The 52820-nt window shown below is 46.2% G+C and carries 45 protein-coding genes and 2 pseudogenes; 26 read left to right on the top strand and 21 right to left on the bottom strand.

Going from position 1 to position 52820, the window contains the following annotated elements; translation table 11 throughout:
* The first annotated feature begins 140 nt into the window (after nt 1–140).
* Nucleotides 141–356, top strand: a complete 216-nt coding sequence (locus RIC07_RS08605; protein WP_446392638.1) for a hypothetical protein — start codon at nt 141–143, stop codon at nt 354–356.
* A gap of 183 nt (nt 357–539) precedes the next feature.
* Here RIC07_RS08605 and ilvC read toward each other — a convergent pair whose 3' ends face one another.
* From ilvC to RIC07_RS08585, 4 genes are all read right to left on the bottom strand, one after another.
* Nucleotides 540–1532 (bottom strand): ketol-acid reductoisomerase, encoded by a 993-nt coding sequence (ilvC, locus tag RIC07_RS08600; protein WP_446394153.1) that lies wholly within the window; start codon nt 1530–1532, stop codon nt 540–542.
* Nucleotides 1533–1681: 149 nt separating this feature from the next.
* A complete protein-coding gene (locus RIC07_RS08595) occupies nt 1682–2665 on the bottom strand; it encodes a glycosyltransferase family 2 protein (protein ID WP_446394152.1) in 984 nt (327 codons plus the stop codon).
* A 560-nt stretch (nt 2666–3225) separates the two neighbouring features.
* On the bottom strand, nt 3226–4707 hold the full coding sequence (locus RIC07_RS08590) for a carotenoid oxygenase family protein (RefSeq protein WP_446394151.1): 1482 nt from the start codon (nt 4705–4707) through the stop codon (nt 3226–3228).
* A 108-nt stretch (nt 4708–4815) separates the two neighbouring features.
* Nucleotides 4816–6339 carry a folate/biopterin family MFS transporter gene (locus RIC07_RS08585; RefSeq protein WP_446394150.1) on the bottom strand — a complete coding sequence of 508 codons (1524 nt, stop codon included), beginning with the start codon at nt 6337–6339 and terminating at the stop codon, nt 4816–4818.
* Between the two features lie 205 nt (nt 6340–6544).
* Between RIC07_RS08585 and RIC07_RS08580 the strand changes: the two genes are divergently transcribed.
* The 4 genes from RIC07_RS08580 to RIC07_RS08565 all read left to right on the top strand — a co-directional run bounded on the left by RIC07_RS08580 (nt 6545) and on the right by RIC07_RS08565 (nt 10444).
* Nucleotides 6545–6826: a UPF0175 family protein gene (locus tag RIC07_RS08580; RefSeq protein ID WP_446394149.1), complete on the top strand. Its 282-nt coding sequence runs from the start codon at nt 6545–6547 to the stop codon at nt 6824–6826.
* Nucleotides 6826–7083, top strand: coding sequence for a hypothetical protein (locus RIC07_RS08575; RefSeq protein ID WP_446394148.1), 258 nt, complete (start codon nt 6826–6828; stop codon nt 7081–7083). The genes RIC07_RS08580 and RIC07_RS08575 overlap by 1 nt, the downstream gene beginning before the upstream one ends.
* Nucleotides 7007–8314: a tetratricopeptide repeat protein gene (locus tag RIC07_RS08570; RefSeq protein WP_446394147.1), complete on the top strand. Its 1308-nt coding sequence runs from the start codon at nt 7007–7009 to the stop codon at nt 8312–8314. The genes RIC07_RS08575 and RIC07_RS08570 overlap by 77 nt, the downstream gene beginning before the upstream one ends.
* Nucleotides 8315–8515: 201 nt before the next feature.
* Nucleotides 8516–10444: a CHASE2 domain-containing protein gene (locus RIC07_RS08565; RefSeq protein WP_446394146.1), complete on the top strand. Its 1929-nt coding sequence runs from the start codon at nt 8516–8518 to the stop codon at nt 10442–10444.
* 164 nt (nt 10445–10608) lie between these two features.
* On the opposite strand, the gene RIC07_RS08560 is transcribed toward RIC07_RS08565, so the two are convergent.
* From RIC07_RS08560 to RIC07_RS08545, 4 genes are all read right to left on the bottom strand, one after another.
* A complete protein-coding gene (locus RIC07_RS08560; protein WP_446394145.1) occupies nt 10609–11010 on the bottom strand; it encodes a hypothetical protein in 402 nt (133 codons plus the stop codon).
* Between the two features lie 560 nt (nt 11011–11570).
* A complete protein-coding gene (locus RIC07_RS08555) occupies nt 11571–12212 on the bottom strand; it encodes a flavin prenyltransferase UbiX (protein ID WP_446383066.1) in 642 nt (213 codons plus the stop codon).
* Nucleotides 12213–12850: 638 nt separating this feature from the next.
* Nucleotides 12851–15610: an ATP-binding protein gene (locus RIC07_RS08550; RefSeq protein WP_446394144.1), complete on the bottom strand. Its 2760-nt coding sequence runs from the start codon at nt 15608–15610 to the stop codon at nt 12851–12853.
* Nucleotides 15610–16728 (bottom strand): AAA family ATPase, encoded by a 1119-nt coding sequence (locus tag RIC07_RS08545; protein WP_446394143.1) that lies wholly within the window; start codon nt 16726–16728, stop codon nt 15610–15612. The genes RIC07_RS08550 and RIC07_RS08545 overlap by 1 nt, the downstream gene beginning before the upstream one ends.
* Before the next feature lie 513 nt (nt 16729–17241).
* On the opposite strand from RIC07_RS08545, the gene RIC07_RS08540 reads away from it, so the two are divergent.
* The 4 genes from RIC07_RS08540 (at nt 17242) to RIC07_RS08525 (ending at nt 19560) form a co-directional block, all read left to right on the top strand.
* Nucleotides 17242–17448 (top strand): hypothetical protein, encoded by a 207-nt coding sequence (locus RIC07_RS08540; RefSeq protein WP_446394142.1) that lies wholly within the window; start codon nt 17242–17244, stop codon nt 17446–17448.
* A 69-nt stretch (nt 17449–17517) separates the two neighbouring features.
* Nucleotides 17518–18522, top strand: a complete 1005-nt coding sequence (pheS, locus tag RIC07_RS08535; RefSeq protein ID WP_446383056.1) for a phenylalanine--tRNA ligase subunit alpha — start codon at nt 17518–17520, stop codon at nt 18520–18522.
* 56 nt (nt 18523–18578) lie between these two features.
* The gene (locus RIC07_RS08530) at nt 18579–19403 is read left to right on the top strand and encodes an oxidoreductase (protein WP_446394141.1); all 825 of its coding nucleotides are present in this window, start codon (nt 18579–18581) and stop codon (nt 19401–19403) included.
* Complete coding sequence (locus tag RIC07_RS08525) at nt 19390–19560, top strand: hypothetical protein (protein ID WP_446394155.1); 171 nt, start codon at nt 19390–19392, stop codon at nt 19558–19560. Before RIC07_RS08530 ends, RIC07_RS08525 begins: the two co-directional genes overlap by 14 nt.
* A gap of 235 nt (nt 19561–19795) precedes the next feature.
* Here RIC07_RS08525 and RIC07_RS08520 read toward each other — a convergent pair whose 3' ends face one another.
* Entirely contained in the window at nt 19796–20533 is a 738-nt protein-coding gene (locus tag RIC07_RS08520; protein ID WP_446394140.1) for a 2-phosphosulfolactate phosphatase family protein, read from the bottom strand.
* 113 nt (nt 20534–20646) lie between these two features.
* On the opposite strand from RIC07_RS08520, the gene RIC07_RS08515 reads away from it, so the two are divergent.
* From RIC07_RS08515 to RIC07_RS08500, 4 genes are all read left to right on the top strand, one after another.
* A complete protein-coding gene (locus tag RIC07_RS08515; RefSeq protein ID WP_446383050.1) occupies nt 20647–21312 on the top strand; it encodes an L-threonylcarbamoyladenylate synthase in 666 nt (221 codons plus the stop codon).
* 427 nt (nt 21313–21739) lie between these two features.
* A complete protein-coding gene (locus RIC07_RS08510; protein ID WP_446394139.1) occupies nt 21740–22996 on the top strand; it encodes a HetZ-related protein in 1257 nt (418 codons plus the stop codon).
* 396 nt (nt 22997–23392) lie between these two features.
* Entirely contained in the window at nt 23393–24100 is a 708-nt protein-coding gene (locus tag RIC07_RS08505) for a PHP domain-containing protein (protein ID WP_446383046.1), read from the top strand.
* 304 nt (nt 24101–24404) lie between these two features.
* The gene (locus RIC07_RS08500; RefSeq protein WP_446394138.1) at nt 24405–25037 is read left to right on the top strand and encodes a YqiA/YcfP family alpha/beta fold hydrolase; all 633 of its coding nucleotides are present in this window, start codon (nt 24405–24407) and stop codon (nt 25035–25037) included.
* Nucleotides 25038–25106: 69 nt separating this feature from the next.
* Here RIC07_RS08500 and RIC07_RS08495 read toward each other — a convergent pair whose 3' ends face one another.
* From RIC07_RS08495 to serA, 3 genes are all read right to left on the bottom strand, one after another.
* Complete coding sequence (locus RIC07_RS08495) at nt 25107–25559, bottom strand: PPC domain-containing protein (protein WP_446394137.1); 453 nt, start codon at nt 25557–25559, stop codon at nt 25107–25109.
* 591 nt (nt 25560–26150) lie between these two features.
* Nucleotides 26151–27041: a 50S ribosomal protein L11 methyltransferase gene (gene prmA, locus RIC07_RS08490; protein ID WP_446394136.1), complete on the bottom strand. Its 891-nt coding sequence runs from the start codon at nt 27039–27041 to the stop codon at nt 26151–26153.
* A gap of 131 nt (nt 27042–27172) precedes the next feature.
* A complete protein-coding gene (serA, locus tag RIC07_RS08485; RefSeq protein ID WP_446383038.1) occupies nt 27173–28756 on the bottom strand; it encodes a phosphoglycerate dehydrogenase in 1584 nt (527 codons plus the stop codon).
* 145 nt (nt 28757–28901) lie between these two features.
* Here serA and RIC07_RS08480 point away from each other — a divergent pair, with 145 nt between their 5' ends.
* Nucleotides 28902–29057, top strand: coding sequence for a hypothetical protein (locus tag RIC07_RS08480; protein ID WP_446394135.1), 156 nt, complete (start codon nt 28902–28904; stop codon nt 29055–29057).
* Nucleotides 29058–29216: 159 nt separating this feature from the next.
* Here RIC07_RS08480 and RIC07_RS08475 read toward each other — a convergent pair whose 3' ends face one another.
* From RIC07_RS08475 to RIC07_RS08455, 5 genes are all read right to left on the bottom strand, one after another.
* Nucleotides 29217–30710, bottom strand: a complete 1494-nt coding sequence (locus RIC07_RS08475) for a serine/threonine protein kinase (RefSeq protein WP_446394134.1) — start codon at nt 30708–30710, stop codon at nt 29217–29219.
* A gap of 57 nt (nt 30711–30767) precedes the next feature.
* Nucleotides 30768–32150 carry a serine/threonine protein kinase gene (locus RIC07_RS08470; protein ID WP_446394133.1) on the bottom strand — a complete coding sequence of 461 codons (1383 nt, stop codon included), beginning with the start codon at nt 32148–32150 and terminating at the stop codon, nt 30768–30770.
* A gap of 556 nt (nt 32151–32706) precedes the next feature.
* A complete protein-coding gene (locus RIC07_RS08465) occupies nt 32707–35883 on the bottom strand; it encodes an efflux RND transporter permease subunit (RefSeq protein ID WP_446394154.1) in 3177 nt (1058 codons plus the stop codon).
* A gap of 721 nt (nt 35884–36604) precedes the next feature.
* The gene (locus RIC07_RS08460; protein ID WP_446394132.1) at nt 36605–37054 is read right to left on the bottom strand and encodes a FixH family protein; all 450 of its coding nucleotides are present in this window, start codon (nt 37052–37054) and stop codon (nt 36605–36607) included.
* A gap of 112 nt (nt 37055–37166) precedes the next feature.
* Nucleotides 37167–38927 carry an efflux RND transporter periplasmic adaptor subunit gene (locus RIC07_RS08455; protein ID WP_446394131.1) on the bottom strand — a complete coding sequence of 587 codons (1761 nt, stop codon included), beginning with the start codon at nt 38925–38927 and terminating at the stop codon, nt 37167–37169.
* Between the two features lie 248 nt (nt 38928–39175).
* On the opposite strand from RIC07_RS08455, the gene RIC07_RS08450 reads away from it, so the two are divergent.
* Nucleotides 39176–39580: a hypothetical protein gene (locus RIC07_RS08450; RefSeq protein ID WP_446394130.1), complete on the top strand. Its 405-nt coding sequence runs from the start codon at nt 39176–39178 to the stop codon at nt 39578–39580.
* 558 nt (nt 39581–40138) lie between these two features.
* Here RIC07_RS08450 and rppB read toward each other — a convergent pair.
* Nucleotides 40139–41506, bottom strand: coding sequence for a two-component system sensor histidine kinase RppB (gene rppB / locus RIC07_RS08445; RefSeq protein ID WP_446394129.1), 1368 nt, complete (start codon nt 41504–41506; stop codon nt 40139–40141).
* Nucleotides 41499–42200: a two-component system response regulator RppA gene (rppA, locus tag RIC07_RS08440; RefSeq protein ID WP_446394128.1), complete on the bottom strand. Its 702-nt coding sequence runs from the start codon at nt 42198–42200 to the stop codon at nt 41499–41501. The genes rppB and rppA overlap by 8 nt, the downstream gene beginning before the upstream one ends.
* A gap of 349 nt (nt 42201–42549) precedes the next feature.
* On the opposite strand from rppA, the gene RIC07_RS08435 reads away from it, so the two are divergent.
* The 7 genes and pseudogenes from RIC07_RS08435 (at nt 42550) to RIC07_RS08405 (ending at nt 47869) form a co-directional block, all read left to right on the top strand.
* The gene (locus tag RIC07_RS08435) at nt 42550–43155 is read left to right on the top strand and encodes a DUF411 domain-containing protein (protein WP_446394127.1); all 606 of its coding nucleotides are present in this window, start codon (nt 42550–42552) and stop codon (nt 43153–43155) included.
* Between the two features lie 173 nt (nt 43156–43328).
* A pseudogene (locus tag RIC07_RS08430) lies at nt 43329–44102 on the top strand (multicopper oxidase family protein); the annotation flags it as partial.
* Nucleotides 44103–44365: 263 nt separating this feature from the next.
* A pseudogene (locus tag RIC07_RS08425) lies at nt 44366–45124 on the top strand (multicopper oxidase family protein); the annotation flags it as partial.
* Nucleotides 45125–45264: 140 nt separating this feature from the next.
* Complete coding sequence (locus tag RIC07_RS08420) at nt 45265–45765, top strand: hypothetical protein (RefSeq protein ID WP_446394126.1); 501 nt, start codon at nt 45265–45267, stop codon at nt 45763–45765.
* 38 nt (nt 45766–45803) lie between these two features.
* The gene (locus RIC07_RS08415; RefSeq protein ID WP_446394125.1) at nt 45804–46583 is read left to right on the top strand and encodes a photosystem II S4 domain protein; all 780 of its coding nucleotides are present in this window, start codon (nt 45804–45806) and stop codon (nt 46581–46583) included.
* A 20-nt stretch (nt 46584–46603) separates the two neighbouring features.
* Nucleotides 46604–47452 (top strand): ABC transporter permease, encoded by an 849-nt coding sequence (locus RIC07_RS08410; RefSeq protein WP_446394124.1) that lies wholly within the window; start codon nt 46604–46606, stop codon nt 47450–47452.
* A 213-nt stretch (nt 47453–47665) separates the two neighbouring features.
* Nucleotides 47666–47869 (top strand): hypothetical protein, encoded by a 204-nt coding sequence (locus RIC07_RS08405; RefSeq protein WP_446394123.1) that lies wholly within the window; start codon nt 47666–47668, stop codon nt 47867–47869.
* A 342-nt stretch (nt 47870–48211) separates the two neighbouring features.
* Here RIC07_RS08405 and RIC07_RS08400 read toward each other — a convergent pair whose 3' ends face one another.
* On the bottom strand, nt 48212–48658 hold the full coding sequence (locus tag RIC07_RS08400) for an SRPBCC family protein (protein WP_446394122.1): 447 nt from the start codon (nt 48656–48658) through the stop codon (nt 48212–48214).
* Between the two features lie 431 nt (nt 48659–49089).
* On the opposite strand from RIC07_RS08400, the gene ispG reads away from it, so the two are divergent.
* The 4 genes from ispG to RIC07_RS08380 all read left to right on the top strand — a co-directional run bounded on the left by ispG (nt 49090) and on the right by RIC07_RS08380 (nt 52103).
* Complete coding sequence (gene ispG / locus RIC07_RS08395) at nt 49090–50307, top strand: (E)-4-hydroxy-3-methylbut-2-enyl-diphosphate synthase (protein ID WP_446394121.1); 1218 nt, start codon at nt 49090–49092, stop codon at nt 50305–50307.
* 146 nt (nt 50308–50453) lie between these two features.
* The gene (locus RIC07_RS08390; RefSeq protein ID WP_446394120.1) at nt 50454–50615 is read left to right on the top strand and encodes a hypothetical protein; all 162 of its coding nucleotides are present in this window, start codon (nt 50454–50456) and stop codon (nt 50613–50615) included.
* A 16-nt stretch (nt 50616–50631) separates the two neighbouring features.
* Nucleotides 50632–50886, top strand: coding sequence for a hypothetical protein (locus RIC07_RS08385; RefSeq protein ID WP_446394119.1), 255 nt, complete (start codon nt 50632–50634; stop codon nt 50884–50886).
* Nucleotides 50886–52103, top strand: coding sequence for a DNA methyltransferase (locus RIC07_RS08380; protein WP_446394118.1), 1218 nt, complete (start codon nt 50886–50888; stop codon nt 52101–52103). The genes RIC07_RS08385 and RIC07_RS08380 overlap by 1 nt, the downstream gene beginning before the upstream one ends.
* A 65-nt stretch (nt 52104–52168) precedes the next feature.
* Here the strand turns inward: RIC07_RS08380 and RIC07_RS08375 are convergent.
* The coding region (locus tag RIC07_RS08375; protein ID WP_446394117.1) for a DEAD/DEAH box helicase at nt 52169–52820 on the bottom strand (652 nt) is incomplete at its 5' end.

Raw genomic sequence — 52820 nt, 5'->3', positions numbered from 1 at the left:
GGGAGCAGGGGGAGCAGGGGGAGCAGGGGAACCTGGTTTTGATTAGAATGTAAAGAATGATTAAAAAATGCTGGTTTTATCTTGACCTAGGGGAAAACTAGCAGTATGCACAATTCATTAATGCGACTGGGAGTAAAGCTATGCGTTTCAAAAATCTTCTAGGACCCCTGTTGATATTAGCATTGCTGTTTATCACGCTAGGCGATCGCGTCCTACCTGCACCGCTAGATGATGCTAGCCGCAACACCCGCACCAGCATCAATCAATTCTTAATTGGGTTATTTCCTGACTGGAATCCCACCAACCCGAACGAACGCACGGAAAAAGAAGTTGAGCAATTAGAACAGAGGTGGTAGCCAGAAGCCAAGGCGATTGAAATCACTGCTACACAAACAAAGTCCGCCTGCGCGGACTGGGTTATAAAGGTTGATGTCATTTGCCAATTGCCTTGCCAAAAATTAACAAATGACGAATGACGAATGACAAATGACAAATGACGAATGACAAATGACAAATGACAAATGACAAATGACGAATAACTACTTCTTCAACCAGCTAAACATTGCCCGTAAATCTTTACCCACTTCCTCTACCGGATGTTCCGCTTCCTGACGGCGCATGGCGGTGAATCCAGGTTTACCTGACTGGTTTTCTAACACAAACTCACGGGCAAATTGACCTGATTGAATTTCTTGCAGAATTTTCCGCATCTCGGCGCGGGTTTGGTCATTAACGATGCGAGGTCCACGGGTATAATCGCCATATTCAGCAGTATTAGAGATACTATCGCGCATATTGGCTAGTCCGCCTTCCACAATCAAATCCACAATTAATTTAACTTCGTGGAGACATTCAAAATACGCCAACTCTGGCTGATAACCCGCCGCCACTAAGGTTTCAAATCCCGCTTTAATCAAAGCACTCAAACCCCCACATAACACGGCTTGTTCACCAAATAAATCGGTTTCCGTTTCTTCCCGAAATGAGGTTTCCAAAATACCCGCACGAGTCCCACCAATTCCTTTAGCATACGCCATGGCGCGATCGCGAGCTTGACCTGTGGCATCCTGATACACGGCAAATAGGCAAGGAACACCTTCTCCCTGTTCGTAAGTCCGTCGCACTAAATGCCCTGGTCCTTTGGGTGCCACCATAATCACATCAACATCCGGTGGGGGAACAACTTGACTAAAGTGAATATTAAACCCATGGGCGAAGGCAAGGACATTCCCTTCTTTCAAATGCGGGGCAATTTCTGCGGTGTATACCGTTTTCTGCACCTCATCCGGTAGCAAAATCATAATCACATCCGCCGCTTTCGCCGCATCAGCAACCGAATGAACCGTTAATCCGGCTGACTCCGCTTTCGCCACCGACTTACTGCCCGGATACAGACCCACAATCACCTTAATGCCACTCTCTTTGAGATTCAGGGCGTGGGCGTGACCTTGAGACCCATAGCCGATAATTGCAATTGTTTTATCAGTGAGTAGGTCTAAGTTAGCATCTGCATCGTAATACATCCGGGTCATAGAAGTATCTCCCTTGCTACAAGCATTTTCGTTTGACTGCGGACTATTGATTTTACATCAAAACCCTTGCCCATTGTTATGGATTTTGTCTGGGTTAGGGCAGATACGGTCGCACTTGCTTCCTGGAGTTACCTTTACCTTTAAATCACTCAGTTATGTTCACGCACTAATAAAATGGGTGTTGCCTGAGACTCTTTTAATAATTCATCTAAACAATTTCTGGCAATGATTCGTTTTAAAAATAACCTTACCGCCGCTATAGATAAATCCGTTTTTAACCAAATTCTTGCCGCGCTGATAAATTTTCTTTTTTTGAGGGCAGCAAATCCCCAATGAATTTTTATCGATGACTTAATCTCTGATAGTTCTGGTAAAGTATGACGATATTTGGGGCTGATACACGAATAAATTTTTTCTTTGATAATTAGATTAATTTCCAGGCGTTTGTCAAACGTAAATTGGCTATTAAATGAACCTTGCCAAATAGTCCGATAAGCCAGACATTTATTGATCAACACAGCATCGCCAAACTGGGCAATTTTAATCCAGGAATCAATATCATCATAATTCGTATCAAATTGAGTATCCCATCCTCCTGACTTAAGGAAAGCTGAACGGGAAAAGGCTACTTGTACAGGCGTGCCAAATGGCAAGAGTTCCAACAGCATGGCGTAATGAATCTCGGCTTGGGGAATATATACAAGTGTTCCCTTACCAACGTGCCGACTTCTGTTGATTTCTTTCTCATTCTCATTGACCTGAATGGCTCGACAGGAGCAAATCACAGCATCTGGACACCCTGCGATCGCCTTCACCATTTCTTCAATACAATTAGGGGCAAGGTAGTCGTCATCATCCACCAGTTTTACCCATTCTCCTGTCGCCAATGCTACACCCTGATTAACCGTTCCTGAGTGACCCAAATTCGTCGAATTTCGATGATAAATTAAACGGGTATCACCCCTGTCCAAGAGTTCTTTTCGTCGCCCCTGGACATACATATCCGTACCATCAGACGAGCCATCATCTACCACAATTACTTCGCACGGTATCGTTTGAGCTAACGCACTGTCAATTGCCCGCTTGAGCAAAGTGAGGCGATTATGAGTCGTGATGACGATGCTAAATTTCATAATCCTTTTCCACCAAAATTATTTTGCCTCGATTAGCTGTCCAGCATTTAGATCAGGATGTCTAAATTCCTCAATGGGAACAGGGAACGGGGAATAGGGAACAGAAATATCCAATTTAAATGTACATCGGCTGATCTAAGAATCGGTATCGTCCAGATTTTGTTTTAACCTATTTTGGGTTTGGTTAAGATTTGGACAATACGATTAGCTATTGATATTCATAATTTTACGCGATTGAACCCTAGTGCAGCGCGGCAAAAATACTTGAGCAGCTTCGTAGATAGGATAAAGCAGAGGAAGCAGAGGGAGCTGGGGAAGCAGAGGGAGCTGGGGGAGATGTTAGCTGTTCGGTGATTTCTGCCTTCTTGCACTAGGAAAGATAGAAGCGATGGAGAAGATGAGGGTGATGTGGTGATGAGGGAGATGAGAAAGTCTTGTTCCAGAGTGATGACAGAAACGTCTGTGTGTAGGGGCGGGTTTAGGGACTAATATTGATTGTTATCCCTAGCTTGGCTGCAAAACCCGCCCCGATCAAATGACAAATGACAGATAAATTAAGATCAAAAGACTGTCGAAGTCCAGCTTCCGTGCAATCCGTAAGGAATATGGTGCTTGAGATGTAGTCGTGCGATCGCGCCTTGGCTCAAATCTCGACTGTCCAAAATCACCACATCGGATCGATGATGACTCGAATCATACACCAACGTCAACACCCAACCCTCATCTTCTCGGTTCGCTTCAGGATGGGGGACAAAAATCGGTTCACTGACAAAGCCTTGGGGGGCTGCACTCCAAACCTGTTTCTCACCTGTGGTGACATCAAACTTAGCGATCGCTTGCAGTGGAGCATTCCCTGTAGGATTATGAGTCACTCCCATGTACACATAACGGTAAGGGCGTCCAACGTGATCGGGATGGACACAGGGAAACTCACAGGAACGTGCGAATAATCGCTGTCGTTGTACCGTAGAATCCGCTAAATTCAGTGTAAACCGAAACAGTTGTCCCGGCGCGATCGCATCAAAATCTACGTTCCGGTAATCTATCTCCGGTTCCACTTGAGTTAACGACTCATAGCAAATCGAATCCACACAAATCTGATCCCCTTGTTCAAAGGCATTGGCATGGTGAAAAATAAACCCAGCTTCAGATTCCAAGACTTGCATCGGTTCATTACCATGACGCGGAATTACTAGAATCCGAGTCGGTGCGTTGGGTTTAAAGTCTACACATTGACCCGCCCCTTTTAATCCCAACAGGAAGGGAACGGGATTATAGGTGACAGGATTTTGGAAAAAGATGCAGTAATTGGGCGTAATCACAAAGTCATGGATAAAGGCAAAACCTGGAACCGTGTGACTTTTACGCCGTTTCAATTTCCCAGCTTCATCTAATTCATAAATCGTGATTTTGGTAGAAAAACCCGGTTTAATCGCAAAATTCACTAAACAAGGCGCACCCCCATCTTGATTGCAGCTTGGGTCAATCCAAGGATGAGCACCAAACGCCTCTCCGGGTGCCAAAATACCGTCTAGAGTTTCTTTTCCGATGGTGTCTAAGGTTTTGGGGTCTAACCGATAAGGTTCCGCTGCTTCCCAAAGGGCTAATAATTTACCGCCCCAGTAAATCACGTTCGTGTTGGCGATATTTTTAATATCAATATCAAAGGCATTCGCCAGCCACCCTCCGGGCTTTTGGGTGCCAAAAACACCGCGATAAAGCATTTTTCTGGCTTCTTGTTCTTTGAGAAAGCCTTCAGTCCGAACAAAGCGATTGCGGAAATAAGCACGACCTTGATCAAACGCGATCGCACAAATCATACCATCCCCATCAAAGGGGTGATGTAGGGGTTGACCATGGACATCGAGTAAACCTGGACCATTGCGAAACAACGTGCCATTCAGCGCTGGCGGAATTTCTCCTTCAATATCCTCAATCCAGTAATCATATTCATTTGGCTGGGATTGATACCCCTGTTTCCATCCTTCGCGATCATAAGACAGTGAAGACTTTGATTCTAAAAATTGTTCTGTTGCAATCATCGTTTATTTCCTCGTTATTTAATCGTGTTTGTAGTAGGCGCTTTAGCGCCATTGATAAGAGGACTAAAGTCCTCACTACTAACCCGGTTTGTAGTAAGCGCTTTAGCACTATTGATCCAGAGGACTAAAGTCATCACTACCAACCCGGTTTGTAGTAGGCGCTTTAGCGCCATTGACAAGAGGACTAAAGTCCTCACTACCAACCCGGATCAACTCTGGCAAGACATCAGGTAGAAATGGCTGTTCGGAGAAAGAACCCGATGTATGATGTTCAAATATTTCTGCTGGCGGTAATGATTTTGGTTCAGTTTCGCCTTTAATTTCAGCTTGCGGATCAGAAGCTGGTAACCAACCCAAGAAGGGCAAGGGTAATAAGCTAGAGAGGTTGGTAATCGTCAGTAATAACCACAGGCGATCAAAGTTATGTTCTGTTACCCCTAGCCAATGGGTTAATAACGCCCCCAATTCGTGAGATAGCAATCCGGATAAATTCCATATCGACATCAGCAAGGCAAATAAAGTCGCTTCCACTCCCGACGGGCAAAGTCTGGCTGAAAGCACAAGTACGGGCATAAACGTAATCTGTCCAATCACCGTCAGAATCAGACTGTCACCTAAACTAAACCAATGATCATCAATGCCTAACGCCCGATTCGCATGGGTGACTAAGATTAGAGTCGTCATTCCCAACACAGCCGATAGGACAGTTGTCCATCCCATAATCGTGCGGAAAGGGATACCCTTTAAAAAGCGTTGAAAGACCCAGACACCTGCCAGAGATGCCAAACTGGTGACTAAACGCACCCGCCCTAAAAATTCCGGTTCAAATCCGAGTTCATTGGTGGAGAAAAAGAAAAAGGCTGAATCGGCGGTGGGTGTGGCTTGCCAGAGAAAGATAAATGCGGTGGGTAACCAAATCGCTTTTTGAGTCACCGCATGGCGCAATTGCTTAATTTGGTTAGTGACAGTGGCGGTGTTTATCCCCGAACTAACGGATTCTTCGGCAATTAACCACGCCACACCAGAGACGAGTAGGGGAAAGGTGGCGGTAATGCCAAAAACAGTTTGTGTATTGAATGCCTCCAGCAGCCAACCACTCAGATACGCGGTAATCACTCCCCCGACAGCAGAGGTTCCCCACGTTAGGGATTGTAGGGAACCAGAGTTGCTTAATGATTCCCGCCTTGCCCGTTCCACCACAAGCGAGTCTACGATGACATCACTAATCGCTACAGAAAGGGAACTCAGGAGAATGGCAAGGGTTGCCGCCCAAGCTGTATGGACTACCGTTGCCAAACTTAACCACGCGGCTGTTCCCATCAAGCCTGACAGAACCAGATAAGGGCGGCGGCGATAGCCAAATAAGGGGAGTCCGTCAGACAGAAAGCCAAATAGGGGTTTAATTACCCAAGGTAAGGCAGCAATCCCGATTAGGGCTGCGACTTGGGCGGGACTTAAACCCAGTTCGTCTTTGAGGAAGAAGCTAATCGCTAAACGGGCTAGTCCCAGGATACCCTGGACAAAATAGACGATGAGGATGGCAATCAACTCCGGTGTGGGTTCATTGCCAAAAAAGACTTTATCTTTAACGGCTTGTTTAAACCGATCAAAGCCGGAGGCGGATACAATCATGAACTTTTTTTAAGATTTATCTCTTTTTATATCTTACACGCCGAATTGGGTTTGCCTCATCTGTCTATAGGCGATCGCTCCGAGTTTGTTTGTAGTAGGCGCTTTAGCGCCATGAGAGGACTAAAGTCCTCACTACTGACGGCTTGTCGAGTCGAGGATTCCATGTTGTCGCCTAAGCCAAACCTGAAAAACTGGAGGATGTTCTGTGCAAATTACCATCCATCTACCTGATGAAATTGTCAACACAATCCAGGAGAAGTGGAATAACGTTTCTGGAAAAGTCGTGGAGTGTTTAGCCATTGAAGCTTACCGTCAGGGAGTGATTACTTCGGCGCAAGTGGGCAGAATGCTCAACCTCTCTTCGCGTTATGAGGTGGATAGTTTTCTCAAGCAAGCAGGAGCCTATTTACATTATGATGAAACTGATTTTGAGCAGGATTTGTTAACGATGGAAAAACTAATGACTCAGGAGACACCAGAAAGTTAATGGCAGTTGTATCAGATACTTCACGAACAAATACAGGTATTTTTATTGCCTATTGCCTATTGCCTATTGCCTTTTTGCCCCATTGCTGTGTTAACGACTCAAATGGAAACGCGATCGCTAATGAGGTTATCATGATTGACAAGATAATCGGCGATCGCATAAACGAGTTGGACGTGGGCAATGGAGCAGGAATTTTACGAGCGCGGGCGCGAGAAGGCGCAACAAGGCGATTTAGAGGGAGCGATTCAGGAGTTTGAGCAAGCGTTGCGGATTAATCCAGAATTTGCCGATGCTTACTACAGACAAGGATTGGCTCATTTTGATTTAGGGGATTGCCAAGGTGCGATCGCGGATTATTCCCAGGCGCTACAGGTGAATCCTGAACATCTGGATAGTTATTTGGGGCGCAGTTTGGCTCAATTGGCGCAGGGAGAGGCTCAAGCTTCCCTGGAGGATGCTCAACAGGTTCTCCAGATTGATGGGAATCACGGGGCGGCGTATAAACTGCAAGGGACAGCCTACCGTCGGTTGGGGAAAACCAAAGAGGCGATCGCATCCTTTAAACAAGCTGCCAAACTGTATCTGGATCAGAAGGATAAAGACAATTGCCAGAGTTGCCTAGAGAGTATCAAGCAAATTCAGGCATCGCAAATCCAGGCGGCGAGTGCGGCGGAGACGCAGAAGTATCTGACTCAAGTTATCAACAAGCTACAACGGGGAAAGCATCAGGAAGCCTTAGAGGATTGCCAGTGGCTGCTGCACGTTGCACCCAATGATGCTAGAGCCTATTGTTATCGGGGAATTATTCGCAGCAAATTGGGGAATTTAAGAGGAGCGATGGAAGATTTAGGTCGAGCCATGCAGCTTGATCCCAATGATATCCAAGTGCGTCACTATCGGGGACGGGTTCGCATTGAATTGGGGGACTATCGGGGTGCGATCGCGGATTTTACCCAGTTACTTGAGTTACAACCCGACAATTCCCAATATTATGTTTGTCGAGGTCAAGCTTACTCGAAACTGGGCGACTATCGCCAAGGAATTGAGGACTATTCGCGAGGGTTAACGATTCAGCCCAATGATCCGCAAATTTATTATCATCGGGCGGCGGCGCGGGCTGATTTTCAAGATTATCAAGGCGCGGCGGATGATTATCAACAAGCGGCGAATCTGTATTTTGAGAAACAGGATTGGCAGAAGTATCATCAGGCATTAAATCAGCAGAAGCAGCAAGTGGCAAAAGCTGAAGCTGAGATCAAAAAACGCTCGGCTAAACTGAATCGGAAAGACATCTTTATCAATCAAGAACGACAAATTCGGTCGAATGCGCGAGTGGATCGAGAGTTACAACAACGACTCCTGCGGATGGTGGGGGGATATTGGGATGTTGCTGCGCGTTTGATTGAAATAGCCAAGAAAAAAAATCCAGGGATGCCAGAGAATTGGTACTTGCAAAAGGTAATCGATGATTTAGAGCGCGATCGCTAAATTCCATGTCTCCACAAAATCCGTGTTCATCGGTAAGCATTAGACTCGCTTGAGGCACTAAAGTGCCTACTACAAACTGTGGCATAATGCGGTAAGGGCTTTGCTGCCACAGTTAGTTGGACAACGTGAAGGCATCTTCGGGTTTGAGTAATATCTCCATCGCTGTCCAGCGGCTTCCGAGAAGCTTAGAGATTTAGTCCTATGATTTTTCGCATCCCTCGAACGGTTAGTACGGCGTTACCCGATTTGGCAAATCTGCGAGTCGTGGGCGTTTCGACCATTGCTGTGATCATTACCCTTCTGGGCGTGCGACACTTGGGTGGACTAGAACCGCTAGAACTGGCGGCGTATGACCAGTTTGTCCGCCTGCGACCTCTGGAAACGGAACCTGATCCTCGGATTTTGGTTGTCGCGATTACAGAACAAGACCTAGAAAATCAAAATCGGTGGCCCATCTCAGATCAGGTTTTAGCACAAGTATTACGCCAACTGCAAGCCGCTGAACCCGCCGTTATTGGTCTAGATTTGTATCGCAATCTTCCTGTGGAACCGGGTCATCAGCAGTTAGTGGAACAACTGCAACAACCGAATTTAATTGCGATTCAGAATATTGATATCCGCGCCGGAACCCCACCACCACCAGACGTATCGCCAGAACGTATTGGTTTTAATGATATACCCCTTGACCCGGATGATGTGGTTCGTCGCAATTTGTATTTGGCGGAGAATGAAAGCGGCGTACTTTTCTCATTTTCCATGCTTTTGGCACTTGCCTATCTAGAGCCCCGTGGGATTGAACTGGAAGCCAGTCCTGATAATCCAGATATTCCCCAACTTGGTGAGGCGGTGTTGTCACCCTTAACGGAAGATGCAGGAGGATATCAAAAGGGAGATGTTGGCGGGTTCCAAGTCTTACTTAATTATCGCTCTCCTTATCAGGTAGCGCGACAAGTCTCCTTGACCGATGTTTTAGATGGAACAGTTGATCCGAGTTGGGTGGAGGACAAAATTGTGATTATTGGTTCCACTGCACCCAGTCTCAAAGACTTATTCGCCACACCCTTTAGTCCCGCCTTGGAAAAAAATGCGAAAATACCTGGGGTTTTAATGCAGGCTCAAATGGTTAGCCAATTCCTGGATGCGGCGACGGGTAAGCGTCCTTTATTCTGGTTTTGGTCAGAACAGGCGGAAATCCTGTGGATTATTGGTTGGATTGCGATCGGGGGGATATTGGGGCGGGTGACGTATCATCCCCTGGCGTTAATTATTGGGGTGACGGGTAGTTTGGGGGTGTTATCGAGTGTTTGTTTTTACCTATTGACCCAAGGTGGCTGGGTTCCGTTTGCTGCGCCAGCATTCGGATTTGGGTTAACGGTGGCGATTTTTGTCACCCATCGGTCTTATGAAGCCCATCAACAGCAACGCATTGTAATGAAGCTGTTGGGACAGAATACCTCACCTGAAGTTGCTCAAGCCCTTTGGCAAGGTCGCGATCGCTTGCTAAAATCTGGTAAGTTACCGGGCATTCGCCTCACCGCCACGATGTTTTTTGCCGATATTAAAGATTTCAGTACCATATCGGAAAAGATGACCCCGGAGGCGTTGTTGGAATGGTTAAATGAAATTCTGGGAGTGGTGACTCGTGAAGTCCTCCAGCGTCAGGGGATTGTGAATAAGTTTACCGGGGATGGGGTGATGGTGGCGTTTGGTGTCCCCATGTCACGTTTGCACAGAACCGAAGTCGCCGAAGATGCGAAAGCGGCGGTAGACTGTGCATTAGCAATTAGCGATCGCCTGGAGTCGATGAACCGAGATTGGCGACGCCGAGGTTTACCTGTGATTCAAATGCGGATTGGTATTTTTACCGGTCCAGTTGTGGTGGGTAGTTTAGGCGGCAAAGACCGCTTAGAATATGGCGTAATTGGCGATAGTGTTAATATTGCGTCCCGGCTAGAGAGTTGTGAGAAACAGCGTCAACCGACTCCCTGTCGGATTCTCATTGGTCAACAAACGCTAGATCAACTCCAAGGGGAATTTGAGGTTGAATCCTGGGGACCTTTAGCCTTGAAAGGAAAACAGCAAACGGTGAATGTTTATCGCGTTTTGGCACGAACCACGGTATCAGAGTAGAATGGCACTGAAATAAGCATTTTGACATCGCCGAAACCCTTAATATACCGTAGGTTGGGTTTCGACTTCGCTCAACCCACCAGCCTTAAGTTAGAGAGTAGGAGTGCAGAGTATACAAGTTAACGTATCTCTCTTTTCTCAGATGGGTAAAACCTTAGAGACAACTACAAATCATAAGATTTTAAGTAGACAACTGGCTGAGAACCTGAAACATCGACCATCACTTCACTAGCCCAGTCTGAGGTATTCAGGAATCCGCCAATAACGTCTTTTGCCTCGTCTGGGTTCCACCAAGAAACATCCCTCAACTCTTGTGAACTAAAGGGACGAAATCCTTCTTTTAAGGGTTCAGTATACCCAGCACAGGTCAAAAAACTATCCAAATCACTTTGATCGAGAGTAAACCGCAGGACAATCAACGAGTCAATACCGGACTCGGTATGCACTTCGATCTCCTTACTGCTTGGAGGTAACTGAATTCGAGCGAGTTGTTCAATTTGCTGTCGATTCAAATTTTTCTCCTGACGTTGTGGAGCCTGACCACAGCTAAACATGAGCAGACTCATTAATATCAACCTGACAACAGATGTGGCTAATTTCATCGGTGGGTACGGTTGGGGGTGTCGCGCAACTCTCGATCCTGACGGCTAATCCTGCTCATTCTTTTCGCTAAGTTAGGTAAGTTCTGAATTCAATGATCCCTCGCTTCCACTTTCTTTTTCCATTAATGTAACTCTAGTCTGCATTATTTCTATATTCTCTTCAAAGTTTAGATCTGAATTAAATTAAACGCAATCAATTATATACCTAGCTAATTCCAAATTCAGCTTAACTACCGCCGTTACAATTCAGTCCGCGTAGGCGGACTTTGTTTGTGTAGCAGCGATTTTAATCGCCGTGACTGGGTTAGGGCGGGTTTTGTTACATCTAAGTAGGTTGGTGGAAATAAACTTAACTAGATTAAGTTATGTAAACAAGCCTCAAACCCTTACTGTTCCCTGTTCCCTGTTCCCTGTTCCCTAATCTCCACTGCTAACTTTAATTGTGTCCACCTACTTAGGTGAGTAAGAAACGATAATTTTGAAACCCGCCCCTACAAACCAGATTTCCTGAACCAAGGGAAGGGTCAAAGCTTTTCTCGAAAACCGCCTTGCCATCGCGTTAAAGGAACACAATCAATATTGAGTTGGTCAAAGGTTCGCGCCACAACAAAATCCACTAAATCTTCAATCGTTTGAGGATTGTGATACCAGGCGGGAATGGCTGGCACAATCTTTACTCCCGCTTCAGCTAGAGTGGTGAGGTTGCGTAGGTGAATTAAGCTAAATGGTGTTTCACGGGGTACAATGATCAGTTGACGCCCTTCTTTTAACTGCACATCGGCTGACCGTTCTAATAAATCTGAACTCAAACCGTTAGCAATTTTTGCCACCGTACTCATACTACAGGGAATAATCACCATTCCCAACGTCCGGAACGAACCACTGGCAATGGTTGCACCCACATCCCCCCAGCGATGACAAATCAGCTTACCTTTGGTGGGTACACCTGCTTGCTGACGCCAGAATTGTGTCTGTTGTTCGGGTTCTGGAGGCATACGGGTGTTTTGTTCCGCTTGCCAAACCATATAGGCTGATTTTGATGCTACGAGTTCGATGGTATAGTCGGCTTCTAAGAGAAACTTCACGGCACGTACTGCATAGATTAAGCCAGAGGCACCAGTAATACCGAGGATTAAGGGGAACGTTTGGGGATTGGTTGAAGACACGCGATTTTAACGGAAGATGGTTGTCAGTCTTTACCAGTGTAGAGGCGTAGCAGGCTAAGTTTCTACATCAAATAGAATCATTTTGTCGCAAATGTTCCTATTCGGAATTTTAGCCTAAGCCCTGAACTAAAGTTCGGGCTAAAAGCTAAAACCCGTTAAAACGGGTTCAAATACTCAGTAAGCTTTAGCTTACTTTAGCTTTCAGCCGGAAATTTATTTCCAGGCGTCCAATTTGGCGACTTAGGTGTCAACTTAAGCTACAACCTCCTCACCCCCAGCCCCTCTCGCACCATGGGAGAGGGGAGCAATAAATACAAGAAAGAAAGGGTGTTTTTTTCCCTGATACTAGAAGCGGTTTTATGTGATGATTCCCCTTCTCCTATGCAAAAAAAGCGAAGCATCCTCTGTCCTCCCCCCTCTTGTCAGGGGGAACGAGGGGGGTGGGAGAAGGGGTTAGGGGATGAGGGTGGAAAGCTTGCCAGTTGTGCCTTTCACCTTAAGTTTATACCAATGCACGTCAGTGCGCCCCTACGGTTTCTTGGCGTAAGGTTAATTGATAAAAGTCGGTATGTCACGCCACTACAATTCGGTAAAAAATTGATTCAACGAAGGACAAATGACAAATGACAAATGACAATCTAGTGATTTAACATCCAGCGCCGGAAAAGTTCGACAATAATCTGCCAATAATCACCCTGTTGCTGAATCACATCATGGCGTATTAATGTCTCCAACGCTTCCTCTAATTGTTCCTCCTCTAGGGGCGCAAGTCCTGATTCTCTGAATGATTCTGCTAATTTTATCCTTAATTGTTCAATCGTTAACCCATCCGGGTGAGGCGCTAACATCTTGAGGATTTCCTGTTGACCCGACACCCCTCGCGCCGCTTGACCCCAAACCCCATCAAAATAATACCGTCCCCGCTGATAAAATGCGGGGTCATTAATCACCCCTTCCACATCCTCTACCGTAAAAACTGGATCACGAGAATGTCCCTGTTCAAACACAAAATCATTGTAACGGCGCACCAGTTGGAATCCCACCAGTTGAACTAAATAAGGTTGACCTGCGGTGAGACGATAGATTAAGTCAAGGGCGTCTGGGGTGTAATCCAGGGGAAAATCAACCGCTTCATTATCCGGGACATTTGAAACAGTCGCATCTGGATTTTCCAGGCTGGGATTGGCTAAAATTTGGCGCGTTGCAGCAGGTTCTAAGAAACCAACGTGAATCGGAAGAACGCTGGCAAAAAAGGGTTGGAAATAATCGGCGGTCATTTCTTCTAAGGTGTGCAATCCAGCAAAAGCAAAGGCGACTTTAGAATTCATTTGCACCAATCCCCGCAGATAGCCAATAAAATCATTAGGGATTTTTCCGGCTTCAATGAGTTCCTCGATTTTCTCGAATTCATCTAGGGCAATAATTAACCCCTGTAGAGATGTTTCCCGTAATATCTCAACCACCTGTTTAAAATAACGTTCAAACGTCCGATAAGGAAGATTTAGCAAAGCATCATCATCGGGAGGGGGACAACCGATAGCATCAGAAATTGCATCACTTATCGCCATTAACACTTCCCCGACACCTTGGGGACTGCCTAAACGCAGTAGGTTAATATAAACGACTTTTACCCGTGAACCAGAACAGTTTGCTACATTTAAAAGAATCGAGGTTTTCCCCATCCGGCGATGACCATAGAGAACTACAGACTGGAGTTGTTGACCCATAACCCAAAGTTCTTCTAATTGTCTGAGAATATCGTCTCGTCCAACAAAGCGATTCCCTTCAACCGGGTCACCTACAACATAAGGATTGGTAACGGGTTTAGTGATAGAAATCTGCCCAATTTCAGTCGCAATTTGTAATAAAGCGTCTTGCCAAGTTTGGGCAATATCTTTAATCAGTTCTCGTTCAGCTTCGGGTAGGGTTTCGATATGGTTGAGGATAGTTTCTAGTTCTCCTAAGGCGCGGTTGAGGGCAAAGGAACGGGTGGAACGAGAGACGCTACGCTGAACCACTCGCGCATCTTCCACGACTCGACGGAGGGCGTTTATTGTGTTCCAGGTTAGGGGATGCAGTAGGGGTTCATTAGGGGGACTGGGGGCTTCTAATGTGGCGATTTTGGCGGGTTCTTTGGCTTCGTTGAATGTGGTGAGAATTTGGGCGAGGGTGAAGAGTTCTTCACCATAGAGAAGAGAACGGACAACGGCAAAGGCTTCGGTTGCTTTGGCGGGTTCTTTTTCATGGAGATGCCAAAAACCAGCCGCCGCAGCACGAGCAGGGGTGTCTAATCGAGTATCTGTAATAAAGTTAGCTTGAAGCTGTTGCCGCCAATGACGAGGAAATAAGAAAAAAAACTCTACGGCGTTTGACTTAAACACCGCATTCAGCGAAGCTGAACAAAAACGTAGTAGCTCCCAATCAAAAGGGGTTTCAGCCAGCCGAGAGATACGCCAAATTAGTTGTTCTGATGGGGCTTTAGCCAGTACCAGATTAACGCTTTTTACAACAGGAATAAATTGTAGAGTATATGCCAATAATTGATTGATATTGTGTAAACCCTTTTCCCAATCCTGTTCCAACCAATTCTGTAAGCGCAACCCTAGATAAGGTATGGGAATTAGAGTTATGCGCGGGAATAACCAACTTCTATTCTGAAGATGCCGTAGGTTTAACAGTGAACCAATCAGCCAGTTTTCTGGACGCCAGATTGCCACGCCCAACGCCACGCCCAACGCCACGCCTCCCGCCACGCCTACCGCCACGCTCAACGCCACGCTCAACGCCACGCCCAACGCCACGCTCAACGCCACGCCCAACGCCACGGCTCCCGCCACGCTCAACACCACGGCTCCCGCCACGCCTCCCGCCACGCCCAACGCCACGCCTCCCGCCATGGCTCCCGCCACGGCTCCCGCCACGCTCAACGCCACGCCCAACGCCACGGCTCCCGCCACGCTCAACACCACGCCTCCCGCCACGCCTCCCGCCACGCCCAACGCCACGCCTCCCGCCATGGCTCCCGCCACGCCTCCCGCCACGCCTCCCGCCACGCCCAACGCCACGCCCAACGCCACGTGACTCCAATCAATCTCAAAACCTATCTGCTGAAGCAATCCACAAAAAGCGACAGGAATAACAATAGTCAACATCAACCCTTGAATAAGCAACTGACGCTGAACCAGATTCTGACGCAATAGTTCTAATCCCTTGCGCCAATTCATTTCTTTTGGAGGAATATACCCACCACCAAAGGTATCTACATACCAGCGCAATGCTTGAGGAAAATAAAAAACCCAATATAATAAACGCAGATAATCCAAAGGATTCCATAAAGATAAAGGGCGCTTCAGTTTCGGCGCTAAATCTAATCGGGGAACCGGGCGATGTTGGCTCATTACCCACCCTCCAAATACCGGGAATACATTCGATAACACAACTGCATCAATCGCCGGGGATGACCGCCACTTTCTTCAACTAACTGATTAATTTCAGCTTCAGTAAACTTTATCGAATTCATCGCCAAACGTGTATCAATAAAATCACGGGCGGTTGGTTCATCCCAGGGTTTTATGATTTCTTCTTGACAAACTCCTGCCAGAGGCGAAGTTTTGCCATTATCCCAACTATCATTAAACAGTTTATCTAAAGATTCATTCGCCGCTAAAACCAGCTTCAGTGGTGCTTGACTCCCCTCAGCCAAACCGCGTAGATAATCCCGCACACCGCGATTAAAGCCATCCCACGTCATTTTTCCCACATTATCTAAAGCCAGCAGAACTTGACGCGATTTTAAATGGCGACTCAGCCTTGCTCCCTTGCTTTCCGGGATACCAATCTCATCACATAATGCACCATAGAAATCATCTTCATCTACGACTGTATTTAAGTCGAGAAAGACAGACTGACGCGGCGAATGGAGATAACTGCCCGCCAGTCGGACAATCTGGGAAAGTAAAGAAGATTTACCGACACCCTCTACTCCGATTAAGGCAACACTGCTACCACTATTAAGCACCTCGAATATCTGCCGGATTTCCCGTTCTCGGTTAAAGAAGTCTTGCGGATTATCGATTCTGCCTTGTTGGGGAGTGAAGGGATTGATGATTATATTGTCATTTATAATATCTGAATCATTATCCTCCCCGAAGGACGATAAATTACTCCCCTCTCCTGGTAGGAGAGGGGCAGGGGGAGAGGTCATTCCCAAGGTACTGGCATCGAATTTTAACCCATTATTTTGTTGGGTTGACCCCTCTTTATATCGATATTCTATTTGCTTCCTAAAATTGCGTTTACGAACTCGTATCTCTAAGTATTGAGTAACTTTCTTACATAAATCTGCACCCAGTTTTCTAGTATGTTGCTCACTGAAAAGAATTTTAGCAGCAATATCCCGATACTCTTTTTCATCCCAAATCCCAATAAAAATCGCTTCTTCTGATTCATCCAAAACGGGCTGGGATTTCTCCCTAAGCAGCCTGTTGATGAATTCTAGCGCATCTTTTGAGTCCATTAGTGAGCATTGAGGTTCATTTGCCGATTTTATCAAATCCATCCCCATTCTGCCAGTTTGTAGTTGCGCTTGTAGTTGCGCTTTAGCGCCATCAACGTTTCAACATTGAGAACAAACTGATAAGAGGGCGACCCGAGTCAATTGAGTAGATTGGTGTTGTTTATTGCAAGCGGGTCGCCCCTACAGGACAAACCGACAAGAGGGCGACCCAAGTCAATTGAGTAGATTGGTGTTGTTCATTAATGCAAGCGGGTCGCCCCTACAGGACAAATCCACAAGAGGGCGACCCGATAAAATTGAATGGATGAGTGTTGTTAATTGGTGCAAGCGGGTCGCCCCTACAGGTGGTTAAAGAACAAATGACGAATGACGAATGACAAATGACGCAGAACAAACCAACATTATCCTACATTTACCTACAAAGACTAACGTTCTAAATTTCCCTACTTTTGCCTACCTAAAATACCTATTACCCAAGCCATCATGGTGATATCGATAACCGAGGTAAACACCATGATTAACACCAACCCCCAAACCCAACCCAATCTAGAACCCCAAGCCAACGCCATCGAAGCTGTTACACCGACGCCGTTAATCCAAATCAACCCCACAACCCTCGTCCAGTACGGCGGGATCACCACAGCGGTTATATTAGCGATCGCACTCCTAATTCTGGCGTTAGCGGAATATAATAGGGTCTTCTTTCCCCCTCGCCGTTAGCCGATAACGGTAAACTAAGAAAAGCCTTGGCAAGCATTGCCTCTCTCAAACCTGATCACGACTGAATTCATGACTACTTCGCTCAACGAGCTAGAAACCCAATTAGTCGCCCTCAAACAAGAAGCCACTCCTGCGATCGCAAAAACGGATACGCTGGATCAATTGGAACAATTGCGCGTCAACTACTTGGGGAAAAAAGGACAGTTATCCCAAATCTTGCGCGGGATGGGGAAGCTATCCCCCGACGATAGACCGCGAATTGGGGCGCTGGCTAATGAAGTCAAAGAAGCCCTGCAACAATCCCTAGACAACAAGCGCCAAGAGTTACAAGCTGCCCAAATTCAAGCACAATTAGCCGCCGAAACCCTTGATGTGACCATGCCAGGGGTGTATAAACCTCAAGGTCGAATTCATCCCCTCAATAGCATTATCGACCAAGTTCTGGATATTTTTGTCGGTTTGGGGTACACCGTCGCCACCGGACCGGAAATGGAGACCGATTATTATAATTTTGAGGCATTAAATACCCCCCAAGACCATCCGGCGCGGGATATGCAGGATACCTTTTATCTCCCCGATGGGAACCTGCTGCGAACTCATACCTCCTCGGTGCAAATTCGCTACATGGAAAATAACGAACCCCCCATCCGAATTATTGCCCCAGGGCGGGTTTATCGCCGGGATACCGTTGATGCGACACATTCGGCTGTTTTCCATCAAATTGAAATTTTAGCCGTTGATGAGGACATCACATTTGGGGATCTCAAAGGGACATTAAAAGTCTTCTTCCAAGAATTATTTGGTGAAGATGTCGATGTTCGCTTACGCGCCAGTTATTTCCCATTCACAGAACCCTCGGCGGAAGTTGATGTCAAATGGAGAGGGAAATGGTTAGAGATGGGCGGCTGTGGAATGGTTGATCCCAATGTGCTGAAAACCGTTGGTTATGATCCAGAAGTTTATACTGGGTTTGCGGCGGGGTTTGGCGCGGAACGTTTTGCTCTAGTTATGCACCAAATTGATGATATCCGCCGTTTGTATACCAGTGATTTACGCTTTTTGCAACAGTTTTAAGGGATCATTGGTCATTGGTCATTTGTCCTTTGTCGTTCCTAAAATAGGAGTCTCCTATGTCTAGCAATTCAAAGAAAAAAGTTGCCATGATCACAGGTGCTTCCTCTGGGATCGGTAAAGCGATCGTGCAGCAACTTCTAAAAGAGGGTTGGATCGTCTATGGTGGGGCGCGGCGAGTGGAAAAAATGGCAGATATTAAAGCAATGGGAGCCAAAGTTCTGTCTCTTGATGTGACCGATGATGCCAGTATGACAACGGCTGTGCAAACCCTGCTTTCGGCTGAAGGGCAGATTGATGCATTAGTGAATAATGCGGGGTATGGTTCCTACGGGGCGCTGGAAGATGTGCCACTCCAAGAAGCAAAGCGACAGTTTGATGTGAATGTGTTTGGCTTAATCCGGCTGACGCAATTGGTTCTACCATCGATGCGAATGGCAAAATCCGGCACCATCGTGAATATCAGTTCCATGGGCGGGCGGATTTGGATGCCCATCGGTGGTTGGTATCATGCCACCAAACACGCGGTTGAGGTATTATCGGATGCCTTACGCATGGAAACCGAACCCTTTGGCATCCGCGTGGTGGTGGTGCAACCGGGGGCGATTGAAAGTGAATGGTCAAGTATTGCGGCTCAGACGTTACGGGAGAACTCTCAGGGATCAGCGTACCAGGGAACGGTTGAACCCATGGCAAAGGTGTTAGAGGATTACCAAAATGCCTCAAGTCCTAATGTGGTTGCTAAAGCCGTGTCCAAGGCGGTGAATAGTCGCAATCCCAAGCGGCGGTATGCTACACCGATGGATGCGAAACTCTATATATTTTTACATTGGTTGCTACCAGATTGGGCGTGGGAGCGGTTGATTGCTAGTGCGATTCAGTAGAAAGCTGGGGGAGATAGGGGAGATGGGGAAGATAGGGAAGATAGGGAAGATAGGGAAGATAGGGAAGATAGGGAAGATAGGGAAGATAGGGAAGATAGGGAAGATAGGGAAGATAGGGAAGATAGGGAAGATAGGGAAGAATGGAAGTGAGTATTGAATGTGTAGGGGCGGGTTTCATGATTAATTATTGTTGCTGAACTTACCCTGATGCGAATAAACCCGCCCTGACCGAGTGTTGACGTTTCGATTAACTTCCCTATCTAGGCTGTCATGCATTTAAATTGGCTATTAGTGGCGAGCAAGATGCTAGCACTACAAGGATTTCACCATTTTTAACATTAAGGTTTAAATGCCGAACAGCTTACCCTCTGACCTTTGCCTTGTTTCTACACTCAGGATTTTCTGACTAAAACTCCGGGTTCTTTCTGAATCGGTAAAACGTCTAAACTATCCGCTTGGGCGCAATACTTTAAATCCTCATGACCGTTTAGCCGCAGTAGACGTTGACCATGACTGGCATGGTGAAACATTTCTAACATCTTGTCTTTCCACTGAGTATAAAGGGCAAGAGCGCCAACGACTTCATCATTACCCGCGATATCACTAAGGGAGTGATTGGTTTGAGAGATCAGGCTATCCGCGATCGCACCCGCACAAGCGGTATCTTCAAGGGAGTAGGAACCTTCCCAGCCAGAACCGACTAACCAAACAGTTTCCGGCTTTTGCTCAAGCAGATACTGCACTACCGTCTGACGATTCACCATGGCGGCGGCTAGCACCACAGGAGCGTTCTGGACGCGCTGTAAGGCGCGAGTACCATTTGTGGTTGTAATAAACAAACGGCGTCCCTGAACCCGCTCTGGCGTGCAGTCGAGGGGAGAATTGCCTAAATCACAACCCGCGACTTTTGATCCGCCCCGTTCTCCGGCGCGAAGGCGTTTTTCTGGGAGCCATTTTTCGCTCACTTGCATTAACTGATCAATATCGCTGAAGGCTTGCACTGCTTCAGCACCTGCATGTAAGGCTGTCGCAATCGTGGTTGTAGCTCTTAGCACATCAACCGCGATCGCACAATCTGGCGTCGTATCCGTTGGGGTAAGTTCGGGGGTGTGGTAAATAAATAGCTTCACTGGCTCACTGCACCTGCGTTTTCAAATGCCGACTCCATATTTTACCCACTTAAGGTCGTGGAATTTAGGCTTTTATAAGATCATCTAACCATTGCAATCATTTGGAACGATTTATGGCAACGATTTACACCGTCCATCCGGAAACGCCTCAAATACGCCGAATAGAGAAAATAAGGGACAACCTGCAAGACGGTGCGGTGATGTTATATCCCACAGATACCGTCTATGCCATTGGTTGCGACTTGAATGTCAAATCGGCTGTGGAACGGGTCAGGCGTTTAAAGCAACTCTCGAATGAGAAGCCCTTAACGTTTCTGTGTTCCTCGTTATCAAACATTTCTGAATATGCTTGGGTCAGTGACCCGGCTTACCGGATTATGAAGCGTCTGATTCCTGGACCCTATACCTTTTTGTTACCCGCAACTAAGTTAGTACCTCGGCTAGTGATGAGTCCCAAGCGTAAAACCAGTGGTATCCGAGTTCCGGATCATCCGGTTTGTCAAGCCATACTCGAAGCGCTAGGTAATCCTGTCATTTCCACGTCGGCTCATTTACCTGATGAGATGGGAAATTTCCCCACCGTGGGACTGGAAACCGCCAGACTCTTTGATCAGTTTGAGGGTTTAGTGGACATTATTGTCGATGATGGCTCGAAACCCAGTTTCCAGGTATCCACCATTCTGGATATGACTGGGAATGAACCCACAATCCTGCGGAAAGGATTGGGAGCGGAAGCCGCCATGACGTGGGCTGTACCCGCTAACCAGAGTTGGGAATAGGGTTATAAGGTTTGACCCATCGGTGTAACCCGTTAGAGTCAAACCCAATCCAGTTCGGCTTTCGCTAATCAGCATTCGGACTACAGGAGACAGACCGGGGATTTCGGATGAACGTCCAGAAATAAACCCAGTTTGTGAATTGTCTACTCTCACTCAATATTAAAGCCGTGGAAATACTGACCCCTTGCCAATTGCCTAAATGCAGGTGTAGCAAGGGTTAACAGCCATAAGCATAGTCCCTAAATAGGCGAGGGTGTCTGCCGTGTACTCGTGATCTCTCGTTTAGTGACACACCACTCAACCAAAGACTAGGCGTAACGTTTTACATTCAAATTGTGGACAGCAACAGAGCATTTATTCCGAATAACCACTCGTTCCTCTGCTGATGTCTTGGTAATTCGTAACTGTAGTCTTTAGGGGCAATACCATGAACGTTAAAACTGTTAAATCTATCACTCAACCTTCCCCAAACCACCTAGAGAATCCGGAAGTTTTCGGCACAGACACTCAAAGTTTAATTGATCTGTTGCTAGAGGAAATGCGGTCGGCACTCTATGGTTCCAAAGCTTTAGAAACCAACGGTGGTTTGACTTCTGAGCCCAAACGCCTACCCAGTCGCGCTCAAATCGTGGCAAAACGAATGGTGCAGGAGGTACAACGAATTTGCCGCAAGAGCGATCGCATTCAAACTTCGGGTCAAGTTCGCTCCTGGCAAATTACGTTAATTCGTCACCGCTTACACAAGTGTTTAGGCTACTATAAATTGGGGTCTAAGCAAGGGCGTGTTGAATTGCACAGCACATTAAGTGCCATGGTTTATCGCCATGTTGCCCAGCCTCAATCCCAGTTAAAATTCTCGGCTCGTTATAATCTGATTGAGGACTTTTTACAAGACTTTTATGCTGAGTCCTTAAAAGCATTTCGCCGGGAAAATGAGGTGGATGTAGATTACACGCCTCGCACTCAAATTGAACTGGCGGAGTATATGGCATTTACGGAACAGTATGCCAAGCGGCGCATCACCTTACCGAACCGTTGTAGTCAACAGCTTATCGTCCTGAGAGCGCAAAGCTTTGCCAGACGCCAACCCAATGAAACGGCTCTGGATATTGAGCAAGCGGTGGAATTTGCCAAGGGCGAAGAAGCCCAAGAGTTAAGCCGCTCCCCGGCGATGCAACAAGTACGGGCGCACCTAGTCGCTCAAACCACTGATCCCAGTGAATCAGTATTGCGCGATCGCGTGGTTGGTGAACTGATTAATTATCTTGAGCAACAAGGTCACTCTGACTGCGCGGATTACCTAGTCTTAAAGTTACAAGACCTCGCCGCACCGGAAATCGATGAGATTTTAGGGCTAACCCCCCGCCAACGGGACTACCTGCAACAGCGCTTTAAGTACCATGTCGAAAAATTCTCCCGGTCATCCCACTGGAAACTGGTACACCAATGGCTAGGAGCTGATTTAGACCAAAAATTAGGCATGACCTCTGACCAATGGGACACCTTTTTGGCTACACTTGATCAGCAACAACAGCAACTCCTGTCTCTCAAACAAGCCCACAAGAGCGATGCTGAAATTGCTAAAGCCCTCAAGTGTACACCCAAACAATTACAAAAGCGCTGGACAAAGTTACTAGAATGTGCATGGAAAACGCGCAATTCTGATGGTTCTCTTGCCAAGTAAGGAGTGCAACAGTTGAATGTGGAGGAGGTCGAACGCAAAAACTTGATTCTCTTAGCGTGTCATTTAAACGGTTCAAGTCCAACCGTCCGTTATCCCCCTCTAACTCCTCCGGTTTAGATGGGGGATTCTCCTAGTACAGCCAATGGCAGACGGTTCTTAGCTGGCTACCTCTGGGAGAAGTGGAAAGATTAGTGAACGTTATGCTAACGCGAGAAATTACCAATGGAAAATCAGACCGCTTTACAGGGTTTTTACAGACGATGACTACTAAGTTTTGCTAAGGTAGTGTTAACAATTTGAAATGATTAGGACGTATTTCTGGGCAAGCTTACTGGCTTAAGCAGTTGAGGAGAGCCTCTCATTCATTAGACTCATCTATTAATAATATCAGCAAACATGGTGGTTAAAATGGCTCCAGTTTTAGTATCATCCCCTATAGCAGAACAAGATCAACACGCTCTCCGGCAGGTCTGGCAAACCTTGGGTCCCGATAGTTGTCCTCGTTCCTACAATTTCCATTGTCATACCAAGGCGTCTGATGGTCAGCTTCATCCCAAAACGTTAATTGAACAAGCTGTTTCCATTGGTCTGAAAGGGTTTGCTATCACCGATCATCATACAATCGAGGGCTATCAAATCGCTAAAACCTGTCTAGATTCCCTCCAAGACGCTTTACCCACTCAGGCAATTCCTCACCTCTGGACTGGCGTAGAAATCAACGCTCGCTTATTGAATACGGATGTTCATATCTTGGGCTATGCATTTGATCCCAATCATTTCAGGTTAAAGTCTTATCTCCAAGGCAAAGCCCCCAAACATCAGCAGGCTGAAGCCGCAACTGTCATTGATGTTTTGCATCAGGCAGGTGGATTGGCGGTACTGGCTCATCCATGCCGTTATCGACGTTCAGCCAAGGAACTGATTCCCGCCGCCGCCAATTTGGGCATTGATGGCGTAGAAGCCTATTATGCTTACGCTAACCCGAATCCTTGGCATCCCAGTTCTAGGCAAACTCAGCAAGTGAAACAGTTAAGTGCCACCTATAATTTGTTCAATACTTGTGGTACAGATACCCACGGTTCAAACTTGCTACGGCGTTTGTGATGGCAAATCTCAATCAACCAGTAGGGGCACGACATGTCGTGCCCCTACACTGTATTGGTGCTAAATTCTCAGTGATACATCACCACTAAACTCCAGTCTGCATCATCATCAAGATAAAAATGCTCAAAGTCGTGAGGACTAGAATGTTTTCGGTGTTTATTTTGAGGATAGATTATAAACATATCAAACTTTTCGTTAAGTTTATGAGAAAAAGCAATATAACTTAGTTTTGTTTAACATAAGTACACGTTTTAAAGGTTTCAAAGCGGTATAGGTAAATGAGAAGCCGTAGGGGAAAATAGTTTTGAGGTATATTTACTTACACGGTTTGGCGTCCAGTCCGGGATCAGCAAAAGCGGTTTATTTACGCGATCGCTTTGCGGAGTTGGGAGTTACTCTACTCGTTCCCGATCTGAACCAGGGTGACTTTTCTCATCTGACACTTACCCGTCAGATTCAGCAAATTCAGACGGAGTTTTTGGCAACGCCAACGCCAATCACGTTAATCGGTTCGAGTTTAGGTGGACTTACGGCGGCTTGGTTAGGGGAATATCACACGTTCATCCAGAGGTTGGTTTTGCTAGCGCCAGCCTTTGGATTTCTCTCTCATTGGTTATCTACTCTGGGAGAAGAAACACGGCATCAATGGCAAGTTGAAGGATATCGTCCTATTTATCACTATGGCGAACAGAAAGAACTGCTCCTTTCTTATCAATTTGTGGAAGATATCCGTCAGTATGAACAAACTCACCGATTGAAACGACCCATTCCTACTCTAATTTTGCATGGGCAGCATGATAAGGTGATTCCCATTAATGAAAGCCTCATCTATGCCAAGGAACGGTCTTGGGTGGAGCTTATTCCACTCAATAGTGATCATTCGTTAAGTGACGTAAAAGCCGAAATTTGGCAGTCAATTTTGACATTTTGTCAATAACCTTGTAGAGACGTTGCATGCAACGTCTCTACAATCAGTCGAGGATTTGAACCTCTAGCATTTCATCATTCAAATTGGTCGCAAACGTGTCACCTTCAAGGTAAAAGGACCCCCTCCCGTTTCTCCAAAAGCCCGCACCCGAATAATATAGGTTCCGGTTTCAGTAATCCGGGAAAATAGCAACGAATTCGTCGTACCATCGGGACCATCATCATTTTCGGCAATAGTTGAGCCATCAGAGGCTAAGAGTGTGACAATCGTATCAAAGCTATCTGAAATCAAATCAATAGCCACTTGATCGCCAGCACTCAACTCTATGGTGTAGTCCCGGGCAAACCCTCCCTCACCCGTGGGAATATCTTGGTCAGTGAGGGTATCAGAAACTTGATTACGCTCAGGAATCGGAATCGGATTATACAGTTCATTTTGCGCTCTCACAGCCGCCGCCGTTAAGCCCACTGTCAAAAAGGTTGTAGGAACAAGCAGAGCAACGCTAAAACGAGCGGCAAAGGCATTCATCATCGAAAATTGGGGTTGGTAAGGGGGTGAATGGAAACCCCTATCATTTATGTATGGGGAGGATCTTGCCCCCTTACATAAACAGCAGTCCGACAGGACTTCCTTTGAGAAGCTGTTAGTATCCATTACCCTCGTGTAGACGACTGCATATTTGAATTGAAACCCCTACCGCCTTGGATTTACTTGCCGCGTTCGATGTATTGCATTCACCTTTCGTCTGGGCAATTACAGACTCGTGCTTTCAACCTGTACGCATAAGGGTTATTTTGATTGGGCTTGCGCCCCTCCCGTTTCCGGGGTAACGTTAGCTTCGCATAAGTTATGCCTCGGTACTATCTCCAACACACTGGTTTAACCCTGTAAGCCTGTTTAATGCTGGAGTTGTAGAGCTACAAACTAGCTACGCATTTGTAGGTACGAACTTTAACTCTTGGACATAACGTAGACCGCGTAGGTCTTAGGCTGGTCAGGTATGGGCTTTATTCCAAGCCCCCGCCTTTAGGCGTGGGGTTCCTGACAGAAAATCATTTAGGCTGAACGGGTCAATTATAGGCGTTCTACTGTAGGTATTGATGATGCGGCACTCCTAACCCTCTATCGTCGAATATTAAAACAACACCACTCTTGACGTTTCCAGAGCGTCGCTACTGTCCAGTTATGTTGTTCTAGGGTATCAGCAATAGGTTTAGCCTGATCCAACAATATTCCGCTAATAATTCCCCAACTGTGGGGACTGGCGATCGCACTGATTCCAGGAATCAGGTCAATAATCACTTCTGCCAGGATATTGCAGAGAATACCATCAACCTTTTTCTCCCCCAAAAGATGAGATAATAGCTCAACACTACCTTTCTTCACCACCAAGCGATCGGCACTAATCTGATTCAATTCTCGGTTGCTGCGGGCAGAGCGCACAGCTAGGGGATCAATATCTACCCCCAAGACTTTTTTTGCCCCCAATAACACAGAGGCAATGGATAAAATACCCGATCCACACCCAATATCCGCAATAACGGGGTGGCTATGATCATAACCGATTCGCATTTCCAGGGCTTCTAGGCACAGATGCGTGGTGGGATGGGTTCCCGTACCAAATGCTGCACCCGGATCGAGACGCAACAGCAGGCGCTCTGTTTGTGGGGGTACAGATAACCAAGCCGGGTAAATCAAAAAGCAATCGCCAATTTCTGTGGGTTGCCAATGCTGTTTCCAACTACTCGCCCAGTCTTCTTCATCAATCAAGTGCCACTGGGTTAGGGGAATGGGCAATTCTACCGTCAGCGCATCTTGGCGCAACCACAAGGATAGTGCTGCCAAATCCAACAAATGTGCCTGATTTTGGGGTAAGTGCGCTCGGATCAGTTGAGAATGTCCCTTGCTTTCACACGACATTCCCCGACAGCCGAAATTGTCCAGTCGCCAGAAGATCAAATCCTCCAAGGCTGGATCACCCAAAATTTTAATTTCCCACCAGCTATTTGCCATACGATTTCAGATTTTAGATTTCAGATTTTAGATTGAGGGAGAGTCGTTGGAAACCAACAGAGACCGCAGGATCGCTGTTCTACCGTCTGAGTCATCCAAAATCCAAAACCCAAAATCCAAAATTGACGTGACTACAGTGTTACCGTATAAGCGTCCCGAATACCAGGAACTTCGGTAATTCCGGTCAAAATTCCCTCCGGTAGGGGATCATCAATGCTCAAGACCATTACAGCATCCCCTCGCACAATTTTGCGACCGACCTGCATACTGGCAATATTCACATTAAAACTACCCAGCAGCGACCCAATTTTACCAATAATTCCCGGCATATCACGGTGCAGGGTAAAGAGCATGTGGTGACTCGGTGGTACATTAATCGGAAACTCGTCAATACTGGTGATGTGAATTTCACCATCACTCAGTAGCGCTCCCGTCACCGAATGTTCACCCAAGGAACCCTTTGCCGATAGCAGCAGCGAACCGCCAGAATAATCTTGCACTGAAGCATCACGGGTTTCAATCACTCGAATCCCCCGCTCTTTTGCCTCTATTGAAGCATTGACGTAGTTAACCCGCTCCCGCAAGGCTTGGGATAGCAGTCCTTTCAGGGATGCTACCACTAATGGCTGACTATTATTCGTGGCTAACTCCCCTTGTAACCGGACATTTAGCTGTTCAATTCGCCCACCCGCTAACTGACTGACCAAATTACCCAGGGTTTCTGCCAACCGCATGTAGGGTTTAAGCTGTTCTAACACATTAGGCGATAGTCCGGGAATATTCACGGCTGAACGAGCCGGTAATCCTAAGAGGACATCGCGAATTTGTTCAGCCACATCAATGGCAACATTAACTTGGGCTTCTGCAGTTGACGCACCGAGGTGAGGCGTAAGGATCACTTCCTTACCCAGTTCACGTAGGGGAGATTCTCCCAGGGGTTCTGACTCGAATACATCCAGTGCTGCCCCAGCTATTTTACCTGCCTTTAACGCTTCCGAAAGTGCCGCCTCGTCAATGACTCCACCTCTAGAGCAATTGATAATTCGAGCCGTTGGTTTCATTGTCGCCAAGGCTTCGGCATTAATCAGATGAGTGGTTTCCGGGGTTTTGGGAATATGCAGGGTGACGTAGTCCGACTCCCGCAACAACAAATCCATATCCACCAGACGACAGCCAAGCTGATCCGCACGTTCCAAGGAAATAAAGGGATCATAGGCGAGTAACTTCATTCCCATGGAACGGGCGACTGTTGCCACATGGGAACCAATTTTACCCAAGCCCACAATACCGATGGTTTTTTTGTAAACTTCGGCACCGATAAAGCGTTTGCGATCCCATTGACTATTTTTCACCGACTGATTGGCTTCTGGGATATGGCGTGATAAGGACAGCATCATTGCTAAAGCGTGTTCAGCAGCAGCAATGGTGTTGCCTTCAGGAGAGTTAACCACCACAATACCTTGACGGGTAGCCGCCGGGACATCAACGTTATCAACGCCAACTCCCGCACGTCCAATAATCTTGAGTTGTTTACCTACTTCGATGATTTCTTTGGTCACACGAGTGCCAGAACGAATCATCATGGCATCATACTCAGGAATGATGCTAACGAGTTCCTCAGGCGATAGATTGGTTTTCACATCAACCTGAGCCACTTGGGAGAGGATATCAATTCCAGCTTGATCGATGGGATCGGATACAAGTACTTTAGACATTGCCAGTAGATGGGTTGAAATGAGCTATGCCGATTGCGCCTTACTGTAAATTAATGGTGGACAGCTTATCTATTCCACAATAGGGTTATCACCGGACAATCGCGATGACTGACCGCAGTAGGTTATTGTAACGGCAAATGGGTCAGTGCTGACCACATTGACCGAAAGATTTAAAGTTTTTAGGGTTTTCCCGGTTGTTGGCAATGATGCCAATCCTCAACCCACAGGCGCTCCACCCGCTCAAACTCCCGTGGATTGGGGTCAGCCGAGTTTAGGATTGACTAGAGCGATCGCGTACTGAGATTGAACGACTGTTCCAATCCATCACACCACCATTTGTATCCAAAAGGTAGCGCATTCTTCGTCAAAATCTCTGGCTGACAGATGGATAATATACCTAAACTAGGAGTCGGACTGTTCTCACTTCAAGTGGCGTCGCTATTTTCGTCAAACTTTTCGGTCAGGAGTCAAGTGTTTTCATCATTTGCTCTACTTCTTGACGTCCGTCTTCAACCGTAATCGGCACACCCGACCATTCACTGATTTCGTGAGCTAACCATTCCATTTCTGGCTCAACGAGTTCTAGAAAAGCGGCAGATAAGGCATGGTTTTGTTGTTCAGCAAGGATTATAATGGTTGGCGGAATTGACCAGGTATACTTTTCTCCTTTCAAGGATTCCTTTATCAGCGAACAAGGTTGAATATAGCTCAGTTTACTAATAGTCTTTTTAAGGATTGCATTTTGGTTTATTTTCCGCCCAATTAACTCGTAGCTCAAATACATTTTTTGTTTTTCAAGATTAATTCTAGTCAATCCGATTAAACGAATAATAGACGAGAAACCAGCTTGCACTATAATCCAATTTTTGCCAACTGAGATGATTAGAACACTAGCAAATACCAGTACAAAAATCAATAGCAATAAATCGAAGTATCCAGAGTTAGCCATCCAACTTATTAACATAAAAACACCTACCGCAGGAACACCAATTTGCAGGACAAAACTTATAATAATAGTCAAGACAAAACCTAAATCAATTTTTAATCGTTTTGGCGGAATTAAAATCTCTAATTTATCACCATTGTTTTTAAGTTTAATCCGACTCCCAAACGGTTTTTCTACCCCAGCAAAGATATCGGCTTTTTGAGGAGGGTGTGCCAAAGCTTTCAGTGCTTCCCCAGCCGATGCTAGACGACGATTTAGACTGGGTTGTGTCATCCACTTCAACCAATCAAGCAACTCTGAACTTAGATTGACAAACGATTCAAACTGAATTCGCAAATTCTCCTGGGGAAAATCGGCTGGATGTTTCCCTGTTACTAAATAAATTAGTGTTGCACCCAAACTGTAAAGATCGGAAGCCGGAACCGTTCGTCCACCAAATTGTTCAGGTGGCATATATCCGTAAGTTCCTACAACAGTAATTGTGCTACCTTTTTGGGCTGCTAGGGTTTGTACTGAACCAAAATCAACTAAATAAACTTGACCCACACTGTTACCTGATCGGTTTGCCAATAAAATATTACTGGGCTTGATATCTCTATGAATAACGGGCGGCTGTTGCTCATGTAAGTAGTGCAAAATTTCCAGCAGGACTTGAGCCAATTGCTTAATGTCTTCTTCGCTAAAGGTTCGTCCATTCTTTAACCATTGATCTAATGATTTAGCGGGTATATAGCTTTGCACCAACGCTAATCCTTTACCCATTGATGCGTCTATATCAAAATAGTCTAGGTAACGGGGAATTGCTGGATGGGAAAGGAGTTTTAACGTTTTGGCTTCTCGTTCAAACAGTTTCCAATCATGCGCTTTAAAATTTTCTCCAAAAATCAGCAACTTAATCACCACTAAGTCTTTAGTTTTTAAGTCTCGTGCCAATAAAGTGCGTCGTCCCGCCTTTTTATTGATCTGTTTTTGGATAGCGTAACGCTTGTTTAAAAGTTTAGTTACCATTGTTTATTTTCCTCTTGATAAAATTAGTAAAAATAGTTTATAGTTTTGCGTTTTGGTTTAATTCAGGCTTGATTTACTAAGCGGTAAATCTAAGAAATTGCTGAGTTCAGATGCAATCCAATCAACTTCGCGATCAGTCAGATTCTCAGTAGGAATTGTATAGAGCTGTGTTCCCACCCAAATCTCAATGTCGTGACCAACAGGTGAGTCTGTATTGTAATCCTGTGAAAATCCTAATTTCCAAATAGCACTCTTGGGAATTGGATCTCGATTATTAAATGATATGTTATGCTGGTCAATTCGGAGTCGGGTAGATTGTTTAGATGCTGAAAAAAGAGAGATAATGGCTGATATGATAATGAAAGAAACACTGAGGCATAAAATACCAGAAAATCCACTTAGTATTTTTTCGTAAACAGAGTTTGCAGTAAATACATTCACTATCGATGATATGCCAATTCCTAGGAATTGCAAAAAACCTAAAAAAGCGGCGATTGAAAATATACACTTAAAAACAACTAAACCAATTGTTGTCTCCGAAGAATTATGTATAAAAATTTCTATACTATTACGGTCTTTTTTGACTTGAACTTTACTGCCCTCAGAGTTCCTGACCACTGGCGACTCTGAATTGCCCAGTTTTTCCAGGGATTTTAAGGCTTGATCAGCAGAGGGTAAACGGTTGTTCAAATCCGGTTCAGTCATCCATTGCAACCAGTTGATCAAGCCTGAATTGAGAGGGATTTTTGGTTCAAAATCAATTCGCAAATCCTCCTGGGGTAAATCAGCGGGATGCATCCCGGTTACCAAGTAAATTAATGTGGCACCTAAGCTGTAGAGATCGGACGCTGGAACCGCACGTCCACCAAATTGTTCCGGCGGCATATAGCCATAAGTTCCCACAACTGTAATCGTGCTACCTTCGGTTGCGGCTAAAGTTTGAACTGAGCCAAAATCAACTAAATACACTTGACCAACACTGTTACCTGAGCGGTTTGCCAATAAAATATTACTCGGCTTAATATCCCGATGAATCACTGGCGGATGCTGTGTGTGTAAATACATTAAAATTTCGAGTAATGCTTTAGCAATGTGCTTGATTTCTGCTTCGTTAAACTGACGACCAAATTTAACCCATTTTTCCAATGATTTCGCTTGGATATAACTCTGTACCAATGCCAAGCCTTTAGTCTTGCTTGTTTGGACGTGAAAGTGGTCTAAGTAACGTGGAATTGCCGGATGGGAGAGGGATTGTAAGGTTTCGGCTTCTCGCTCAAACAGTTTGAGATCATCCCATTGAAAATCGTCACTAAAGGTGAGGAGTTTGATAGCGACTAATTCCTGGGTTTGTAAGTCCCGCGCCAGCAACGTGCGTCGTCCACCATTTTTACCGAGCGGTTTCTGGATTTGGTAACGTTTTTTTAAGACTTGCTCCACCATGTTTTGACCCTAAGCTGTTGTGCCTTTCAACTACTGACTCAGATTGGCGGTTTGCTGAGACCATCAGTCCAGTAATTAAATCATTTACTGAAATTTCCAACATAAGGTAACACTCGTTAATCAATATTCCCTTTTGCCGAGACGTTCCGCCTTCACCTCTCTACGCCTTGTGTCTGCACAGATGACTTGCATCAGGTTTTAACGGTTTGGGAACTGGTGAAATCGGTTATCCTAACAGACTGACTACCGAGTTTTCCAGTAATTTTTGATTTTTCTTCTAGGATAGCGATCGCGACAGCACATTTCATCCACTAGCCAAATTTCTTAACATGTTCTTCGGTGCTACGCTTGAAGTTAGGCAACACTATGGCTGGTCAAGAAATGTGGCTCTCCCGTACCTAGGGTGATAAGCAAACCTGATTATTCTTGGAAACTTTGTGGGGCAAGGCTTTCAAAACAATGTTTTTAGGGAAGCTATCACTAATATAGGGTTTTCCACCACAAGTACGGGAGAGCCATTTCTTTTGACTGTGGTTACACCAACCGATGCTTTAGGTCACTTTCCCAAAATGGCATCTGGGCGTTGAGTCAGGCGCTGTCGCCGCCCGCGCCGCTTCAGCCATTCGGTGGCATCGTCGATGAAGGAATACACGACTGGTACTACCACCAAAGTTAACAGGGTGGAGAGTAGCAACCCCCCTAGAATTACAGTAGCGATGGGCGAATAGGCATCCATACCAATTTCTGGGAAGAACGCCAGCCGCACAATTACAATAACGGTGGTACAGGTTGTCATGGTAATTGCTTTTAACCGAACTGGACCTGCCATGCGAATCGCTACGTCGCGGGGAACTCCTTCTTCTCGTTTCGCCAGGATCAATTCGAGTAGTAGAATTGCTGCGGATAGAGACAAACCGGATAGGATGACAATGCCCAGAATTGAGACGCTTGAAAGGGTTTGATCTGCCAAAATCAATCCGCCGAAGACACCGACTAATTGTAGGGGAACTGACAGCATCATCACCAACGGTTGAATAAACGAGCCAAACTGAATGACGAGAATCAAATAAATTAAAATCAGTGATACGAGCAACCCTTTGAGCAAACGGTCAAACTCGATCATCATGTCGGTCATATCACCCATGGAATCGGTACCATAACCCGGAGGGAATTGCAACTCCATCCCCGCCCGCATCGCGATCGCCATCGACAAATCCATGGAAGCCGGACCCCCTTTCCGGTAGTAGCCATTGACATACACCACCCGTTTACCATTAATATGCTCAATCAAGGTAGGACCATTATGCCGTTCCAGGGTAGCGACTGTTTTCAGGGGAACCTGTTGTCCCATCGGTGTCGTGATGTAAGTGTTTGCCAAATTCTTTAGGGTGCCGCGTTCTTCCTCCTCGTAGCGCACCAGAATCGAATTTTGCCGCAGGTTGGGGCGGTTGTAATAGCGGCGGGTAAAGCCACCTGTGAGGGCGTAGCGGGCTTGTTCTGCCACCATCCGCACATTCATTCCCAGTTCTTCGGCGCGGCGGCGATCAACTTTGATCTGATATTCTGGCTGAGTTAGGGCTGAACTGGTTTGGGGCATGACTAAACCGGGCGTATCTTCAGCGATGCGGAGAACGTCTTGGGCTAAACGATGGAGTATGTCTAAATCCTCCCCATACACCGCAAGCTGAACCGGAGCCGCAGAAGTTGCCATTACGTCTACACCCATCTCCTTTAAAGCGATGCGACGCAAACCAGGAATAGTGCGGCGGGCTTCAGCTTCGACGCTATCCATAATTTCCCAGATGTCACGGTTGCGATCGCCCTTGAGGGTGACAATCAGAGAGGCGGAGTTAACGCTGCCCATACTGTAACCGCTGAAATAGGTACTATTACGGGTCAGTTCAAACCCCGTTTGGGAGGACACTTTGTCGATGTCTGGTTGGGCGAGTAAAATCTGCTCAAAGCGATAGGTACTCTCATCCGTCTTAGCAAAAGACGTACCCGGTTCCATCTCTAGTGATGCCATAAACTGACCCGAATCCCCCAGGGGCATCATTTCTTGAGGCACAAACGGATAAAGTGCGATCGCAAACACAATAGCAGATCCCGCGATCGCCAGCGTCACCTCCCGATTGTTCATACAGCGCTCCAGCAGCCAACCATAGCCCTGTTCGAGTTTCTGAAAGCCTACCCACACTGGGGTCAACAGCCACTGCAACCACGTCTTTCGTTGGCGTCTGTTCTGGGGTGGCTTCAGCACAAATGCTGCAATTAGGGGAATCAGCGTTACCGACACAATCAGCGAGGCGATAAAAGCAAACACCATGGGCCACACGATGCCCACAAACATCAGTCCCGTCAACCCTCCCGCCAAAATCGTTGGTACCAGTGCTGCAATCATTACACAACTTGCCGCTGCACTTGCCAGAAACACCTCCCCCGTTCCCTGAATTGCCGCTTGTCGGGGGCGTAGCCCTTCCCGTAGTTTCCGCTCAATGGAGTCGATCACGATGATGGAATCATCCACCAGTTTGCCAATCGCCATCATCATCCCAATCAGGGTGGAGGAATTAAGGGACATCTCAATGGGAATAAAAGGCAAGGTGGAGAGAGCCAGAGAGGTAGGGATGGAGATCATAATCAGCGCCGTAGCGCGGAAATCTTCCAAAAAGATCAGAATCACCACCCCAGCTAGCAACACACTAATCAGCAGTTCCTGGAAGGTGCTATCAAGAATAATATTGACTAAGTAGGAGTTATCATAAGCTTCTGCAAAACTAAGACCCGGATACTCTGCCTGAATCTGCTCCAGTTCTGCCCGTACCTGCTTGATCACCTTCGGGGAACTCGAATCCGGCTTCTGGATCACATTCACCGCTAAAGCTGCCTCGCCATTGTAGCGGTAGCCACTGCGCCGTTCCTCAAACGTATCTTCTACGGTAGCCACATCTCGGACGTAAACTACCTGCCCATCCTGTTCTAAAACGGGGTAATCCATTACATCCGCCGCACTCAGCGCCCGTTTATCTGCCCGCACTAGGATTTCCGAGTCACCCTGCGTCAGCACCCCAGCCCCTTGGCTGACGTTATTGGCATCAATTGCGTCGCGCACCTGCAAAATCGATAACCCGTAAGCGGCTAACTTCTGTCGATCCACCACCACCTGAAGCTGTCGCCGATAGCCGCCGAAGATAGACACAGCCTGGACATTTGGCACTTGGGTTAGCCGATCAACGAGGGTGTTATCCGCAAATTCCCGTAGCTGCACCGGGTCCCAGCCATCTCCCTGTAGCGCCAGAGTTAGCACCGGACGATTTAGAGGGTCAATCGGCAATACCCAGTAGGAACGGGAGTTCAAGCCATCTAACTCAATATCTCCCTCCGCAGCCGTCATGATGCTCTGCACAGATTGCACCGCTTGATTAATATCGTCTCCCCAGGCAAATTGAATCGTCACTAAGGACATATCCTGCTGGGAGCTAGAGCGAATAAACCGCACATTGTCCAGCACCGTCAGCCGCTGCTCAATAGGCTTACTGATATAGGTTTCAACTTCTGTGGGAGAGGAACCCGGTGCCATGGTGACAATCGACACCAATGGACTTTCCACGTAGGGCATCATCCGCACCGGTAGGAGTATTAGACTCAGTACGGATAGGACTAGCACGGCGATGTACAGCGCGGCGACAATTACCGGATGCTTAATTGACCAACGGGTGAGAAAGGTTTTGATCATGGGAGCGCTGGGGGGAAGTAACTGTAACTAAAAAGCTGGACACTTTTGGACATTGTTGGATATTTTGTCCAGGTGTTGTTGTGTTATAATGAACGCAAGCGAAAACCAAGCTAAAAATCTTAGGGGCCTGAGACCCCGTAAAAAAGTAGAGACGCGCCATGGCGCGTCTCTACAAGAGTAGCGCACCTGTAATAAGGCGGTTGAGAAATCCAGCATACCTTAATGGCGCTGAAAATAACGGATTAAAGCAGCAAAGCTTCTCAAATTACTACAATTACTGACGTATTTAGACTTGAGTAGGGCGAGTTCCGTCCGATTTTAAGCCTGTGGACTGGTTGAGTGCCGACACCGCCAGAGTGAAACAGGAAGCAATCCGGATAATGTCTAACAAGATCCAATTTTGTCTAGCTTTGTCCAAGTGTTGTAGAACGGGAAATGTAGAGACGTGCCATGGCGCGTCTGGGAGATGGGGAAATTGTAGGGGCGGGTTTCACTACTATCGTTTGAAATGGTGCGTTACGCTTACGCTAACGCACGATGGCGGACTGACACAGCTAAAATGGTTCAATAGATTGGGTACGTAGTGAGGGCTTCAGCCCTCTCCAGCTATGCGGAGCGAGAACTAAAGTTCTCACTACAAACAAAATCCTATTTTAGCTGGGTCACGACACTACACCCGCTGTTCCCTGTTCCCTAACAAATGACAAATGACGAATAACTACTTCACCTCAATATCAAATGTTTCTTGTCCAGACATAGCCGGATCATTCGATTTCACCGCCATCATCCATTTTCCTTTCATACCCATGTTAGTCATCACCTTGTATCGTCCAGGCTGAGTATCAGGTTCTACCTTAGTCATAGCTGTCATTGGCTCCATGTCTTCCATTTCCATAGACAGATCGACTTGTAGATCCTCTACGGCTACAGGTTCATTGGTAGCGGGATCAATTACCTCGACCACGAATTCCGCATCACCCATCGGCACAGTGCCATCTTCCGGAGACACCATGGTGATGATTACATCATTTTCGGCAGAGGATGCCATCGTTTCGGTTGTCGGAGCAGTAGCTGCATCGGTTTCGACTTCACTCTCCACTTGATTAGCACTACTGCAAGCGGTGGTTAAAACGCTGATTGTCAGCACGAGCAACAAAAGTTTTTTCATCAGAATCCTCACTGAAATAGAATTGAACAATTGTGAAATCAAAAGGATTGCATTTTTTTCTTCCCCATTTTCCAGACGTGCCATGGCACGTCTCTACTATTGCCTGATAATGTTACTCAACTGCCACCTTGAGCATAGTTTGACCCGCATAATCGGGGTCTTTAACCTCGACTTTAATATGCCACTCTCCCGCCATGCCAAAATGAGTATTGACCTGGAATTGTCCGGGTTTGTCCGTTGGTTCTAGTTCCACCATCGTAGTCATCGGCTGCATATTCGGCATGGGCATGGTGACGTCTACCGCCACATCCTTAGCGGGTAAGGGTTCCTGAGTATTGGGATCACGCACTTCTAGGATGAGTTCAGCACCCCCTGACTTAAATCCCTTGGTGGGATCAGGGCGAACGATCGCAACCTCAATTTTGTCCTGATTACTCTCACCCAGCATCGGTACGGGATCGCCAGTGTCATCCACCACCGTCACTTGAGCATTAGGAACCAGACGACTATCCCCAGAGGTAATCACGCGATCGCCTACTTTAAGTCCGTTGGTGATTTCAATGCGATCGCCACTGCTCATCCCTGTCTCAACCTGACGCCGTTGCGCCTGGTTATCCTGGATAACCCACACCGAATTTTCACCATTAAACTCTATAACCGCATTTCGAGGCACCGATATCGTATTTGCCTTGCGATTGGTGAGAATAGTCATATCCAAAAACTGCCCGGATAACAGACGCTCTTGAGGATTATCCACCACCGCTTCCACTGTCACCGTGCGGGTGTCATTGTTAGTTTGGGGGAAAATACTGGTAATCTTCCCAGTTAAAGGTTGATCCGTTACCCCTGGCACCTGGGCTTGAATCGGTGTACCCACCCGAATATATCCAGCATCCTCCTGTGCTACATTCGCCTGGAGTCGCACTCGCGAATAGTCGCCGATTTTCAGCACGCCCATACCGGGCTGTATGACAACGCCGGGATCAACCATACGAGTTTGGACAATACCACTAATCGGAGATTGCAATTTCGTGTAACTTTGCATTACCGTCGCTGTACTCACCTCCGCTCGCGCTTGACCAACCTTGGCGCGATTTTGATCCACTTCGGCGATTAGCCTTGTCCGTGCTGCTTTGGCTTTCCTAATCGCCGCCTGTTTAGCATTCACTTCAGAGGCGACAATATCCAAGTCATCTTGGGCAATGGCGCCTTCTGCGACTAAGGTGGCAAAGCGATTCTGTCGTAGCTGTAAATAATCCAGTTCGGCTTGCAAGCGAGCAATTTCTTGAGTCTGTTCTTCAATCTGGACTTGGCTAGCCCGCAACGAGGTTTCCATCGCATCGGCTTCAGCTTGGGCTTCTGCCAATTCCGTCGAGCGTTCGGTGGCATCCAATTGAGCCAACACTTGTCCCGCCTTGACGCGATCGCCGGGATAAACTGAATAATTGGTTAATTGTCCGGCAACCCGTGGATAAACAACCACTTCCTGATAGGGCATAATCGATCCGGTGTAGGATACATTTGCCTCAAATTCTCCAGACTGCACCACCTCTACCGTCACCGGAATCGGGTTAAACGCACCATTCACCTGCATCATGTCATCGTGAGACATTCCCGACATATCATGACCTTCCATCCCAGCCATAGAGTTAGTCGGTTTGATTTGATCGGTGATCAGGAGGATACTGCCGCTGAGTACAGCGAAGACTCCTAAACCTAATAAAACCTGTCCGTATTTCTTGCGGTTAGACGGCTGTCGCACTTTTTGGTCTGGTTCGGACGTTAAAGAGTCAGGAGATTCAGATAAAGAGTCTGGAGCGTTGGGACAAGACTCGTCAATATCCGAATGGGGTAGGGGAGGTTCCAGAGACATAAGACATTCAGTCTGGATCAGACTACTGAAGAATCGTATCTATTTAAAGGTATCAGTTAATTATGAAATCAGAATGAAATCCTGACTGGACGCACACCTGAATGGCATTTTTGGCTAGAACCTAGCTGCTAACGACAGCAGCAAAGATTCACACGATCTTCATCTTGATTCACGGTAACTTCATCATTTGACCGTTGATACTGAAGAATAAGGCTGCACGGAATAGAAAGGGATATAAGGAGCCAAAAATGTTAAACGGTGACCTAAAGAAAAAAGCTTTAGCTAAGCTTGAAGCTACTGATAAAGAATATCAGACAGTTGCAGCAGATGTAACTAAAAGAGCGGTAGAACTGTACGAGAAACGCAAAGTGACTACTGAGCAAGTGATTCAGGCTTGCGAGGAATATGTCAACACTTTTGCCAAGTCACCAAAAGAGTTCGATAAGTCAGTGTATGAATTCAAGGTGGAATTCGACAAGTTTACCAAGGTAGCTCAGCCAATTAAGGCTGAGGCAGATAAAGCTACAAAGATGAAGGAGTCAGCGGTAACAGCAGCAGCAGCAACAGGTGTAGGTGTTGCTGCTTTTGGTCCAACTGCGGCAATGGCTATTATCCACGATATCGATGAACTTGATGCCTTTATGCTGTCTTGAGGTTATCTGAAAAGCTTGGAAGTGAGAACAACTAGGCTGATAATTGAACCAATACCTCAAACATTTTTGAGTTTAAATACTTTACTTTACTTTTCTTGTTTTTGGATCTAAGCTATCTCATTTTATTTTTATGTCTTTGCTGTGAACGATGGAGGAGAATCGGGATAATTATTGGATAATCTCAACAACGAAAAGTATTCTTAAGTAAACAAACTCATATAGAGTACTAAGACCACCAGAACAGGGGAATGTACACAAGCAATGAGATGAGATTAATGCGAGGGTTGTTAACAGTTATGAGTAAGCTTTTTGGCATTTAAACCTTAATGTCCATAATGAGGAAATCCTTGTAGTGCGAGCATCTTGCTCGCTACCCATTCCCAATTTAAATGCGTGACAGCTTACCGCGCTCAGAATGAATGTTTAAGTACTTATACCAAATCCGCGTTTGAAACCCCGTTTATCCCTTAGCTACTTTTCCTTCTATCCCTTCTGCCTTCTGCCCTCTGCCTTGTCCCAACCAAAACGGGGGTAAGTGACCTGGATTTAGTATTATACTCAGGTTGGTTTAGGAGATGTCACGGAACTTCCAACCAAAGGCAATCGCAGGGTGAAAATACTGCCAACGCCGAATTCACTCTGTACCTGCAAACTACCGTGGTGTGACTGCGCGATCGCGCGGGCAATAGCCAACCCTAATCCCGAACCCCCCGTATGACGAGAGCGATCGCTATTCACTCGATAGAAGCGATCAAAAATCTGTCTTTGGTCTTCTGGGGCAATGCCAATCCCTGTATCTTTAACTTGAATCATCCCATGGTGATCACTCTTGTCTAAAATAACCGTTACGTTTCCCCCAACTGGAGTATATTGGATGGCATTGATAATTAAATTAGACACTAAGCGATAAAGCTGTTCCTCATCCCCGATAATCTCTAGGGGAATTCCCACTCGTACTTCAGAACTTAGCGTGATCTGAGAAGCAACAGCTAAGGCGGCTAATTCCTCAACTAAATCGCTCACCAAGTCATTCAGACAGCACCTCTGACGTAGCACCGATACAGGTTGCCGATCCAGGCGAGACAAAAATAACAAATCCGCAACCAACTGACTCAACCGCCGATTCTGTCGTTCAACAATGTCCAGGATGTTTCGTGCCTCGTTTTCATCTAAGCTGGGCATCAACAGAGCCGATTCTACCGTCGCCAGTGTCGCAGCTACAGGGGTTCGCAGTTCATGAGCCGCATCAGCAGTAAATTGTTGGATTTGCTTGTAGGATTTGTAGATGGGTTGCATTGCCAACCCCGCTAACCCCCAACTGGCAACGCCAACGAGAATCATGGCGATTGGCAACCCCAATCCCAATATCAATTTCACTGTACTCATGTAGTCGTTGATGTCTTGCACAGAACGCCCTACCTGTAAGTAGCCCCAATCCTGCTGATCTTGGGTATGTAGGGATAGGGAAATTTGCTCATAGGTGTTGCCCTCTTCATCTGATACAGTGTGCCAAGAGTCCCGGTTAAACACGAGGGGTAATCCGGCTGGATCAGCCCCTGCGATCGCTACCAAACTGCCTGACTGATCAAATAGCTGGATATAGTAGTCTCCTTGATTAACAGCACTGAGCCTGTGGCGTTCACCATTCACCCGTGCTGGAGAGCAGTTTATCTCCACTAGACAAAGATTCGGTAAAATATCCCTAACCCTTGGCTCCACTTGTCCAGGCTGCTTGAGTTTTGATTCTAGGCTGTCATGGAGTGTCCCGGCTACAGATTTTAACTCCCGCTCTAAAGTGATTAAATGAGCATGAGCGATCGCTTCATAAACGCCAAACCCCAACAGGCTCAAAATGACACCCATGACGAAAGCATAGGAGAGTGCCAATTTCCCGCGAGTCTGGCTAAATAGCTTATTTTTATGCATCGTTGCCTAGGTTAAGACGGTATCCTATACCGTGTACCGTTTCAATCGGAATCGCGCAGCCGATTGATTCAAGTTTGCGGCGCAGCAAGCGAATATGTGCCGCCACGACATTACTCATCGGTTCTGCACTCACTTCCCAAAGCTGATTGCGAATTTGGTCGCTAGTCACCACTTGATTGGGATGCCTCATGAAATACTCTAGAAGCTGGTACTCCTTATTAGTCAGCGGAACCTCCTGTTTTTCTCCTGTAGCCGCGACACGATAAACCGTTCGAGTACCGCAGTCGAGCGTCAGGCTTCCCACTTGAAGTTGTTGAGGTTGGAGTTGAGGCGATCGCCGCTGCAACGCCCTAACTCTTGCTAGCAATTCTGCCATTCTAAACGGCTTGACTAAATAGTCATCTGCTCCCGCATCCAACCCCGCCACCCGGTCTTCCAAGCGGTCTTTTGCGGTTAGCATCAAAACGGGCAAGGAACTTTTTTTCGCACGCAGCCGACGCAGTAGCTCTAGTCCCGATAGTCCTGGTAGTAACCAGTCTAAAATAGCCAACGTATACTGCATTTCCTGATTTTCTAAATAGCCCCAAGCTTCAGTACCATCAACAACCCAATCAACCACGTACTTTTCTAGACTTAACGCTCGCTTAATGGCAGCCCCCAAGTCTGGCTCATCTTCAACTAGCAACACTCTCATAGACTTAATCGGTCAACTGTTTAGGGTAAGTTCCAATTTTTAGACGACAACTCTAACTCACGGTAGATGACTGAATTACCAGTTGTCATTATGCCAAAACAAGATGAAATGGAGATGAAATCTGTCTGGATTTAGCCAATAAATTAAGCAGAGGGAAAGCCAAGATAATTTCATGCTAATTTCATTGGCTTTTGAGAGGATAGTTATAGCAGTAGACACATCGATTAGGACTTTCGGCACCATTGTAGAGACGTTCCATGGAACGTCTCTACTCTCCACCTAACTGGAGAGTTTAAAATCAAAGTAGAGTCCCAACCCCAAACAAAGAATTAATGGTGAGGTTTTAATTATGCTCAAACGCCTAACTTCTTGGATGCATCAACAGTCGCGTCCCCTGCTGTTATCGGGTGTTGCTGTCGTGGGAGTGCTGGGAGCGACCTATTTGACTGTTGGGGTGTGGGGAAAAAGCACCAATAGCCAAGGAGTCAATTCTCAATCACCCAATCTTGTTGCGGCTGAACCCGTTAGCATGAATGGCAGTGTCTGGGATCAAGAAATTGAACCCCTGTCAGAACCGCTCTCAGTTGCCGTGTATCGCAGTCCCTCCTGTGGTTGCTGTGGAGAATGGATGAAACACCTAGAAAAACACGGTTTTAAGGTTACTGATACTAAAACCGACGAAATGACCGCTATTAAAGAAAAATATAACGTACCCCAGGACTTCGCCTCCTGTCACACGGCGATTGTGAATGGCTATGTCGTTGAAGGACATATACCCGCTGATGATATCAAACGTTTGGTTCAGCAAAAGCCTGATATTGCTGGCATTGCTGTACCGGGAATGCCCTTGGGAAGTCCGGGAATGGAGGCGGGGGAGAGAAAAGAATCCTTTGCAGTGTTGGCGTTTAATCAGGATGGAAAATTTGAGGTTTTTCAGGAGTATCAGTCTTACTAATTCAGATTGAGGCAACACCATCAACCCTTGGTGTCAACTAAAGAATGTTTCACTTTTTTGGCTACGGAAGGGGGAGAATTCAAAGCCTCTCTCCTTGCAGGAGAGAGGTTTGGAGAGAGGTTTTCCAGATCCCGACCAAAAGTAAGCAAAAGCCGTACTCAACCGAATCAACCATGTCAAAGATAAATCGCCGCACGTTTCTTGCTCTAAGTGTCGCTGGAGCTGGAGTGGCTTTAGGAACAAGCTGTGCAATCGGACAAAATAGCAAACCAACCTCAAAATCACCAATTGCCGGATCTTCACTGCATCAAAGCCGGGATGGTTTACTAGAACTTGACCTAGAAGCCAGTTCTGGTGCTGTTGATTTGGGGGGTCAGCAGGCATATCTTTTAAGCTACAACGGACAAATTCCTGCTCCTCGTTTGGAAGCTAAACCCGGAGATACCGTTCGTATCCACTTCACCAACAATCTCTCCCAACCCACCAATTTGCATTATCACGGATTGCACATTCCGGTTACGGGAAATGCAGATAATGTCTTTCTCAGCATCGAGCCAGGAGAAAGAATTGACTACGAGTTTACGATTCCCCAAGACCATCCGGCTGGCACATTTTGGTATCATCCCCATCGTCATGGTTTAGTCGCCGAGCAGCTATTTGGCGGTTTAGCGGGTTTATTTATTGTGCGTGGGGAGTTGGATGACATTCCCGAAATTCAAGCCGCTCAGGAAGAATTCCTGGTTCTCCAAGATTTTGCCCTGGATGAGAACGGGCGAATGTTGCCTTCCAACCAAATGTCAGCGATGACGGGACGGGAAGGACAACTAATAACAATTAATGGTCAGCTTAACCCAACATTATCCCTACCCGCTAATGGTTTACTCCGATGGCGCATCCTCAATGCTTCCCCGTCTCGTTTTTATCGGCTGTCTCTGGAAAATCATCCGACCCATAGCAGGAAACCCCGTGTCTTTAGACCGGGGAGGAATGCTGGCTGGTGATTTTAATCGCCAGTTTTCCTGACAGGACAATTATGTGATGTATACTAATGACATCAAGAGTGAAGACAACCCCATAGAGGACACGCTCTTGAACAAAAGTAAGCAGAAAGTCGGTTTATACCTACCAACTGTCTAGACGGCGTTTGGCGGTCGTAGCGGGAACTTTCCAATTAGTTCTGTCAGCAGAATCTCTCGTACTTTAGTCGAGAGAGTGTCAACCCTTTTATCTGATTGCTACAGATGGCGGTTCCTTAGCCGAACCTGTAGAAATGTCAGAATTGCTGCTAACACCTGGACAACGAGCAGAAGTGCTGGTGCGGGGGGATAGAAATCCAGGACAATATTCCTTGCGGAATCTCCCCTATAATCGAGGCGGAATGGGAATGATGGGTGGCAGAGGCATGATGGGTGGCAGAGGCATGATGGGTGGTCGAGGCATGATGGGTGGCAGAGGTATGATGGGTGGCAGAGGTATGATGGGGCAAGATGACAACGCCCCAACAGTGCTAGCCACTCTTAACTACGATAAAGCAATCGAACCCGTTCCTCTACCCACCAAACTCTTATCCATACCGACGTTACCTGAACCCCAACAGGTGCGACGTTTTCAGCTCAATCACGGGATGGCGCCTGGGATGGGCATGGTATTTCTAATTAACGGTCAACCTTACAAGAGCGATCGCATCGATACCCAAGTTCAGCTTAATACAGTTGAAGACTGGGAAATCGTGAATACGGGAATGATGGATCATCCCTTTCACATTCACACCAATCCATTCCAAGTCATCAGCCGCAACGGAAAATCTGAACCTTACCCAGCTTGGACAGATACAGTTTTAGTGTCTAGAGGGGAAACTGTTCGCATTCGCATTCCTTTCCGAGATTTTGCAGGTAAAACTGTTTATCATTGTCACATCCTTGATCATGAAGATTTGGGTATGATGGGCAATCTGGAAATTCGGGCGTAACTCCTTCGATAAGTACTTGGGCTACTTTAGGAGGTGTTGGCATCTCCCTAACTGCCTTTTGGATTGTTGCCGTCATATCTAAGTCAGGTCAATGAATTTAATTCCGAAGCCTCTGTAACGATTTAGCTCTATCTGATACTATGAACTACCTGATTGCTGTCCTGAAAAATCGCATTGAAGCCGAAGAAGCTTACACAGTTCTGGAAAAAAGAGGCTTGCCGCTGAATCAAGTCACGATTCTGGGGAAAGGCTATCAAAGCGCTGATGAGTTTGGCTTAATTGACCCGAATCTGCAAGCCATTAAGCAAGTTAAGCAACTCGCCTACTGGTTGCTCCCTTTTGGCTTTGCGGCTGGATATGCCTTTAATCTACTCACGGCGATCGAAATTCTACCTATAGGTCCCATAGGGAATCATATAATTGGCGGTATCTTCGGTGCGATCGCGGCAGCTATGGGCAGCTTTTTTGTGGGTGGCGGAGTTGGCATTGCCTTGGGTAGTGGTGACGCACTCCCTTACCGCAATCGTCTCAATCAAGGCAAATATATAATCGTCGTCAAAGGTTCGGAGGACTTAATTCGCCAAGCTACCCCACTACTGAAGCGATTTGAGCCGGAGACAATTCAGGGGTATACTGAATGATTTGTGATTAATTCATAATTCATAATTTATTAGGTCTTATGCTGCCACGAGAGGACTTACTCAAAGGCGTCGAAAATCGTGATACTGTTGCCCGTGTGATTGATCAAGCGGAACAAGCGATCAAAACGTGGGAAGTGGTGTTAACCGATTTCCTCTCACCACCTGTACTGGTGGAAATTCAGCAGCAGTTTTCTCGGTTGACAGAGGTGCAACTCTTGCCATGGGGAGGATATCCTCAAGCTGAACGTCAACGGCTGGGGATCACCCGTGAAGAATTGCCTCTGGATCAGTCTCAGGTTGAGGTAGCGGCGTTAGATATTGAGGGCAATTTTCTCTTTGATCCAGCCACGCATCGGGATTTCTTGGGCGCGATTCTGGGAACCGGGATTGTTCGAGAGAAAGTTGGCGATATTATTGTTTTAGGCGAACGTGGCGCTCAAGTGATTGTGATTCCAGAAATTGCCTCGTTTCTGGAGACGCAGCTAACTCAAGTGCGTTCGGTTCCGGTGAAAACTCGACCGATTGAGTTGAGTCAACTCAAGATTCGAGAACCCAAGAAGAAAGAAATGACGACAGTCGAAGCATCGATGCGCCTAGATGCGATCGCGTCAGCCGGATTTGGCACATCCCGCAGTAAAATGGCAGATTTGATTGGGGCGGGTGATGTACGGGTAAACTGGAAAGACGTTAGCCAAGCGAGTTACTCGGTTAAACCGGGTGACTTAATCGCGATTCGGGGTAAAGGGCGCTTGCAAGTTGGAGATGTTAGCATAACCAAAAAAGAGCGTTACCGTATCCAGTTAACCCGATTTATTTAACCATTTTCCAGCAGCATTAGATGACAGACTCAGTAAGCCATCAGCAGGAGGAACTTCCCGTCGAGATGCAATCATCTAAACTAAAGCCGAGCTTTTCTTGGCAAGGGATATTTTCTTTGCTGATGTTTTTTTATATGTATCTGCCGATTTTGGTCTTGACATTTTATAGCTTTAATGAGTCAGCCTATAGTGCCAATTGGCAGGGATTTACGTTGGAGTGGTACATTAAGCTATTTAGTGATGTACGGGTGCTGAAGTCGTTGCAAAATAGCTTGACGGTTGCTTTTGTGGCTGTGGTTATTTCCGCCGTGATTGGCACGTTGATGGCGGTGGGGTTGGTGCGTTATCAATTTATGGGGAAGGGGTTATATCGTGGGGTATCCTACTTGCCGCTGATTATTCCCGATATCGCAATGGCAGTGGCGACTCTGGTGTTTCTGGCGGTGATTGGCACGCCATTAAGTTTGTGGACAATTGTGGCAGCGCATGTGGTATTCTGTCTGGCATACATTGCCTTTGTCGTTTCTTCGCGTATCTCCAGTCTTGATCCGTATTTGGAAGAAGCAGCACTCGATTTAGGGGCAACCCCGTTTCAAGCGTTTATTAAAGTGTTATTGCCCGAATTGATGCCTGCCATAATTGCGGGGTGTTTAATTTCCTTTGTTCTGAGTATGGACGATTTTCTGATTGCTAGCTTTACGGCTGGAACCGGATCGACAACGCTACCGATGGAAATTTTTAGCCGCATTCGTACTGGAGTTAAACCCGATATTAATGCCTTGAGTGTAATTTTAATTGGCGCATCTGGGGCAATTGCCTTTGTGGGTGAGTGGCTACGCTATCAAGGGGAAAAGAAGCGGTTGAGATAGGTATTCGTCATTGGTCATTTGTCATTGGTCATTTGTCATTTGTCATTGGTCAAAGAATAGTAAACGTTAAATTATAAAAAAATATAGGCTAGTTGTCAAACAATAAGACTATATTCCCCAGACTCGGTTAAATGCATTAAAATTTGTAAATATAGAGAAATAGGATATAGCGTTTAAAATTGTCCGACGAAGCTGGAAATAAGGAGGGGAGAAGTGGAACCTACCATAAACTGTGCTGAAGCCTGCGTCAATGGTTGTGTATTGGGTGATAAATGTCCCCACAAGGAGTATGCGGCTAAAGCCTCAACATTTATCAATGAGACGTCACTGGATAAAATGTATGAGATAGCTGAGGAGGCGCGACGGAAGAAAATGATGGAACCTCCCAAGTGGGTGATCCCTGATTTTCCCGATTAGTTTAAATTGGATTAAACTCACGTCTTGCACCAATCTCAATCAGCCAATGTCATGTAAGGTGGGCAAAGAGTTATAACCGTTACTCCCCTGAGAGTAAAGCGTGTTGCTTTTGTCCACTACATGGCAACTTAGAATTCAGGATTCAGTCAAAAGAGAGGATAGGAATGATGATACAGCGCTTTTCAAGTAAGTGAGGTACACAGACAGATCCCGACTTCTTCAAGAAATGGGGGATCTTGCTTAGAGACTGTACCTCATCAACCTGAAATCTGCTGTAAATAAGTATATAGACATAAATTTTTGTTAACTGAGTTACAGGGTGTCAAGGACATTAATTATTTACTATTCTCTGTTTTTGAGTTGACCTGATTCTACAAAACTTTTTAAGCCCGACAGTAATAAATCCCAAACTTTAAGCATTTCAGAGTACATTTGTTCAGACTTTAAGTTGGTATGTTCCAGTTGAAGATTCGTTCCCCCTTCAACTTCATCAAGAGTGTAACAAATAGTCAACTGGTTGTCTGGTGTTCTATCTGTACCGTGATTATCGCTCCAATATGTATATTGAAATTTCTGATTAGGTGTTAAGACCTCAATTCTACCAAAATCAATAAAGTCTTTACCGTTATTGTTTCCTTTAAGAATAATATCGCTACCAACTTGCCAATCGGATATAACTTCTTTCAGAGGATAATATTGGATAATCTTTTCTGAATTTGTCAACGTCTCAAAGAGTAAACTCGGCGGTGCATTAATAAACAAATTTTTTGTTATTGAAAAGCTTTTCATGATTTCTTGTCCTACAGCGTGAGCAGGAGAATTGGTATCATACGCAGTACCATCACCAGGCGTGGCACGGCAAATCCCTATTTTTAGCGGCTATGGCTAGTTATCGCGATTGCCATTAAGGTTAGGACGAATGTCACTGACTGGTATGCTGGTGGACCCTTGTGAAGTCGAAACCCACCCTACGGTATATCAAAGGTTTTGGCGATCTAACAAGGCTGATTTCAGTGCCATTCAGGTTAGGACATAGTGAACGGCTGAAACGGCGAAGTATCAATAATCAATCTTCTGCCATCTGCTATATAGCCTACGTTAACACTACCCAACGCGATCGCACTTTCTCTTGCCTTAACCCAAAAACGCCCCAACTGTGGCAATCTGGGAGAATAGAGAACATACAGATAGTTTAGCTAGAGAAATTATCCCGATAGGTTATGCAAACACTTCCAACCCCTCAAACGGCTGCCAAACCCCCAGCATTAGATACCGTTATCCACCGTCGCCAAACCCGCCCGGTACCCGTCGGGAATATCACGATTGGGGGCGGACATCCGGTGGTGGTGCAGTCAATGATTAATGAAGATACGTTAGATCTTGAGGGTTCAGTGGCTGGGATTCGCCGCTTGCATGAAATTGGCTGTGAGATAGTCCGAGTCACGGTTCCCAGTATGGCGCACGCCAAAGCCCTCGCCCAAATTAAGCAGAAGCTGATTCAGACGTACCAAGATGTTCCCTTGGTAGCGGATGTTCACCACAATGGGATGAAAATCGCCCTAGAAGTCGCCAAGCATGTAGATAAAGTGCGGATCAATCCAGGGTTATACGTGTTCGAGAAACCAAAGAGCGATCGCACGGAGTATACTCAAGCTGAATTTGAACAAATTGGGGCAAAGATTAAGGAAACTTTAGCACCCCTAGTCATTTCCCTCAGGGATCAAGGGAAAGCCATGCGAATCGGCGTGAATCACGGTTCCCTGGCGGAACGGATGCTATTTACCTACGGCGATACCCCAGAAGGGATGGTGGAATCAGCGCTGGAATTTATCCGAATCTGTGAATCCCTCGACTTCCGCAATCTGGTGATTTCCCTGAAAGCTTCCCGTGTCCCCGTCATGCTGGCGGCGTATCGGTTGATGGTACGGCGCATGGATGAGTTGGGGATGGATTACCCCTTACATCTGGGTGTCACAGAAGCCGGTGATGGAGAATATGGACGGATTAAGTCTACAGCGGGTATTGGTACGCTATTAGCGGAAGGGATTGGCGATACCATTCGCGTTTCCCTGACGGAAGCGCCAGAAAAAGAAATCCCCGTTTGCTATAGCATTCTCCAGGCTTTGGGATTGCGGAAAACGATGGTGGAATATGTCGCCTGTCCATCCTGCGGGCGCACCTTGTTTAATTTAGAAGACGTACTCCACGAAGTTCGGGAAGCGACGAAACACCTGACCGGTTTAGATATTGCCGTGATGGGTTGTATTGTCAATGGTCCGGGGGAAATGGCAGATGCGGATTATGGCTATGTGGGTAAGCAACCGGGTTATATTTCCCTGTATCGGGGACGGGAGGAGATTAAGAAGGTGCCGGAAGATCAGGGAGTTGAGGAGTTAATTAATTTGATTAAAGCGGATGATCGTTGGATCGATCCCTAAGTTAGTCGGGGTACAATATATCGTACCCCTAAAATTGCATCAATTTAAGGTAGAGGGCAGAAGGCTCCAAGGCAGAAGGGAAGAAATAAGGTTGCCAGAGAAAAGGAAATGATGACTGTTTCGCCGGACATGATATCAATTGATCAATGACCAATAATGTGCCAGATGAACAGGAGTATCTAGAAACCTTTCTTCAACCGATTAGAAAATGCAAAGACTATCGCCCAAAGTTTGGTCAGGGAAACTCAAATAAAGGTTTCTCAGTTCAAGAATTTAAAGTCCTCTACGGGGCTGATTCGTTATGCTGACATAGACAATGCTACAGTGGCTTGGGCAAATGATTATCTTCCGGTATTTGCCATATTTTCAGCACAAATAGATTCAGATATTGTGTTGAGATATCGCAACAACCGTTGCGGAATTCTGATTGGCACAATGAATGGTGATCCAAAAATTTCACTCTATGCCTTTTGTGAACAGGTGCTAGGATATGATCTGGCAGATTTTTTTCAGAGGAAATCGGATGATATTAAGCATGAAATCCATGAGGTTCTGGAAACATTGCTGAGTGCTGAGTAATGGCTATTAAGGTTAAGCAAAGGTCAGATTACACCTTTAAATACAACCAAAAACTGGGACGGCATGGATGGTTACGACTAACTCCTGCTTACTCCGTAAAATTAGTGTCAGAGATTATTCACAAGATTCCCCCTGAATCATTCATCCTTGACCCTTTCTCTGGAACAGCAACAACAGGTTTAGTTGCTGCTGAACAGGGATTACAAGCTCATTGTTTAGATATTAATCAATTTCTGATCTGGCTGGGTAATGCCAAATGCCGGAATTATTCGGTCTCGGAACTGAATGACTTGAATCAGAGAATTAAAAGAACCATTCATCAATGCAAAGGTCTGATTGATCAAGAGTGCTGGATTCCTAATATTTATAACATTACTCGCTGGTGGAGTACACATACATTGAAAATTCTAGCAGCACTTCGGCAAGCCTTGGTCAGCGAATTTGGTGAACCGAAAGAGGGTGATGTTTCTTCGTTAGCATGGGTCGCTTTTTGCCGTTTAGTGATTGAAACCTCTTCCGCCGCATTTAATCATGTTTCTATGTCGTTTAATCAGCAAGTTACTCGGTATGAATTTGAACAAATTGAACAGCTTTATCAAGTTATTGTTGCAGCGATAATTAATAGTATCAGTCACCCTTTAACAGGTAAAGCAACGGTATTTTATGCTGATTCACGATACTCTGTATCCAAAGATGTGAAATATTCTCATGTTGTAACCTCACCACCTTACCCCAATCGGATGAGTTACATTCGTGAACTTCGTCCGTATATGTATTGGACAAAGTTTCTAGATACTGCCAAAGAAGCGGGTGAGATAGACTGGCAAGCTATTGGGGGAACATGGGGTGTGGCGACGAGTAGATTACAGAATTGGGACTCTAATGGAATCGAATTGTCAGGTTCGCTGAATAAGATTGTTTCCAAAATCGGGGAATCAGAAAACAAGAATGCTCGGCTTATGGCAAAATATGTCGAGAAATATTTCTATGATATGTACTTACATGTTGATAATTTGCGTCACAACTTACAGGATAATGCAGTGCTTTTATACATTGTCGGTAATTCTTCGTTCTATGGGATTCCGGTCAAAACAGAAAAGCTTTTGGAAGAATTCTTATACCAACTCGGATATATCAATATTGGCAGTCAAGTTATTCGCAAGCGAAACAGCAAGAAAGAACTGTTTGAATACTGTGTTTATGCGACATGGAAATAGAACAGAAAATAGCAATAAGCAAAATGGTAATATTTGCTACTATTGTATGCGATCGCACTCCTCCCTTACTCATCAATCACCGCCGTGCGGTCAAGCAATAGCAGCGATCGCAACTGATCCGTATCCATATCCGTGACCCAGTTTTCACCCGCTTCTACCGTCTGTTCTGCCAACTGCTTCTTACTTTCAATCATGTCATTAATCCGTTCTTCCAGCGTCCCCGTACAGACAAACTTATGCACCTGTACATTGCGAGTTTGACCAATTCTAAACGCCCGATCTGTCGCCTGATTCTCCACCGCCGGATTCCACCAGCGATCAATGTGGAAAACATGATTCGCCCGCGTCAAATTGAGTCCTGTTCCCCCTGCTTTTAAGGAAAGAATTAGAATCGGGGGTCCTTCGGGGTCATTTTGGAAACGGTCAATCATTTCCTCCCGTTGCTTCTTGCGAGTTGCGCCATAGAGGAACAAGATTTCTTGATCAAATTGTTTGGCTAAATAGGGTTTCAGCAATTTCCCCCATTCCGCAAACTGGGTAAAAATTAACGCGCGATCGCCTTCTGAAATGGCTTCATCTAACATTTCCTGTAACCGCAGTAATTTCCCCGAACGCTTGGCGTCTTTTAAGGATTTCTCTTTTAATAATTGGGCGGGATGATTACAGACTTGCTTGAGTCGCATCAGCAAGGTTAAAATTAACCCCTTGCGCTTAATT

The organism is Coleofasciculus sp. E1-EBD-02 (genome assembly GCF_040218245.1).
GTDB lineage: Bacteria > Cyanobacteriota > Cyanobacteriia > Cyanobacteriales > Coleofasciculaceae > Coleofasciculus.
Note: the sequence above shows the minus strand (reverse complement) of the source record. Positions and strands in the feature narration are given on the sequence as shown.

Excerpts from the sequence above, each read along its gene's own strand:
- RIC07_RS08605 (WP_446392638.1), top strand. The coding sequence starts at position 141 with ATGCGTTTCAAAAATCTTCTAGGACCCCTGTTGATATTAGCATTGCTG.
- ilvC (WP_446394153.1), bottom strand. The coding sequence starts at position 1,532 with ATGACCCGGATGTATTACGATGCAGATGCTAACTTAGACCTACTCACT.
- RIC07_RS08595 (WP_446394152.1), bottom strand. The coding sequence starts at position 2,665 with ATGAAATTTAGCATCGTCATCACGACTCATAATCGCCTCACTTTGCTC.
- RIC07_RS08590 (WP_446394151.1), bottom strand. The coding sequence starts at position 4,707 with ATGATTGCAACAGAACAATTTTTAGAATCAAAGTCTTCACTGTCTTAT.
- RIC07_RS08585 (WP_446394150.1), bottom strand. The coding sequence starts at position 6,339 with ATGATTGTATCCGCCTCCGGCTTTGATCGGTTTAAACAAGCCGTTAAA.
- RIC07_RS08575 (WP_446394148.1), top strand. The coding sequence starts at position 6,826 with ATGGCAGTTGTATCAGATACTTCACGAACAAATACAGGTATTTTTATT.
- RIC07_RS08570 (WP_446394147.1), top strand. The coding sequence starts at position 7,007 with ATGGAGCAGGAATTTTACGAGCGCGGGCGCGAGAAGGCGCAACAAGGC.
- RIC07_RS08565 (WP_446394146.1), top strand. The coding sequence starts at position 8,516 with ATGATTTTTCGCATCCCTCGAACGGTTAGTACGGCGTTACCCGATTTG.
- RIC07_RS08560 (WP_446394145.1), bottom strand. The coding sequence starts at position 11,010 with ATGAGTCTGCTCATGTTTAGCTGTGGTCAGGCTCCACAACGTCAGGAG.
- RIC07_RS08550 (WP_446394144.1), bottom strand. The coding sequence starts at position 15,610 with ATGAGCCAACATCGCCCGGTTCCCCGATTAGATTTAGCGCCGAAACTG.
- RIC07_RS08545 (WP_446394143.1), bottom strand. The coding sequence starts at position 16,728 with ATGGACTCAAAAGATGCGCTAGAATTCATCAACAGGCTGCTTAGGGAG.
- RIC07_RS08540 (WP_446394142.1), top strand. The coding sequence starts at position 17,242 with ATGATTAACACCAACCCCCAAACCCAACCCAATCTAGAACCCCAAGCC.
- pheS (WP_446383056.1), top strand. The coding sequence starts at position 17,518 with ATGACTACTTCGCTCAACGAGCTAGAAACCCAATTAGTCGCCCTCAAA.
- RIC07_RS08530 (WP_446394141.1), top strand. The coding sequence starts at position 18,579 with ATGTCTAGCAATTCAAAGAAAAAAGTTGCCATGATCACAGGTGCTTCC.
- RIC07_RS08515 (WP_446383050.1), top strand. The coding sequence starts at position 20,647 with ATGGCAACGATTTACACCGTCCATCCGGAAACGCCTCAAATACGCCGA.
- RIC07_RS08510 (WP_446394139.1), top strand. The coding sequence starts at position 21,740 with ATGAACGTTAAAACTGTTAAATCTATCACTCAACCTTCCCCAAACCAC.
- RIC07_RS08505 (WP_446383046.1), top strand. The coding sequence starts at position 23,393 with ATGGTGGTTAAAATGGCTCCAGTTTTAGTATCATCCCCTATAGCAGAA.
- RIC07_RS08495 (WP_446394137.1), bottom strand. The coding sequence starts at position 25,559 with ATGATGAATGCCTTTGCCGCTCGTTTTAGCGTTGCTCTGCTTGTTCCT.
- prmA (WP_446394136.1), bottom strand. The coding sequence starts at position 27,041 with ATGGCAAATAGCTGGTGGGAAATTAAAATTTTGGGTGATCCAGCCTTG.
- serA (WP_446383038.1), bottom strand. The coding sequence starts at position 28,756 with ATGTCTAAAGTACTTGTATCCGATCCCATCGATCAAGCTGGAATTGAT.
- RIC07_RS08475 (WP_446394134.1), bottom strand. The coding sequence starts at position 30,710 with ATGGTAACTAAACTTTTAAACAAGCGTTACGCTATCCAAAAACAGATC.
- RIC07_RS08470 (WP_446394133.1), bottom strand. The coding sequence starts at position 32,150 with ATGGTGGAGCAAGTCTTAAAAAAACGTTACCAAATCCAGAAACCGCTC.
- RIC07_RS08460 (WP_446394132.1), bottom strand. The coding sequence starts at position 37,054 with ATGAAAAAACTTTTGTTGCTCGTGCTGACAATCAGCGTTTTAACCACC.
- RIC07_RS08455 (WP_446394131.1), bottom strand. The coding sequence starts at position 38,927 with ATGTCTCTGGAACCTCCCCTACCCCATTCGGATATTGACGAGTCTTGT.
- RIC07_RS08450 (WP_446394130.1), top strand. The coding sequence starts at position 39,176 with ATGTTAAACGGTGACCTAAAGAAAAAAGCTTTAGCTAAGCTTGAAGCT.
- rppB (WP_446394129.1), bottom strand. The coding sequence starts at position 41,506 with ATGCATAAAAATAAGCTATTTAGCCAGACTCGCGGGAAATTGGCACTC.
- rppA (WP_446394128.1), bottom strand. The coding sequence starts at position 42,200 with ATGAGAGTGTTGCTAGTTGAAGATGAGCCAGACTTGGGGGCTGCCATT.
- RIC07_RS08435 (WP_446394127.1), top strand. The coding sequence starts at position 42,550 with ATGCTCAAACGCCTAACTTCTTGGATGCATCAACAGTCGCGTCCCCTG.
- RIC07_RS08420 (WP_446394126.1), top strand. The coding sequence starts at position 45,265 with ATGAACTACCTGATTGCTGTCCTGAAAAATCGCATTGAAGCCGAAGAA.
- RIC07_RS08415 (WP_446394125.1), top strand. The coding sequence starts at position 45,804 with ATGCTGCCACGAGAGGACTTACTCAAAGGCGTCGAAAATCGTGATACT.
- RIC07_RS08410 (WP_446394124.1), top strand. The coding sequence starts at position 46,604 with ATGACAGACTCAGTAAGCCATCAGCAGGAGGAACTTCCCGTCGAGATG.
- RIC07_RS08400 (WP_446394122.1), bottom strand. The coding sequence starts at position 48,658 with ATGAAAAGCTTTTCAATAACAAAAAATTTGTTTATTAATGCACCGCCG.
- ispG (WP_446394121.1), top strand. The coding sequence starts at position 49,090 with ATGCAAACACTTCCAACCCCTCAAACGGCTGCCAAACCCCCAGCATTA.
- RIC07_RS08390 (WP_446394120.1), top strand. The coding sequence starts at position 50,454 with ATGACCAATAATGTGCCAGATGAACAGGAGTATCTAGAAACCTTTCTT.
- RIC07_RS08380 (WP_446394118.1), top strand. The coding sequence starts at position 50,886 with ATGGCTATTAAGGTTAAGCAAAGGTCAGATTACACCTTTAAATACAAC.